The 56305-nt window shown below is 65.2% G+C and carries 53 protein-coding genes and 1 pseudogene (1 of these 54 cut by a window edge); 35 read left to right on the top strand and 19 right to left on the bottom strand.

What is annotated here, in order from left to right; genetic code table 11:
• Positions 1-88, top strand: the end of a protein-coding gene (locus H8A95_RS09935) for a serine hydrolase (protein ID WP_229183006.1). 1043 nt of this gene lie to the left of the window's left edge; only the last 88 of its 1131 coding nucleotides appear in the window; its start codon lies beyond the left edge, outside the window; the stop codon is at positions 86-88.
• 150 nt (positions 89-238) lie between these two features.
• The gene (locus H8A95_RS09930) at positions 239-571 is read left to right on the top strand and encodes a hypothetical protein (RefSeq protein ID WP_229183005.1); all 333 of its coding nucleotides are present in this window, start codon (positions 239-241) and stop codon (positions 569-571) included.
• 5 nt (positions 572-576) lie between these two features.
• On the opposite strand, the gene glgA is transcribed toward H8A95_RS09930, so the two are convergent.
• Together glgA and glgC are read right to left on the bottom strand one after the other, a co-directional pair.
• Positions 577-2031, bottom strand: coding sequence for a glycogen synthase GlgA (glgA, locus tag H8A95_RS09925; RefSeq protein ID WP_229183004.1), 1455 nt, complete (start codon positions 2029-2031; stop codon positions 577-579).
• Entirely contained in the window at positions 2028-3290 is a 1263-nt protein-coding gene (gene glgC, locus H8A95_RS09920; protein ID WP_229183003.1) for a glucose-1-phosphate adenylyltransferase, read from the bottom strand. The genes glgA and glgC overlap by 4 nt, the downstream gene beginning before the upstream one ends.
• Positions 3291-3536: 246 nt before the next feature.
• Between glgC and H8A95_RS09915 the strand changes: the two genes are divergently transcribed.
• The gene (locus tag H8A95_RS09915; protein ID WP_229183002.1) at positions 3537-4769 is read left to right on the top strand and encodes a rhodanese-like domain-containing protein; all 1233 of its coding nucleotides are present in this window, start codon (positions 3537-3539) and stop codon (positions 4767-4769) included.
• A gap of 147 nt (positions 4770-4916) precedes the next feature.
• On the opposite strand, the gene H8A95_RS09910 is transcribed toward H8A95_RS09915, so the two are convergent.
• The 4 genes from H8A95_RS09910 to H8A95_RS09895 form a co-directional block, all read right to left on the bottom strand.
• Positions 4917-5912 (bottom strand): NHL repeat-containing protein, encoded by a 996-nt coding sequence (locus H8A95_RS09910; RefSeq protein ID WP_229183001.1) that lies wholly within the window; start codon positions 5910-5912, stop codon positions 4917-4919.
• Positions 5913-6436: 524 nt separating this feature from the next.
• The gene (locus tag H8A95_RS09905; protein WP_229183000.1) at positions 6437-7735 is read right to left on the bottom strand and encodes a serine hydrolase domain-containing protein; all 1299 of its coding nucleotides are present in this window, start codon (positions 7733-7735) and stop codon (positions 6437-6439) included.
• A gap of 104 nt (positions 7736-7839) precedes the next feature.
• Positions 7840-8925, bottom strand: coding sequence for an aminotransferase-like domain-containing protein (locus H8A95_RS09900; RefSeq protein ID WP_229182999.1), 1086 nt, complete (start codon positions 8923-8925; stop codon positions 7840-7842).
• The gene (locus tag H8A95_RS09895; protein ID WP_229182998.1) at positions 8922-9215 is read right to left on the bottom strand and encodes a GntR family transcriptional regulator; all 294 of its coding nucleotides are present in this window, start codon (positions 9213-9215) and stop codon (positions 8922-8924) included. Before H8A95_RS09895 ends, H8A95_RS09900 begins: the two co-directional genes overlap by 4 nt.
• Positions 9216-9309: 94 nt before the next feature.
• Between H8A95_RS09895 and H8A95_RS09890 the strand changes: the two genes are divergently transcribed.
• Positions 9310-9738 carry a DUF983 domain-containing protein gene (locus H8A95_RS09890; protein ID WP_229182997.1) on the top strand — a complete coding sequence of 143 codons (429 nt, stop codon included), beginning with the start codon at positions 9310-9312 and terminating at the stop codon, positions 9736-9738.
• A 71-nt stretch (positions 9739-9809) separates the two neighbouring features.
• Here H8A95_RS09890 and H8A95_RS09885 read toward each other — a convergent pair whose 3' ends face one another.
• Positions 9810-11009, bottom strand: coding sequence for a multidrug effflux MFS transporter (locus tag H8A95_RS09885; protein WP_233286995.1), 1200 nt, complete (start codon positions 11007-11009; stop codon positions 9810-9812).
• Between the two features lie 315 nt (positions 11010-11324).
• Between H8A95_RS09885 and H8A95_RS09880 the strand changes: the two genes are divergently transcribed.
• A complete protein-coding gene (locus tag H8A95_RS09880; RefSeq protein WP_229182995.1) occupies positions 11325-12659 on the top strand; it encodes an MFS transporter in 1335 nt (444 codons plus the stop codon).
• A gap of 128 nt (positions 12660-12787) precedes the next feature.
• Here H8A95_RS09880 and H8A95_RS09875 read toward each other — a convergent pair whose 3' ends face one another.
• The 5 genes from H8A95_RS09875 to H8A95_RS09855 form a co-directional block, all read right to left on the bottom strand.
• The gene (locus tag H8A95_RS09875) at positions 12788-13738 is read right to left on the bottom strand and encodes a YiiG family protein (RefSeq protein WP_229182994.1); all 951 of its coding nucleotides are present in this window, start codon (positions 13736-13738) and stop codon (positions 12788-12790) included.
• A gap of 182 nt (positions 13739-13920) precedes the next feature.
• Positions 13921-14556, bottom strand: a complete 636-nt coding sequence (locus tag H8A95_RS09870; RefSeq protein ID WP_229182993.1) for an aspartate/glutamate racemase family protein — start codon at positions 14554-14556, stop codon at positions 13921-13923.
• A 178-nt stretch (positions 14557-14734) separates the two neighbouring features.
• Positions 14735-15745 (bottom strand): amino acid ABC transporter substrate-binding protein, encoded by a 1011-nt coding sequence (locus H8A95_RS09865; RefSeq protein ID WP_229182992.1) that lies wholly within the window; start codon positions 15743-15745, stop codon positions 14735-14737.
• 12 nt (positions 15746-15757) lie between these two features.
• Entirely contained in the window at positions 15758-17107 is a 1350-nt protein-coding gene (locus H8A95_RS09860; RefSeq protein WP_229182991.1) for an aspartate aminotransferase family protein, read from the bottom strand.
• A 5-nt stretch (positions 17108-17112) separates the two neighbouring features.
• Positions 17113-17988 carry a MurR/RpiR family transcriptional regulator gene (locus H8A95_RS09855; RefSeq protein WP_229182990.1) on the bottom strand — a complete coding sequence of 292 codons (876 nt, stop codon included), beginning with the start codon at positions 17986-17988 and terminating at the stop codon, positions 17113-17115.
• Between the two features lie 108 nt (positions 17989-18096).
• On the opposite strand from H8A95_RS09855, the gene H8A95_RS09850 reads away from it, so the two are divergent.
• The 14 genes from H8A95_RS09850 to hemC all read left to right on the top strand — a co-directional run bounded on the left by H8A95_RS09850 (position 18097) and on the right by hemC (position 34088).
• Positions 18097-19296: an amino acid ABC transporter permease gene (locus tag H8A95_RS09850; protein WP_229182989.1), complete on the top strand. Its 1200-nt coding sequence runs from the start codon at positions 18097-18099 to the stop codon at positions 19294-19296.
• A 1-nt stretch (position 19297) separates the two neighbouring features.
• Positions 19298-20419 carry an amino acid ABC transporter permease gene (locus tag H8A95_RS09845; protein ID WP_229182988.1) on the top strand — a complete coding sequence of 374 codons (1122 nt, stop codon included), beginning with the start codon at positions 19298-19300 and terminating at the stop codon, positions 20417-20419.
• A 126-nt stretch (positions 20420-20545) separates the two neighbouring features.
• On the top strand, positions 20546-21340 hold the full coding sequence (locus H8A95_RS09840) for a FadR/GntR family transcriptional regulator (RefSeq protein WP_229182987.1): 795 nt from the start codon (positions 20546-20548) through the stop codon (positions 21338-21340).
• A gap of 44 nt (positions 21341-21384) precedes the next feature.
• A complete protein-coding gene (locus H8A95_RS09835; protein ID WP_229182986.1) occupies positions 21385-22803 on the top strand; it encodes an amidase family protein in 1419 nt (472 codons plus the stop codon).
• Between the two features lie 38 nt (positions 22804-22841).
• Positions 22842-24272 carry an amidase family protein gene (locus H8A95_RS09830; protein WP_229182985.1) on the top strand — a complete coding sequence of 477 codons (1431 nt, stop codon included), beginning with the start codon at positions 22842-22844 and terminating at the stop codon, positions 24270-24272.
• A gap of 221 nt (positions 24273-24493) precedes the next feature.
• Positions 24494-25708, top strand: a complete 1215-nt coding sequence (locus tag H8A95_RS09825; protein ID WP_229182984.1) for an ABC transporter substrate-binding protein — start codon at positions 24494-24496, stop codon at positions 25706-25708.
• 917 nt (positions 25709-26625) lie between these two features.
• The gene (gene cnbZ / locus H8A95_RS09820) at positions 26626-27378 is read left to right on the top strand and encodes a 2-amino-5-chloromuconate deaminase CnbZ (protein WP_229182983.1); all 753 of its coding nucleotides are present in this window, start codon (positions 26626-26628) and stop codon (positions 27376-27378) included.
• Positions 27379-27502: 124 nt separating this feature from the next.
• On the top strand, positions 27503-29095 hold the full coding sequence (locus tag H8A95_RS09815; RefSeq protein ID WP_229182982.1) for an NAD(P)/FAD-dependent oxidoreductase: 1593 nt from the start codon (positions 27503-27505) through the stop codon (positions 29093-29095).
• Positions 29096-29097: 2 nt separating this feature from the next.
• Positions 29098-29517, top strand: a complete 420-nt coding sequence (locus H8A95_RS09810; protein ID WP_229182981.1) for a c-type cytochrome — start codon at positions 29098-29100, stop codon at positions 29515-29517.
• 24 nt (positions 29518-29541) lie between these two features.
• Complete coding sequence (locus tag H8A95_RS09805) at positions 29542-30030, top strand: RidA family protein (protein ID WP_229182980.1); 489 nt, start codon at positions 29542-29544, stop codon at positions 30028-30030.
• Positions 30031-30157: 127 nt separating this feature from the next.
• Positions 30158-31576, top strand: a complete 1419-nt coding sequence (locus H8A95_RS09800; RefSeq protein WP_229182979.1) for a M20/M25/M40 family metallo-hydrolase — start codon at positions 30158-30160, stop codon at positions 31574-31576.
• Positions 31576-32394 (top strand): aspartate dehydrogenase, encoded by an 819-nt coding sequence (locus H8A95_RS09795; RefSeq protein ID WP_229182978.1) that lies wholly within the window; start codon positions 31576-31578, stop codon positions 32392-32394. The genes H8A95_RS09800 and H8A95_RS09795 overlap by 1 nt, the downstream gene beginning before the upstream one ends.
• A complete protein-coding gene (gene pncA / locus H8A95_RS09790) occupies positions 32394-33014 on the top strand; it encodes a bifunctional nicotinamidase/pyrazinamidase (RefSeq protein WP_229183010.1) in 621 nt (206 codons plus the stop codon). Before H8A95_RS09795 ends, pncA begins: the two co-directional genes overlap by 1 nt.
• A 102-nt stretch (positions 33015-33116) precedes the next feature.
• Positions 33117-34088, top strand: a complete 972-nt coding sequence (gene hemC, locus H8A95_RS09785; protein ID WP_274617397.1) for a hydroxymethylbilane synthase — start codon at positions 33117-33119, stop codon at positions 34086-34088.
• A gap of 25 nt (positions 34089-34113) precedes the next feature.
• Here the strand turns inward: hemC and H8A95_RS09780 are convergent, their stop codons facing one another.
• Both H8A95_RS09780 and H8A95_RS09775 read right to left on the bottom strand, forming a co-directional pair.
• On the bottom strand, positions 34114-34902 hold the full coding sequence (locus H8A95_RS09780; protein ID WP_229182977.1) for a crotonase/enoyl-CoA hydratase family protein: 789 nt from the start codon (positions 34900-34902) through the stop codon (positions 34114-34116).
• A 32-nt stretch (positions 34903-34934) separates the two neighbouring features.
• Positions 34935-36065 carry an aromatic ring-hydroxylating oxygenase subunit alpha gene (locus H8A95_RS09775; protein ID WP_229182976.1) on the bottom strand — a complete coding sequence of 377 codons (1131 nt, stop codon included), beginning with the start codon at positions 36063-36065 and terminating at the stop codon, positions 34935-34937.
• 172 nt (positions 36066-36237) lie between these two features.
• On the opposite strand from H8A95_RS09775, the gene H8A95_RS09770 reads away from it, so the two are divergent.
• Positions 36238-37188 carry a LysR substrate-binding domain-containing protein gene (locus H8A95_RS09770; protein ID WP_229182975.1) on the top strand — a complete coding sequence of 317 codons (951 nt, stop codon included), beginning with the start codon at positions 36238-36240 and terminating at the stop codon, positions 37186-37188.
• On the opposite strand, the gene H8A95_RS09765 is transcribed toward H8A95_RS09770, so the two are convergent.
• From H8A95_RS09765 to H8A95_RS09755, 3 genes and pseudogenes are all read right to left on the bottom strand, one after another.
• Positions 37185-37877, bottom strand: coding sequence for a DUF1045 domain-containing protein (locus H8A95_RS09765; protein WP_229182974.1), 693 nt, complete (start codon positions 37875-37877; stop codon positions 37185-37187). The two genes, H8A95_RS09770 and H8A95_RS09765, sit on opposite strands and share 4 nt — an antisense overlap.
• A gap of 19 nt (positions 37878-37896) precedes the next feature.
• Positions 37897-39068, bottom strand: a pseudogene (locus H8A95_RS09760) (alpha-D-ribose 1-methylphosphonate 5-triphosphate diphosphatase).
• A complete protein-coding gene (locus tag H8A95_RS09755) occupies positions 39065-39730 on the bottom strand; it encodes a transferase hexapeptide repeat family protein (protein ID WP_229182973.1) in 666 nt (221 codons plus the stop codon). Before H8A95_RS09755 ends, H8A95_RS09760 begins: the two are co-directional and overlap by 4 nt.
• 199 nt (positions 39731-39929) lie before the next feature.
• On the opposite strand from H8A95_RS09755, the gene phnC reads away from it, so the two are divergent.
• The 4 genes from phnC to phnE (H8A95_RS09735) all read left to right on the top strand — a co-directional run bounded on the left by phnC (position 39930) and on the right by phnE (H8A95_RS09735) (position 43561).
• Positions 39930-40745, top strand: coding sequence for a phosphonate ABC transporter ATP-binding protein (gene phnC, locus H8A95_RS09750; RefSeq protein ID WP_229182972.1), 816 nt, complete (start codon positions 39930-39932; stop codon positions 40743-40745).
• 76 nt (positions 40746-40821) lie between these two features.
• Positions 40822-41751, top strand: coding sequence for a phosphonate ABC transporter substrate-binding protein (phnD, locus tag H8A95_RS09745; protein WP_229182971.1), 930 nt, complete (start codon positions 40822-40824; stop codon positions 41749-41751).
• 80 nt (positions 41752-41831) lie between these two features.
• Positions 41832-42716: a phosphonate ABC transporter, permease protein PhnE gene (gene phnE / locus H8A95_RS09740; RefSeq protein ID WP_229182970.1), complete on the top strand. Its 885-nt coding sequence runs from the start codon at positions 41832-41834 to the stop codon at positions 42714-42716.
• Complete coding sequence (gene phnE, locus H8A95_RS09735; protein WP_229182969.1) at positions 42713-43561, top strand: phosphonate ABC transporter, permease protein PhnE; 849 nt, start codon at positions 42713-42715, stop codon at positions 43559-43561. The genes phnE (H8A95_RS09740) and phnE (H8A95_RS09735) overlap by 4 nt, the downstream gene beginning before the upstream one ends.
• A gap of 28 nt (positions 43562-43589) precedes the next feature.
• Here phnE (H8A95_RS09735) and H8A95_RS09730 read toward each other — a convergent pair whose 3' ends face one another.
• Positions 43590-45296, bottom strand: a complete 1707-nt coding sequence (locus H8A95_RS09730; protein ID WP_229182968.1) for a Na/Pi cotransporter family protein — start codon at positions 45294-45296, stop codon at positions 43590-43592.
• A 424-nt stretch (positions 45297-45720) separates the two neighbouring features.
• Between H8A95_RS09730 and H8A95_RS09725 the strand changes: the two genes are divergently transcribed.
• The 3 genes from H8A95_RS09725 to H8A95_RS09715 all read left to right on the top strand — a co-directional run bounded on the left by H8A95_RS09725 (position 45721) and on the right by H8A95_RS09715 (position 49275).
• On the top strand, positions 45721-46221 hold the full coding sequence (locus tag H8A95_RS09725; RefSeq protein ID WP_229182967.1) for a DUF1269 domain-containing protein: 501 nt from the start codon (positions 45721-45723) through the stop codon (positions 46219-46221).
• Positions 46222-46772: 551 nt separating this feature from the next.
• Entirely contained in the window at positions 46773-47816 is a 1044-nt protein-coding gene (locus H8A95_RS09720; RefSeq protein ID WP_229182966.1) for a patatin-like phospholipase family protein, read from the top strand.
• Positions 47817-47820: 4 nt separating this feature from the next.
• On the top strand, positions 47821-49275 hold the full coding sequence (locus tag H8A95_RS09715) for a GntP family permease (protein WP_229182965.1): 1455 nt from the start codon (positions 47821-47823) through the stop codon (positions 49273-49275).
• 26 nt (positions 49276-49301) lie between these two features.
• On the opposite strand, the gene phnF is transcribed toward H8A95_RS09715, so the two are convergent.
• On the bottom strand, positions 49302-50027 hold the full coding sequence (gene phnF / locus H8A95_RS09710) for a phosphonate metabolism transcriptional regulator PhnF (RefSeq protein WP_229182964.1): 726 nt from the start codon (positions 50025-50027) through the stop codon (positions 49302-49304).
• A 115-nt stretch (positions 50028-50142) separates the two neighbouring features.
• On the opposite strand from phnF, the gene phnG reads away from it, so the two are divergent.
• The 8 genes from phnG to phnN form a co-directional block, all read left to right on the top strand.
• Positions 50143-50604: a phosphonate C-P lyase system protein PhnG gene (gene phnG / locus H8A95_RS09705; protein ID WP_229182963.1), complete on the top strand. Its 462-nt coding sequence runs from the start codon at positions 50143-50145 to the stop codon at positions 50602-50604.
• Positions 50605-50608: 4 nt separating this feature from the next.
• Positions 50609-51217 carry a phosphonate C-P lyase system protein PhnH gene (gene phnH, locus H8A95_RS09700; protein WP_229182962.1) on the top strand — a complete coding sequence of 203 codons (609 nt, stop codon included), beginning with the start codon at positions 50609-50611 and terminating at the stop codon, positions 51215-51217.
• A gap of 3 nt (positions 51218-51220) precedes the next feature.
• Positions 51221-52324, top strand: coding sequence for a carbon-phosphorus lyase complex subunit (locus H8A95_RS09695; RefSeq protein ID WP_229182961.1), 1104 nt, complete (start codon positions 51221-51223; stop codon positions 52322-52324).
• Positions 52321-53205 carry an alpha-D-ribose 1-methylphosphonate 5-phosphate C-P-lyase PhnJ gene (locus tag H8A95_RS09690; protein WP_163161267.1) on the top strand — a complete coding sequence of 295 codons (885 nt, stop codon included), beginning with the start codon at positions 52321-52323 and terminating at the stop codon, positions 53203-53205. The genes H8A95_RS09695 and H8A95_RS09690 overlap by 4 nt, the downstream gene beginning before the upstream one ends.
• Positions 53198-53995 (top strand): phosphonate C-P lyase system protein PhnK, encoded by a 798-nt coding sequence (phnK, locus tag H8A95_RS09685; RefSeq protein ID WP_229182960.1) that lies wholly within the window; start codon positions 53198-53200, stop codon positions 53993-53995. Before H8A95_RS09690 ends, phnK begins: the two co-directional genes overlap by 8 nt.
• Before the next feature lie 8 nt (positions 53996-54003).
• The gene (phnL, locus tag H8A95_RS09680; RefSeq protein WP_229182959.1) at positions 54004-54702 is read left to right on the top strand and encodes a phosphonate C-P lyase system protein PhnL; all 699 of its coding nucleotides are present in this window, start codon (positions 54004-54006) and stop codon (positions 54700-54702) included.
• A gap of 13 nt (positions 54703-54715) precedes the next feature.
• Complete coding sequence (locus tag H8A95_RS09675) at positions 54716-55870, top strand: alpha-D-ribose 1-methylphosphonate 5-triphosphate diphosphatase (protein ID WP_229182958.1); 1155 nt, start codon at positions 54716-54718, stop codon at positions 55868-55870.
• Positions 55867-56305, top strand: a 439-nt coding sequence (gene phnN, locus H8A95_RS09670) for a phosphonate metabolism protein/1,5-bisphosphokinase (PRPP-forming) PhnN (RefSeq protein ID WP_229182957.1), incomplete at its 3' end; no start/stop codon positions are given. The genes H8A95_RS09675 and phnN, both read left to right, overlap by 4 nt.

Genomic DNA, 56305 nt, shown 5'->3' with positions numbered 1-56305 from the left:
GTTCGGCATCGTGCTGCTCGCCAATCGCGGCGACTATCCGCACGAGATCGCGCGCTACAAGATCCTGCCGGCGCTCGCGCGGCTCTGATCAAACCAAAATACCCTAGCAACACGACGTGCCAATCCGATGACACGGCCCGCGCAGCCGGGCAGGGGATGCATGCAAAAATCGTCATGGCGCGGAACCATGATCGGCTGTATAAGCCGGTAGCTTCTTCTCCATTCTGAAGAGGCTGATATGACTGATTTGCAAAATCCAGATTTGCACAACACTGATCTTCACGCTTGGCTCGCGCAACAGCCGCACGGCTTGCGGACCTACCGAACCCTCCAGGAAAAACTCGAGACCTTGAGCAGGCATGAGCCCGAGCAACGGGCGATGTGCCGGCTGCTGAGCGGTCTCGTCGGCAATTACATCGAGGCCTTCGATGAGGAGCCGTTGCCTGTGGCGGTCGCCGATCGCGCCTATGGCCGGCTGCTCGATCTCGTCGCAAGCCTTGATTTCAAGGGAAATCCCGACCGCCGCCTCGCCGACATCAACCGCATCGCGGCCTGCGATTTGGTGAACTGATCGGCCTAGCGGCGCGCCGCGGCGAGCTCGCGATAGAGCGCGGCGTAGCGACCGGCGCGATTATGCCAGGAGACATCGGTGGTCATGCCGGCCTGCTGCAGCCGGCGCCAGGTCACCTTGTCGTTGAACAGCAGGTTCGCCTTGCGCAAGCCATGAGCAAGCGCATCCGCAGTGACCGGTGCGAACTTGACGCCGGTTGCAGCACTGCCTGTGACGGTGGCTTCGTCGAAGCCCAGCACGGTGTCGGCAAGGCCGCCGACATTGGCAACGATCGGGACCGCGCCATAGCGCAGCGCGCAGAGCTGGGTGAGACCGCACGGCTCGAAGCGCGACGGCACCGCAAGCGCATCCGCGCCTGCCTGGATCAGATGCGCCAGCGCCTCGTCATAGCCGATCACGACCGCGATCCGTCCGGAATTGTCGTGCGCCAGCGCTGTGTAGCGATCCTGCAGATCGCGGTCGCCGCTGCCAAGCAGCGCGAGCTGAATGCCCTCGCCAAGCAGCGTCGGAATGTTCTCAAGCAGCAGGTCGAGGCCCTTCTGCCAGGACAGCCGGCTGATGACGCCGAGCAGCATCGCGTCCGGTGCCGGATCAAGCGCAAAGCGCCGTTGAAGCGCGGCCTTGTTGAGCGTGCGCTCCGCCGGCTGCTCGGCGCTGAAGCGCGCGGCGATATCGGGATCGGTGGCCGGATTCCACACCGTGATGTCGATGCCGTTGAGGATGCCGCTCAGCACGTCGGAGCGCTCGCGGAGCAGTCCGCCGAGCCCCATGCCGCCTTCGTCGCTCTGGATCTCCTGCGCATAGGTCGGCGACACCGTGGTGATGCGGTCGGCGAATTGCAGGCCGGCCTTCAGCAAACTGATGGTGCCGTAATATTCGACGCCGTGAAGCGCGTAGGCTTCGCCCGGCAGGCCGAACGTCGCCAGCATCTCCGGCGGGAACTGCCCCTGATAGGCGAGGTTGTGCACCGTCATCACCGTGCCCGGCCGCGGTTGTGCGCCATAATGCAGATAGGCCGGCGCGAGCCCGGCCTGCCAATCATGCGCGTGCACGATGTCGGGGACGAAAGACGGGATCGCACCGCGGCCGATTTCTGCCGCCATCCGCGACAGGGCCGCAAAGCGGATGCCGTTGTCGGGCCAGTCGCGTCCATCCGGACCGACATAGGGATTGCCGGGCCGGGCGTAGAGATGCGGCGCGTCGAGCGCATAGAGGTCGAGGCCGGCATGCGTGCCGGCGAGCACGCGGATCGGACCGCCGTAGAACTCGGGCCAATGCAGCAGCGTCTCCGCCGAGTCGAGCGCGTTGAGCACAGCGGGATAGCCCGGCACCAGCGTCCGCGTTGCGACGCCGTGCTCTTTCAGCGCCGCCGGCAGCGCGCCGACCACGTCGGCGAGGCCGCCGGTCTTGACGATCGGGTAGACTTCCGAGGCGACCGCGAGGACGCGCAGTGATGTCATGTCCCGAGCCTGTCGATCATCGGCTGGGTGATCAGCGTGATGCCCTGCTCGGTGGTGCGGAAGCGCTTGCCGTCGAACTCGGGATCTTCGCCGACCACGAGCCCTTCAGGAATCCGGACGCCACGATCGATCACGACGTTTCTGAGCTGCGCGCCGCGGCCGACATTCACATACGGCATGATCACCGCGTTCTCGACATTGGCGTAGGAATTGACGTGGACGCCGGTGAACAGCAGCGAGCGGCGCAGCGCCGCGCCCGAGATGATGCAGGCGCCCGAAACCAGCGAGGTCACCGCCTGGCCGCGCCGACCGTCCTCGTCATGCACGAACTTGGCGGGCGGGGTGATCTCGGCATAGGTCCAGATCGGCCATGAGCGATCGTAGAGATCGAGCTCCGGCACCACGTCGGTGAGATCGATATTGGCAGCCCAATAGGCATCGACGGTGCCGGCATCCCGCCAATAGGCGCGGGGATCGTCGCCGGAGCGGACGCAGGAATCGTTGTATTGATGCGCGATCGCGCGGCCGTGCTTCACGATGTAGGGAATGATGTCCTTGCCGAAATCGTGGCTGGAGTTCGGGTCGGCGGCATCGCGGCGCAATTCGTCGAACAGGAATTCCGAATTGAAGACATAGATGCCCATGCTGGCGAGCGACTTGTCCGGTTTGCCGGGCATCGGCGGCGGATCAGCCGGCTTCTCCAGGAAGGACTCGATCAGGCCGTTCTCGTCGACATGCATGATGCCGAAGCCGGAGGATTCCGCTCGCGGCATTTCCAGGCAGCCGACGGTGACGTCGGCACCACTCTCGACATGCTGCTTCAGCATGATCTCGTAGTCCATCTTGTAGACGTGGTCGCCGGCGAGCACCAGGATGTACTTGGTGCCGTGCGCCTCGATGATGTCGATGTTCTGGTAGACCGCATCCGCTGTGCCGACATACCACATCGTCTCCGAGACGCGCTGGCTTGCGGGCAGGATGTCGAAACTCTCGTTTCGTTCCGGGCGGAAGAAGTTCCAGCCGCCCTGCAGATGCCGGATCAGGCTGTGCGCCTTGTACTGGGTCGCCACAGCGATGCGGCGGATGCCGGAATTCACCGCATTGGAGAGCGCGAAATCGATGATGCGCGACTTGCCGCCGAAATACACCGCCGGCTTGGCGCGCCTGTCGGTGAGCTCCTGAAGTCTGCTGCCGCGTCCGCCGGCCAGCACGAAGGCGAGGGCGTGACGCGACAATGGTTCATTTCCGACGGTTCTCATGGTCATCCTCCCAGAACTTCAGGCGTGGCCCCGCTACCTTCTCTTGTCCGGAAGGCCTGATCGGGCGCCAGCGGGGCCGATCGGAACGTAGCAAGTGCTTCCCGATTGGGCAAAGCGGGATGGCGGGTTTTCGTTCCTTGGATTGCGGGTCCCGGGCAGCGGGGTTGCGACTTGGTTAAACCTATTGACGAGCCGCGATTTCGGCCTAGAGCAAGCCTGCCCGTTTCCTGCCCAGGCCAACATTCCATGACAGTATTGTCCGTCACGCCCCAGACCGTCCGTGCAACGCTCTTGCTGCGGCGGGAGATTGCGCTGCTCGACGTCAGGCACGAGGCGGAATTCGCCACCGGCCATCCGCTGTTTGCCGCCAACATGGCCGCCGGCCGGATCGCGCTCGAAGCCGAGCTGCGGTTGCCGCGCAAGGACGTGCCGATCGTGCTCTACGATCATGGCGAGGGACTGGTCGCTGCCGCGGCCGAGCAGTTGCGGGCGCTGGGCTACAGCAACGTCGCTGCGCTCGCCGGCGGCTTGCAGGGCTGGAAGGCAGCCGGCTACGAGGTGTTCGAGGATGTCAATTCCTATGCCAAGGCGTTCGGCGAGCTGGTCGAGGCGCGCAGGCATACGCCCTCGCTCAGCGCCGACGAGGTCGCCGCGCTGATCTCAGCCAAGGCCAACATCGCGATCCTCGATGTGCGTCGGTTCGACGAATATGCCACCATGAACATCCCGGGCTCGGTCAGCGTGCCCGGTGCGGAGCTGGTGCTGCGTGCCGGCAGTGCCGCGCCCGATCCGGACACCACCATCATCGTCAACTGCGCCGGGCGCACCCGCTCGATCATCGGCACGCAGTCGCTGATCAATGCCGGGCTGCCCAACAAGGTGCGGGCGCTGCGCAACGGCACGATCGGCTGGACGCTGGCGAAGCACGATCTCGAGCACGGCGCCGGCAAGCGCGGCGAGGTCGGGCCGTTCGCGGGCGCCGGCGACAATGCGCGCGATGTCGCCTATCGCGCCGGCGTCCGTCACATCGGCATGGACGAACTCGCCGCGCTGGAAGGTGATGCGCAGCGCACGCTGTATCGCTTCGACGTGCGCGACACCGAGGAATATGCGGCCGGTCACCTTGCCGGCTTCCGCCATTATGCCGGCGGCCAGCTGGTGCAGGAAATCGACATGGCCGCGCCGGTGCGCGGCGCGCGTATCGTGCTGAGCGATGACAAAAGCATCCGTGCCGACATGACGGCGTCCTGGCTCGCACAGATGGCGTGGGAGGTCTATGTGCTCGAGGGCGGCTATGACGGCCGGCTCGAAGTCGGCCCGCCGCGCCTCGTGCCGAGGCCGGATCCCGCGCACCGCTACCGGCGCCCCTATGAAGGCACCGGCGTCGCGGAAGAGGCGATGCAGGCCTATCTTGATTGGGAGTACGGCCTCGTCGATCAGCTTCGCCGCGACGGAAGCCACGGGTTTTATGTGATCTGACGAATGATGCGGCCTCATTCGTGCGCCGCGGCCTATCCCCGTCATTGCGTGCGCAGCAAAGCAATCCATTGTCACCGCACATGCGGCAAGATGGATTGCTTCGTCGCTGTCGCTCCTCGCAATGACGCGGCTGGATGTACCAGGTCCCTACTTCGGCAGCGCGATCGGCGTCAGCTTGAACGGGCCGGGGTCCTTGCCCTTGTTGTCGCCGATCATGTAGGACAGCTTGCCTTCGGCGACCCAGCCGACATCGCCGACCTGCGTCACCGAGACCGGCTCGGCCAGCCCATCCTTGATGGTGTCGATCGTGGCGTTGCTGCCCTTCACCGTGACCTTGTCGAGCTTGCCATTGCCCTCGATCAGCAGGAAGCCGCTGCCATGGGCGCGCAGTGCGTCGGCGTGGTCGAGCGGCCGCGACGGCTTCAGCTCGGTCACCGCGCCGGCCTTGCCGTCCTTCATCTCGATCTTGAACAGCTTGGCCGGAATGAAGGTCGTGACATAGAGATTGCCGTCGGCGCCGATGGCGATGCCGTCGAGCCCGACGCCGTCCTTGGCCGGCGCGAGTTGCGGATCGGTCGCAAACGTCGCCAGCGCGGTGCCGCGGGGCTTCAGGCTGTAGACGAAGGGCGCAAAGGAATCGCTGACATAGGCGGTGCCGTCGGCGCCGACCACGATGTCGTTGCAGAACGATTTCGGATCGCTCAAGGCGAAGCTGCCCTTAGGCGCGCCGCTCTTGAGATCGAAGGTCTTCAGCCAGGCGCCCTTGACATCACTCGGCCCCGCGATGCCCATGGCGCTGATGTCGTTGGAGCAGACATACAGCGTTCCGCTCTTCTCGTCGGCGAGCACGCCGAGTGTCGAGCGGCTGTCGGCGGCCCCCGGCTTGACCAGTTGCTCGGCCTTACCGTCCGAAATCTTCGTCACGCCGCCATGGTTGAAGCTGCCGACGTAAAGCGTGCCGTCGGAGGTCGAGGTCACGCTCTCCGGAAAGCTCTTGTCGGGAACTCCGACCGGAGCCGTTTCGGCGCGCGCTGCGCCGAGTGCCAGCATAATGGCCGCAGCGCTCAGCAGAGATGCACGGCGGACCTTGAGCAGTTCTCCCGTTGCGCGCGGATATCCCGCGTCGCCATTCTTCTTTATCATGATCGCGTTTCCTCGATGAACCTGGTTGGACCAGGCAGGAATCTTTGCGGCGATCGTCTCCGGCCGATGGTTGTTGTCTGCAGGGTTCCCGACCGGATTGTTCACCCGCCTGCCTTGTCGTCGCGATATATACGATAATATATAGCGCAAGGAAAGCTGCAGAGAGGGAAGCAGCGGAGAAGGATGCTCCGACGGCGGGAGGAGCGTCATGGAGCGGGAACTGGCGTCACGCTAGCAACGCGTGTGCTGCGGCGGCGTCATCGATGGGCTGGCCGACGATGGTGCGATCGGATTCGAACCGCGGATCGGTCTGTTTACGGATGAGTGTGCGTTCGTCTGCAACGAATGCACGGCGAGCCTGATCGCGGCCGCAGCACGGCGCAGGCAGGAGACCGTTCGGCGGAAGTCGTAAGGCGGGAGGTTTCCGCTTCCGTCATTGCGAGGAGCGCAAGCGACGAAGCAATCCACCTATCCCTATGCGGAGAGATGGATTGCTTCGCTGCGCTCGCAATGACGGTGGAAGCTCAATCCGGGCTGAACGCGTCGTAGACCAGCTTCCTGAATGCCGGCGTGATGCGCTGGCGCTCGTTCTGGGTCTGCTCGAGCATGATGTAGATCATGTCGAGTTTCGGATCAACGCCGAAATAGGTGCCGCTGCCGCTGTCCCATTTCAACTCGCCGATCGAGCCGGGCGGCGGCGGCTTGGCAATGCCGGGATCGGTGCGCACGGCGATACCGTAGCCGTAACCGAAACCGTCGCCGGGGAAGTACCAATAGTCGCGGCCGACGCCGGAGCCCGGGCCGATATGGTCCGTCGTCATGGTCTTGAAGGCCGCCGGACTGAGATAGCGCTTGCCGTCGAACTCGCCGCCGTTGAGCAGCATCTGCGCGAAGCGCGCATAGTCGAGGATGGTGGACACCAGGCCGCCGCCGCCGGATTCCCACTCCGGATGCGCGCGCCGGTCGTTTTCTCCATCGATCAGGATCGTATCCGAGGGCAGCGGTTCGGCCAGCCGCGTTCGTTCGGTCTCCGCATCGAGCACGTATCTGGTGTCGTTCATCTTCAGGGGATCGAAGATGCGCTCCTTCTCGAACTGATAGAGCGTCTTGCCCGTGACGATCTCGATCACCCGGCCGAGCACGTCGGTGGAATGACCGTAGCGCCACAGCGTGCCGGGCTGCCGCGACAGCGGCAGCTTCGCCAGCCGCGCGGTGAATTCCCTGTTGTCGAATTTACCGTCGAACAAATGCCCTGCGCGGTAGATCGTCTGGATCCAGTCGGCGCCGATATACTCGTAGGTGATGCCCGAAGTGTGCCGCATCAGGTCCTCGATCGTGACCGGGCGGAGCGGCGGCACCAGCTCCACCTTGGCCGGATCGTTTCCGCCATCCGGCTCGATGGCGACCTTCACGTCGGCGAAGGCCGGAATGTATTTCGACAGCAGGTCCTGCGGCGACAGCTTGCCTTCGTCGACCAGCATCATCGCGGCGGTGTTGGTGATCGGCTTAGTCATCGAATGCAGCGCGAACATCGTGTCCGGCCGCATCGGCGATTTGGTCGTGACGTCGCGATCGCCGAAGGTCTTGAGATAGACCGGCTTGCCGTGCTGCTGAATCAGGATGACTGCGCCGGGAATGCGACCGCTGGAGACCTCGGCGTTGAAGAATTCGTTGATGCGTTCGAGCTTTTCCGGCGACGGGGCAGAGGCATCGGTGGCGCGCGCCGCGCCCGATGTGACAAGTGCAAGACAAGAGATCGCGGTCAACGCTCCGCGAAGCGTCCGCACGGCAAGGTGGATCGCCCGATCATATCCGCATGACATTGAAAGCCGCCCCTGCCAGATGCCTTGGAGGCGCGCTTCTAGCGCAAGCGCCCCCGCACCATAATCATTCTCAAGCGAGTTTATTCCCTAACGATGGTCGAATTCTAAACAATCTGCGTGGCGCCGACCGGCGTGCGCACCGCATTCGACAGCACCTGCAGCGCCTGGCTCAGTTCCGCGCGATTGCGCGCTGCGCCGAGCGAGACGCGCAGCCCGCGCGGCGCGGCATCGCCTGCCGCGAAGGCGTCTTCTCCGACCACGGCGAGCCCGTTGCGCATCAGATGCGACAGCAGGTCGGTGCCGTCGAAATGTTTTGGTAGCGGCATCCAGAGATGGTGGCTGGCCGGGCGTGCCGCATAGGTCACGCCCTTGAGGAAGCGGGCGGCAAGCTGCTGGCGCGCAGCCGCCTCGTTGCGGATAGCGCGGATGATGTCGGCGGCGACGCCGGAGCGCAGCCATTGCGTGACCAGCGCGACCATCAGCGACGGCGGCATCTGCATGGTCGCCTGCATGCCGGCGCGCATGCGCTGCTCGGCGCTCGCATCGGGCGCCAGCAGATAGGCGACGCGCAACGCCGGCGCGATGCATTTGGCGATGCTCGCGGCAAGGTAGGTCCGTTCGGGAATCAGGGTGGCGATCGGCGCTACCTGAGGTTCCAGCGGGCCGTAAACGTCATCCTCGATCAGGACGCAGCCGCGTTTCCGGATGATATCGGCGATTGCCTTGCGGCGCGCCGCGCCCATCGTCGCCGTGGTCGGGTTCTGCTGCGTTGGCACCAGGTAGATCGCCTTCGGTCTGTGCTTGCGGCAGGCCTCGTCGAGCGCGTCGGGCCGCGCGCCCTCCGCGTCCATCGCAACACCAACGAGGCGGACATCGAGCCGTGCCGCCGCGGCTTTGATGCCGGGAAACGTCAACGCTTCAGTCAGCACCACATCGCCGGGTGATGTCAGCGCCAGCAGCGCGTTGAAGATGATTGCCTGCGAACCCGGATAGATCACGATGCGGTCGGCCGATGCGTTCGACACGCGCGGCTTTAGCCACGCGGCGCCCACCTCGCGCTCGTCAGCGGTGCCGCCGGGACGCGTGTAGCCGAGATAGGCGGAAAATCCGGCCTCGGAGCGGATGGTGGCAAGTCCCTGCGCGATGCGCAGATCGAGATTGGCCTCGACCGGCTGCGGCGGCAAATTCATCGACAGGTCGATGTTGACGGGCGCTGATAGCTCGGATGCGCGCGCGCGGTGGTCTCCGAAACGAAGGTGCCCTGGCCGACTCGGGCGTCGAGCAGTCCGCGCCGCCGCGCCTCGCCATAGGCGCGCGTCACGGTGGTCAGATCGATGTCGAGCGCGGTCGCCAGCGCGCGGTGGGTCGGCAGCCGCTGGCCGCGCACGAGCCGGCCGCTCGCGATATCGGCGGCAAGCGCATCGACGATGCGCAGGAACATCGGGCCGTGCCATTCCGAAACCGTAGGGATCCAATCCATGCAATCCGGCGCTTTGTCTTTGATTGTAGGTGTTTGAATGCATATTGTATGGATCATCAAATCAGGTCAAGGACAACGACCAAGGACGACTGCGATGACCGAGACGGTTTCCCTGCCAAAGGCGATGTTGCGCGGCTTTACGATGAAGTGCCCGAACTGCGGGCGCGGCCATCTGTTCGGCCGCTTCCTCAAGGTGGCGGATCATTGCGAGGTCTGCGGCGAGGACTTCACCCCGCAGCGTGCGGATGATTTTCCGGCCTATCTCGTGATCGTCGTGGTCGGCCACGTCGTGGTGCCGGCGCTGCTCTGGATGGAAATGACCTACGCGCCGCCGGCCTGGCTGCAACTGGCGTTCTGGCTGCCGGTGACGCTGTTCAGTGCGCTCGCGCTGCTGCAACCGACCAAGGGCGCAATCGTCGGCTTGCAGTGGCAGCTCGGGATGGAGGGATTCGCGGCGACGCGCCGTGCGGTTGCGCCGGCGCGGAACAGCGTGGGCTCTGCAGGACGGATTAGCAAAGCGTAATCCGCCGCCCTGGTCGTGAGAAAGATGGTGGATTACGCCTTCGGCTAATCCACCCTACAAATCGACAAGATTCAAATCGGATGATGATGGGGCCGGAACATCCGGCCCTTTTCCGTCACCAGCACCACCGCAAGCGCGGCCAGCGTGCAGAGGAAGAAGCCGGTCGCGAACGGCAGCAGCGTGCCGTCGTAGTCCTGGCCGATCGTGGTGCCGACGCCGATCCCGAGCAGCGTGGTGATGGTGCCATAGAGCGAGGAGGCGGTGCCGGCGATCTTGCCCTGCGGCTCCATCGCGAGCGCCGTGAAGTTCGCCATCATCAGCCCGAATGCGAACATCATCAGGCCCGCCAGCACCATGAACAGTGGCAGCGACAGCGTGTCGGTCTTTACCGCGAGGAACAGCGCGCCGGCGACGACGGCAAAGCCGGTGAGTGCCGCGTGCGAGATCACCCGCATGCCGATGCGGCCGACGATGCGCGAATTCAGGAAGCCGGCGATCGCGACGCCGACGGCACAGGCTGCGAAGGCGACCGGGAAGTAATGTCCGAGCTTGAAGACCTCGGTGAAAATCTGCTGCGACGAGAACACGAAGGCGAACAGCGAGCCCTGCACGCCGCCGGCGGCGAGCGCATAGCCGAGGGTCTGGCGGTTGGTGACGGTCTGGCGGAACGCGGACAGCACCTCCGGGATCGCCAGCGACTTGCGCAGCTCCTTGGGCAGCGTCTCCGGCATCCGCATCGCGCTCCAGGCCAGCGCGATCACGCCGTAGATCATCAGCAGCACGAAGATGCCGCGCCAATGCGTCAGCAGCATCACGGCCTGGCCGAATGACGGCGCGATCACGGGGACGGCGATGAACACCATCATCGCGAGCGACATCACGCTCGCCATCCGCCGTCCGGCGTAGCAATCGCGCACGATCGAGGTCGCGATCACGCGCGTCGCCGCGGTGCCGAGCCCTTGCAGCGCGCGCGCCAAGAGCAGCGTCTCGAACGAGGGCGCCATGATCGCGAGCAGTCCGGCGATGGTGTAGACCGTCATGCCGCCGAGCAGCACCGGGCGGCGGCCGAAGCGGTCCGACAGCGGGCCCATCACGAACTGGCCGACGCCGAAGCCGACCAGGAAGATCGACAGCACCATCTGCGGGCGGTTGGCGTCGGCGATCTGGAACGCGGAGCGGATGTTCGGCAGCGCTGGCAGCATCATGTCCATCGCCAGCGGGTTCAGCGCCATGATGGAGGCGATGACGACGACGAATTCCGGAAAGCCCATCGGGCGGTGGCCTGAGGACACCCAGGCATCGGCATTGATGTCAGACACTTATGACCTCTTGGAGAGCATTGGATCATAATGCTCTTGCTGCAATGCACAATCGGCGTTTTGGGATGGGAGACCGTCGGCGGCGGGTGAGGTAGCCGGGTCATGGAACCGGCTGCGGGAGCCGGTAGCGCAGGAATATCGTTGCTATTGCAACTATTTACTCGTGCCGCGCGGAAACCTCTGATATCCCGCTACCAGCATCCGTGTGGGCAGGCGCATCGGCGCCGATCACGCCCGCACGGCCAAGAACGGTTTTGGGGAGGCCATATGTCCATCGAACTATCCGCGCGCTCGCGCGGCGCTGAACTGTCGGATGAGGAACGCAAGGTTCTCACGGCAACGCTCGTCGGCACCACGATCGAGTGGTACGACTTCTTCGTCTACGCGCAGGCCGCTGGCCTGGTGTTCGGCGCACTGTTCTTCGCACCGATGAACGCGAACAATCCGCTGCTGGCGCAGATCATCTCGTTCGCGACACTCGGCCTGTCCTTCCTGTTCCGTCCGCTCGGGGCCATCGTCTGCGGCCATCTCGGCGACCGCTTCGGGCGCAAGAACATGCTCGTCGTCACGCTGCTCTTGATGGGGGCAGCGACCGCGCTGGTCGGCCTGTTGCCGACCTATGCGCAGATCGGCGCCTGGGCGCCGGCACTCCTTATTTTGCTCCGCATCCTGCAGGGTTTCTCGGCCGGCGGCGAGTGGGGCGGCGCGGCGCTGATGGCGGTGGAATCCGCCCCGCTCAACAAGCGCAGCTTCTTCGGCTCGTTCCCGCAGATCGGCACGCCGCTCGGCATGATCCTGGCGACCGGCGTGTTGTGGGTGCTCACCACGACGCTCGGCAAGCAGGCGATGATCGAATGGGGCTGGCGCATTCCGTTCCTGCTGTCGATCCTGCTGATCGTCGTCGGCATCGTGATCCGCCGCACCGTGGAGGAATCGCCGGTGTTCAAGGCGATGCAGCGGCGGCACAAGGAATCTTCCGCGCCGCTGAAGGAACTGATGCGCAATCATGCGAAGGAAATCCTGCGCACCGCGCTGATCTTCATGGCCAACAATGCGGCCGGCTACATCCTGATCGCGTTCATCATCAGCTACGGCGCCAACACGCTGAAGATGCCGTCGGAGCAATTGCTGCTGATCGGCACGCTGGCGGCGGTGAGCTGGTTCATCTTCACGCTGCTGGGCGGCATCCTCGGCGACAGAATAGGCCGCGTGCGCTGCTTCCAGATTGGCTACACCCTGATGGTGCTGTGGGCGGTGCCGATGTGGTTCCTGATCGACAGCAAGAACCTGCTGTTGTTCTTCATCAGCGCCGTCGGCCTCACCATCGCGCTCGGCCTGTCCTATGGCCCGCAGGCGGCGCTCTATGCCGAGCTGTTTCCGGCCAAGGTGCGCTATTCCGGCGTCTCGATCGGCTACGCGCTCGGCGCCATCTTCGGCGGCGCCTTCGCGCCGATGATCGCGCAATGGATCATCGGCACCTACGGCCAATCCTGGCGCGTCGGCGTCTACATCGCGGTGATCTCGCTGATCTCGCTGATCACGGTGTCGACGATCAAGGATCCGCAAGGCGTCGATCTCAACGTGAATGACGCGGGCGGGTAGTCGATCTCCGCTCTGTAGGGCGGATTAGCCGAAGGCGTAATCCGCCACCGTTTCTGTGTCGCGGTGGATTACGCTTCGCTAATCCACCCTACGCAGCGGCGCATCGCTTTCCATTCCGGCGCCATCGCTCAGATGCGGGCGCCGCGGTTGTAGCCGTCGACCAGCTGATTGTAGTCGCGCATCAGCCGGGCCGGCGATCCTTCCACCATCCAGCCGGAGCCGGCGTTGCTCAGCATCATCTTCTCACCTGAGCTGTAAGGCACCTTGTCGCGAACGCGGCGCATCAGCTGCTTCGCCGTGGTGAGGAAGGATTTGGCGCTGCCGATGAACATCGAGCCGAGCTTGACGTCGCCGTCCTTGCCCGAGGCCTCCTCGGTTGCCTTCACCGTGGCCTCATATTCGTTGAGCGCCTGGGTTATCGCGTCGAGGTCGGGTTTGTCGGCCTGCTGCGCGCGAAGCACGCGTTTGGCCTGGATCATCAGGGCCTCGACATAGTAGTGCGACTTGCGGCCTTCGCTCGCCTCGATCGCGGCCAGCTGCTCGGCTGCGCGCTTGTCATTGATCGCCTCGACGCCGGCGCGCAGCGCCTTGTCGGCGCTGGCGAACGCATCCCATGCCGCGACCAGGCGCGGATGCAGCGCCTTGCCCTTGGCCATCTTGTCGTCCTTGTAATTCTCCTGGGTGTAGTAGTCGTCCGCCTCCTTCAACAGCGGCTCGAGCGTGGTGACGGCAGCAACATAGGCATTCGCGGCGCCCTCAAGCTCGGCATCGTGCGGGTCCGCCGCATTGGCGGCCGCGACGCTCGTCTTGCAGTCGGACGTGTCGTAGATCGTATAGGTGCCGTAGATGATCCGCTCCTTGCCGGTGGGACCGCTCTTGGCGGCCCAGGAAAAGTAGCGATCGCGGGATTCGTATGACCGCGCCGAGAGCCGGTTGATGCACCCCACATAGGCGTTCACCTTATGCGTCAGTTGCGCGGAGGCGGCGCTCGCCGACGACGCGGGCGGGGCCTGCTGGGCGGCGGCCGGCTCGAGAAAAGCAGCGATGGCTGCAATCACAAGGAAACAGGTATTTCGCATCGGGAGTTTGCCCTCATCTCAGCCGGAAGTCGGCCGCCTCAGCATAGAAAGATTGTGTGACGGCAACAGGTGACGTCACGGACCTCCGCCGAGGCCGTGCGGCACACTATCGACAGACGTGTTTGTCGGCTACAGGGCGAAACTGTTGGTCTACTACCGGAGCAAGCTGCTTTTCGGCGCGCTTATCTGCCCCCGAGAATTGCCTTCAGCTTCAGCACCGCGCTGTCGGGTGTCGTCAGCACCTCGCGGCCGGTGACCTCGGCGACGCGCTCGGCGGCGGGCGCCATGCTGTACTGCGCCAGCGCGATCAGGTCGCAGTCGCGCAAATCGCGGCTCGCCTCGACCACGATGCGGTCGTGCTCGGCGCGGTCGCCGCGATCGAGCGCCGCCAGCGCGCCCTCGGCGAGTTTCGGCACCAGCGTCACGGAGGACGGAAATTCCGGCGGCATCGACACCAGCGTCGGCGGGAAGGTCGAGAGCAGGCCGATGCGCTTTCCCTTGGCGACCGCCTGTTCGATCATCGCCTCGTTCGGCCTCAGCACCGGCATCGGCGCCTGCGCGCGCGCCACCGCCTCGATGCAGGGGCCGAACGCCGAGCAGGTGAAGAGAATGCCGTCGGCGCCGGTGCCGGCGGCATAGCGGCCCATGGTCAGGAAGCGCTCGGTCATGCGCCCGGTGAGCTTGCCGTCGCGCGCGAGATCGGCCGACAGGCTGTCGTCGAGCAGGTTCATCAGCCGCGCCTCCGGCCAATGCTTTGCGAATGACGCCTCGATCGGCACGATCGAATGCTTCAAGGCGTGAATGAGCGTGATGCGCATGAGGTTGTTATAGCCTCTTCCTTTTTCTCCCTCTCGCCGCCCTTTCGCGGGAGAGGGCAGCGGTGAGGGGCTCTATCGTCGTAACAGGTGAGAGGAGAGGATGCGGAGGCTCCCCTTCACCCGAATTGCTTCGCAATCTTACCTCTCCCCGCAGGCGGGGAGAGGTAACAAGAACCGGTTACTTGAACGGGATCGCGTACATCAACCCACCCTTGCTCCAGGTGCCGTTGAGGCCGCGCTCGAGCTTCAGCGGGCTCGCCTTGCCGACATTGCGCTCGAAGATTTCGCCGTAATTGCCGCCGGCCTTGATCGCCGCGACCAGCCATTTGTTGTCGAGGCCGAGCCGCGAGCCGAGATCGCCGGATGCGCCGAGCAGGCGCTGGATCGCCGGGACCTGCGACTTCGTCATCTCGTCGACATTCGCCTGCGTGACGCCGAGCTCTTCGGCTTCGACCAGGCCGTAATGCAGCCAGGTGATGATGTCGCTCCACACTTCGTCGCCGTTGCGGGTGAACGGGCCGAGCGGCTCCTTGCTGATGGTCTGCGGCAGCACGACATAGTCGTCGGCCTTCGGCGCTGCGGTTGCGACCGCGCCGGCGAGCGCCGAGGCGTCCTGAGTCATGGCATCGCAGCGGCCGCCAAAGAAGGTCTGGTACATGGTGTCGGGGCGATCGAACACCAATGGCTTCCAGTCGATGCCGTTGGCGCGGCCGTAATCGCCGAGCGTCACCTCATGCGTGGTGCCCTGCGCGACGCAGACGGTGGCGCCCTTGAGGTCCTTCAGCTCCTTCACACCGAGGTCCTTCTTCACCACAAAGCCCTGGCCGTCGTAGAAATTGACCGGGCCCTGGCGCAGCCCGAGCGTGGTGCCGCGCAGGTAGGTCTGCGTCGAGTTGCGGTAGAGCACGTCAATCTCGCCCGACTGCAGCGCGGTGAAGCGGTTCTGCGCGGTCAACGCGACGTAGCGCACCTTGGCGGGATCGCCGAGAATGCCGGCGGCGAGCGCGCGGCAATAGTCGACATCGAGGCCCTTGAAGTTGCCCTGCGAGTCCGGCGCCGAGAAGCCGGCAAAGCCGGTCGAGACGCCGCACACCAGCGTGCCGCGCTGCTTGATGGTGTCGAGCGTCGCCGCGCTTGCGCTCGCGACGCCGGCGACGAGCAGGCTCGCCGCGATAATCAAGTTCCTCATTCTGTCCTCCTCCTAGTGACCAACATCTTTCAACGCGCTGTCTACCGCAGCGCCGAGCCTTTCGACGATCATGTCGATGTCGCCGGAAGTTGCGATATAGGGCGGGGCGAGCAGCACGTGGTCGCCGCGCTGGCCGTCGGCAGTGCCGCCCGACGGATAGCAGCCGAGGCCGCCGGCGAACGCCGCGGACTTGATCCGCTGATGCAGCTTCAGCTTGGGATCGAACGACTGCCGCGTGCCGCGATCGGCGACCAGCTCGATTCCCCAGAACAGGCCGCGGCCCCTGATGTCGCCGACATGGCGATGGTTGCCGAAGCGTTCGATCAGCCGCTGCTCGAGCTGGCGGCCGCGCTCCTTGACCTGGTCGAGCAGCTTCTCCTCGGCGATCGTCTTCTGCACTTCGAGCGCGGCGGCGCAGGCGAGTGGATGCGCGAGATACGTATGCCCGTGCTGGAACGCGCCGGAGCCATTGCGCACGGTGTCGACGATGGTGCTGCTGGCAAGCATCGCGCCGATCGGCTGATAGCCGCCGCCGAGGCCCTTGGCGATCGTCTGGATGTCGGGCGAGATACCTTCCTGCTCCCACGCATGTAGCGTTCCGGTGCGGCCCATGCCGCACATCACTTCGTCGAGGATCAGCAACGCGCCGTGGCGGCTGCAGATCTCGCGCACCGCCTTGAAGTAACCTTCCGGCGCCGGCACGCAGCCGGCGGTGGCGCCGACCACGGGCTCGGCGATGAAGGCGGCGACATTCTCAGGGCCGAGCCGCTGAAACTCGGCTTCCAGTTCGGCGGCGAGCCGGGCCACGAACGCGGCCTCCGATTCATCGTCGCGCTTCTCGTGATAGGCGAAGGCGGGCGTGACGTGGCTGAACGAAGGCGACAGCAGCGGCGCGTAGGGTTCGCGGCGCCAGGCATTGCCGCCGGCCGACAGCGCGCCGAGCGTGTTGCCGTGATAGCTCTGGCGGCGCGCGATGAAGCGCGCGCGCTTCGGCTCGCCGCGCTCGATGAAATATTGCCGCGCCAGCTTGATCGAGGCCTCGATCGCCTCCGATCCGCCGCTGACGAAATAGACATAGCCGAGGCCGCCGGGCTCGTGGCCGACCAGCCGTTCCGCGAGCTCTTCCGCAGGCTCGGAGGAGAAGAAGCCGGTGTGGGCATAGGCAATCTTCGAGGCCTGCCTGGCGATCGCGGCAAGGATCCGCGGATGCTGATGGCCGAGGCACGACACCGCGGCGCCGCCGGAGGAATCGAGAATGCGGTGGCCATCCTCCGCCATCAACCAGACGCCGTCGCCGCCGATCGCTTTCGGCGGGGTCTCGCGCAGGCTTCGGTGCATCACGCGGCTCTTGTTGGCGGCCATGATACTCATCCTTTCTCGACAGTATATTGCGACATCCTGGCAAGCCGGCCCTCCGTCTCCTCCAGCCTGCGTTTCGCCCCGGCGCCGCCCAGCGTGAAGGCAACGGCGGCGAGCGACTGCGCCACCGCGATCGCGCCGGTGAGGCTCGGGAAGAAGCCGGGAGAGGAGGCGGCTTCGAACAGCAGCAGATGATCAGCGCCTTCGGCCATCGGCGCCGTGATCGTATCGGCGATCGCGATCAGCGTGGCGCGCGCCTGATGTGCCGCGCGCGCCGTCTCGACGCTGACCAGCGTGTAGGGCGCAAAACCGATCACGACCACGGCGTCGTCTGAGCGGAAGGCGCCGTGGTCGAGATCGAACGGGCCGGAACCGCCGACCAGTTGCACCGCGTCGGGGCGGAACAGGCGAAGCTGGTAGGTCAACAGGTCCGCAACGCCGCGGCAGCTGCGGAAGCCTGTGATCCAGATCCGGTTGGCTGCGTGCAGCGCACGCGCGGCGTCCGCAATCGCGCTCGCGGAAATGCGCGCAAGCCCCGCGGCTTCAGCCTCGAGCTTGTCGTGGACCAGTTTGACATCGGCATTCGGCCCGGCGCGGCGGCTCTTGGCGCGGCCGGAGAAGGGCGAGCCCTGCGCCGGACGCCGCGCCTCGGTGAGTGCGGCGCGCAATTCGTCCCAGCCTGAATAGCCGAGCGCTTTTGCCAGACGGGTAAAGGATGCAGGATCGGCGCCGGCGACGGAGGCAAGCTCGCGCATCGAGCGGGTGGTGGCATCGTAATCATTGGCGGCGACGAACCGGCCGACCTCCTGCAAGCGCATCGGCAGCGACGGCAGTGCGCTGCACAATTCGTTCAGGGGCGATGGTTTCGGCTGAGCCTGGGCCATGAAACATATGTTGCATGAATATTAATTTGGTGCAACATATGAAGTGCGCAGCTCCGAATACGCTCTTGCGCATGGCAGAAGATCGCTTCTCACTGGGATCCTTGTGCTGTGACGACATCGACGCCGAAACGCTCTCCCGCCCGGGCTCCAAGTCGGCCCTGGCGGCTTTCGCTCAGCGATCCCCGCGTCGCCGGCCTGTTCTGGCAGATCCTGGTGGTCGGAATCGCAGTCGCCATCGTCGTCTGGCTGTGGTCGAACGCGGTGCATAATCTCTCGGTGCGTCGCATCTCGACCGGCTTTGCCTTCCTCGGCCGTGAAGCCGGCATGCCGATCGCGGATTCCTGGATCGACTACACCCCGAAGAACACCTATCTGCGCGCCTTCATCGTCGGCATCGTCAACACGCTGCGCGTGGCCGTCATCGGCATCGTGCTGGCGACCGTGATTGGTACGCTGGTCGGCATCGCGCGGCTGTCGTCGAACTGGCTGCTGGCGCGGCTCGCCGCCGTCTATGTCGAGGTGCTGCGCGACCTGCCGCTGCTGCTGCAGCTGCTGTTCTGGTACGTGCTGATGCAAGGACTGCCGGCAGCGCGCCAGGCGTTCAAGCCGATCGAGGGCATCTATCTCTCCAATCGCGGCCTGATCCTGCCGTCGGTCCCGCTGCACGAGGCCAATTGGTGGACGATCCTTGCGCTGGTTGCCGGCCTCGTCGTGCTCCATCTCGTCAGGCGCCGCCAGATCGCGCAGCAGATGCTCGACGGCCGGGCGCGGTCGGCCTGGCCTTACGCGCTCGGCCTCGTCGTCGTGCTGCCCGCGCTGGTGTCGTGGCTTATGGGCGCGAGCTGGAACATCATGCTGCCCGAGCTGCGCGGCTTCAACTTCGTCGGCGGCTTGACCTTGGCGCCGGAATATTTTGCGCTGCTGATCGCGCTCGTCACCTATACCTCGGCGTTCATCGCCGAGATCGTGCGCAGCGGCATCCAGGCGGTGCCGCGCGGCCAGTCGGAGGCCGCCAAGGCGCTCGGGCTGAAGCGCGGCTTCGTGCTTCAGCACATCGTGCTGCCGCAGGCGCTGCGCGTCATCATCCCGCCGATGACCAGCCAGTATCTCAACCTGACCAAGAATTCCTCGCTCGCGGTCGCGGTCGGCTATCAGGACATCGTCTCGATCGCCAACACCACGCTGAACCAGACCGGGCAGGCGATCGAGTCGATTGCGCTGATCATGATGGTGTTCCTCACCATCAGCCTCGGCATCAGCCTGTTCATGAACTGGTACAATGCGCGGATCGCGCTGGTGGAGCGCTGACATGAGTTCGGTCGCCCACCTGCCGCAGGATCCGCTGCCGATCGGCCCGCGCCCCGCACCGCGCGCGCTCGGCGGCCATCTCACCGTGTGGCTGCGCGCCAATCTGTTCGCCTCGATCCCGTCCAGTATCATGACGCTGCTGTTGCTGTTCGTGCTCGGCAAGGCCTGCATCGGCCTCTGGCAATGGGGCATTGCGAATGCGGTCTGGATCGTCTCCGGCAACGACACCAGCGCCTGCCGCGCGCTGCGCGGCGTCGGTGCCTGCTGGGCCGTTGTCCCGGAGAAGTATCGTTTCATCCTGTTCGGCACCTATCCGTTCGACGAGCAGTGGCGGCCGGCGCTCGCGGTGCTGATCTTCATCGCGCTGTTCGCTGTGTCGAGCCGCCGCAGCTTCTGGCGCAAGGAGCTGTTCCTGCTGTGGGCCGCCGCCCTGGCCGTGATCGGCTGCCTGATGTGGGGCGGCTTCCTTGGTCTGTCCTTTGTCACCCAGGACCGCTGGGGCGGGCTGCCGGTGACGTTGATCCTCGCGACCTTCGGATTGGCGTTCGGCTTCCCGCTCGGAATTTTGGTGGCGCTCGGCCGCCGCTCGAAATTGCCGGCGATCCGCTCGCTCTGCGTGCTCTATGTCGAACTGATCCGCGGCGTGCCGCTGATCAGCCTGTTGTTCATGGCGAGCGTGATGTTCCCGCTGTTCATGCCCGACGGCGTCAACATCGACAAACTGCTGCGCGCGCAGATCGCCTTCATCCTCTATGCCGGCGCCTATCTCGCCGAAGTCGTGCGCGGCGGCCTGCAGGCGGTGCCGCGCGGTCAATATGAGGCGGCCGATGCGCTCGGACTGTCCTACTGGGAGAAGCACGCGCTGATCGTGCTGCCGCAGGCGATCCGCCACGTCATCCCGCCGCTGGTCAACACCTTCATCGCCTTCTTCAAGGACACCAGCCTGGTCCTGATCATCGGCATCTTCGATCTGTTGACGACGGCGAAGACCGCGATCGTCGATCCGGCCTGGCAGTCCTTCAGCGTCGAGGTCTACGTCTTCGTCGGCGTGATCTACTTCGTCTTCTGCTTCGCGATGTCGCGCTACAGCCGCAGCCTCGAGGCGCAGCGCGGAACGAACTGAGCGATCGTCGCTCGCCAATTCCTGAACGTTCAGTCTGCCGTCATGCCCAGGATCAGCCCCGGGCACGACGGCCCCTTGAGACGATCCCCCTTGCCAAGCCGTCTCGATCCTATTTATGATCATAAAATGGATAAATCGGCTCTACCCACCCTTGACCCCTCGCGGCGCGCCTCGATCAAGCGCAAGCGCTCGGACGCGGTCGCCGATCTGATCCGCAGCCACATCTTCCAGGCCGGATTGCAGCCCAACGACCGGCTGCCGCAGGAAGGCGAGCTGATCGAGATGTTCGGTTGTAGCCGCTCGACCATCCGCGAGGCGCTGAAGTCATTGGAAGTGCAGGGGCTGGTGCAGAACACCACCGGTCCCGGCGGCGGCGCGCGGGTGGCGCCGGTGTCGATCAACCGGATCGTCGGCCTGCTCAGCAACTATTTCTATTTCCAGTCGGTCTCTACCGCGCAGATCTACCAGATCCGCCGGCTGATCGAGCCGGAGCTCGCCTTCAGCGTGGTCGGCCACCTGACGCCTGCGCATTTCGCCGCGCTCGACAAGGCGATCGCGGTCCAGGAGCATCATCCCGGCGGTGACGCGGACTGGGAGCACCACCGCCACGCCGAGATCGATTTCCACGACATCCTGATCGAGGCCTGTCCCAATCCGCTGCTTGGCCTGATGTGCCGCTTCATCAACGAGGCGATCCGCCATCTGATCGGCAAGCTCGGCGTGCAGGAATTCGCATCCAGCTTCACCTGCGACAACATCGAGTTTCACAAGCGCCTGATGGCCGCGTTCCGCTCCGGCAACGCGGCGCGTGCCCGGCGCGTGATGCTCGACCACGTGCTGAGCGCCGAGGCCGTGGTGGTTCCCCCGGAGGACCGGCGCATGGATCTGCCCGTCTTTCACCAGCCATTGCGGCTCGACTGACCCGCATCGGCTGACTGTTGCATCACGCGTTGGAGGAAACAACAATGGTCACGCGGCGCGAGAATGAATTGTGGAGCTGGTCGGCCGTCGATCTGGCGCGCGCGATCGCGACGCGTGTGATCTCGAGCCGCGAGGCCGTGCAGTCCAGCCTCTACCGGATCGCGCAGGTCAATCCGGCGTTGAACGCCATCGTTGAGGTGCTCGCCGATGAAGCGCTCGCCGCGGCAGATGCTGCGGATGAAGCGGTGAAATCCGGCGCCGAGCTCGGCGTGCTGCATGGCGTGCCGGTCACGATCAAGGTCAATGTCGATCAGCGCGGCCACGCCACCACCAACGGCGTCGTCGCCTTCCGCGACGTCATCGCCACCGAGGACAGCCCGGTGGTCGCGAATTTCCGCAAGGCCGGCGCCGTCATTGTCGGCCGCACCAACACGCCGGCCTTCTCGCACCGCTGGTTCACCAACAACGATCTGCATGGCGCGACCTATAATCCCTGGAGCCGGCGGCTGACGCCGGGCGGCTCCAGCGGAGGTGCCGCGTCGGCGGTCGCTTCCGGAATGGGCACGATCGCGCACGGCAACGATTTCGGCGGATCGATCCGCTATCCCGCTTACGCCTGCGGCGTCGCCGGCCTGCGTCCGACGCCGGGACGGATCCCCGCGTTCAATCCATCGGCGACCAGCGATCGTCCGATCACGGCGCAGATGATGTCGGTACAGGGGCCGCTCGCGCGCTCGGTCGCCGATCTCGGGCTCGGCCTTACCGCGATGGCGCAGGCGGATCCGCGCGACGGCACCTGGATGCCGGTGCCCCTGCAAGGTGCGCCGCTCAAGCGTCCGGTCGGTGTTGCGATCGCGGCGGCGCCGTTCGGCGACGAGGCGCCGGAGGTGAGCGCAGCGGTGCGCGCCGCCGGACGCTGGCTCGCGGAGGCCGGCTTTGCCGTGGAGGAGACCTCGCCGCCGCGGCTCGCGGAGGCCGCCGATCTCTGGCATCGGCTTGTCATCAATGAGGAGCGGCGCGTGCTGGCGCCGATGATCCGCAAGTTCGGCGACGATCGGAGCCGCTACAATCTCGACGGCCATATTGCCTATGCGCCTGAGCTCGACGGCGATCAGGTGCTGGCCTGCTTCGAGCAGCGGCTGGCCATCGTGCGGGCCTGGCAGCTGTTCCAGGAGCGTTGCCCGGTCATCATCCTGCCGGTCTCGGCGCAACTGCCGTTCCGCTTCGATCAGGATCAGGAGGATGCAACGGTCGTGCATGCGTTGCTCGATGCGCAGCGGCCGCTGCTTGCCGTCCCCGCGCTCGGCTTTCCGTCGGTCGTGGTGCCGACGGGGACCGCCGGCGGCGTGCCGGTCGGCGTGCAGGTGATCGCCGGCCGCTTCCGCGAGGACGTCTGCCTCGCCGTGGCCGAGGTGATCGAGGCGCGCGCCTCGACGCTGACGCCGATCGATCCGCGTGACTAAACCAACAACAAAGCACTGAACATAACGGGAGAACAACAGTGACGAATGCACCGATCTGGCAATGGTCCGCCGTGGAGACGGCTGCGGCGATCAGGAATGGCGAGGCGACCTCGGAGCAGGTCGTGCGCGCCCATCTCGATCGCAAGCAGGAGGCAAACCCGGCGCTGAATGCCGTCGTCGTCGATCTCGGTGACGCCGCGATGAGGGCAGCTAAGGCTGCGGACGAGGCGCTGGCTGCGAGCAAGCGCGGAGGCGGCGCCGTCGGGCCGCTGCACGGCGTACCGGTCACGATCAAGATCAATATCGACGTCGAGGGCCAGGCCAATTCGAACGGCGTGGTGGCGTTCAAGGACAACATCGCGCCGGGCGACTCGCCGGTGACGGCCAATCTCAAGAAAGCCGGTGCCATCATCATCGGCCTGACCAACACGCCGGAATTCTCGCTGCGCGGCTTCACCGATAACCCGCTGCACGGCCTGACGCGCAATCCCTGGAATGCCGAGGTGACCTGCGGCGGATCTTCCGGCGGCGCCGGCGCGTCGATCGCCGCAGGTATCGGCACCATCGCGCATGGCAACGACATCGGCGGCTCCTTGCGCTGGCCGGCCCATTGCAACGGCATCGCCACCATCAAGCCGACCCAGGGCCGCATTCCGGCGTTCAATCCCTCAGCCACGGCAGAACGGCCGCTGATGGCGCAGTTCATGTCGTCGCAGGGACCCCTGGCGCGCCACGTCGCCGACGTCCGTCTCGGCCTCGAGGTGATGGCGCAACGCGACCCGCGCGATCCCTGGTATGTGCCGGCGCCGTTGCAGGGGCCGAAGCCTGCCGCACCAGTCAAGGTCGCGCTCGCAAAGATCCCTGAAGACATGGTGACCGATCGCGGCGTGATCGCGCTCCAGCGCAAGGCGGCCGATCACCTGGCCGATGCCGGCTATGCGGTCAGTGAGGTCGAGGTGCCCGATCTCAACAAGGTCTGGCAGCTCTGGTGCGACTTGATCATGACCGAGACCCGCGTGTTGCAGCAGGACCAGATGCTGGCGGTCTCCAGCGCCGACTTCCAGAAGACGTTCCACGGATTCATGGCGCTGGCAAATCAATTGGACCAGGCCGGCTACATGAAGGCGATCGCCGAGCGGTCGCGCCACATCAGGAACTGGATGACGTTCCTTGAGCAGTATCCTCTGGTGCTGATGCCGACCTCGGTGCGCAAGACGCCGGAGGTCAATGCCGATCTCGGCGGCGATCAGCGCGTGAAGGACGTGTTCTGGAACGACCTGCGCTTCATCTCGTCGATGAACGTGCTGGGGCTGCCGGCAGCCGTGGTGCCGGTCGGCCTGCACGAGGGGGTGCCGGTCGGTGTCCAGATCGTCGGCTCGCGCTATCGCGAAGACATGTGCCTGGATGCGGCCGAGGCGATCGAGCGCAAGGTTGGCATCCTGGCAAGGCAATTGTGGGCGCGGCGCTGAGGTGATCTCGCATCCATTCGTATGATCCAAGGAACGCCGCGCCGAAATCTCGCCGCGGCGTTCGCATGATCGGCGACGCGCGTGTGTCGGCACCTGGGGCCTTGTTCCTCCTCCCGGAATTTCGGCGCGGAATCGCAGAGCGCCATGCCGGCCAACGGGGTTGCCGGTGATCCCTGATTGCTTCAGGAGATCGTCCGAACCATCCGAACCCTGGGAACGAAATGTCCATCACGAAACGCTCGCATGTCCTGGCCGCAATTGCCGCCGTGTGTCTCTCCTTTGCTGCCGGTACGGCCCGCGCGGAGGATGGTGTGTTGCGGGTCGGCATCATCACCGACATGAGCGGGCAATATTCCGACGGCAACGGTCCGGGATCGGTGATCGCGGCCCAAATGGCCGCGGAGGAAATCGGCGGCACGGTCGCCGGCCGCAAGATCGAGATCATTTCGGCCGATCACCAGAACAAGCCAGATGTCGCGACCGGCATCGTGCGCAACTGGATCGACAACAAGGGTGTCGACGTGATCGCCGAAGGCGTCAATTCCGCGGTGGCGCTCGCGATCCAGACGGTGACCCGCGAACGCAAGAAGCTGTTCCTGATCTCGGGCTCCGGTTCATCCGACCTCACCGGCAAGCAATGCTCGCCGACCAGCGTGCAGTGGACCTATGACACCTACGCCTCCTCGAACGCGACGGCGAAGGCGGTGGTTGCGCGCGGCGGTACGCCTTGGTTCTTCCTCACGGCGGATTACGCGTTCGGCCAGGCGCTGGAGCGCGACGCGAGCAGGGCCGTCACCGCTGCCGGCGGCAAGGTGCTGGGCGCGGTCCGCCATCCCTTCGACACCGCCGATTTCTCGTCATTCCTGCTGCAGGCGCAGTCGTCCAACGCCAAGATCCTGGCGCTCGCCAATGCCGGCTCCGACTTTCGCAACGCGGTGTCGCAGGCCGACGAGTTCAACATCCGCGCCAGCATGCAGATCGTCGCGTTGCAGGTGACGCTCACCGACGTGCCCGCGCTCGGCCTCGCGCATGCGCACGATCTCTTGTTCACCGATTCCTTCTATTGGGATCGCACGCCCGAGACGCGCGTGTTCGCCCAGGAGTTCTTCAAGCGGCACGGCGCGATGCCGACGGCCTACCAGGCCGGCGTCAACTCGGCGCTGCGGCACTACTTCAAGGCCGTCGCCGCAACCAACTCGGTTGAATCCGAGACCGTGATCGCGCAGATGCGCAAGACCCCGGTCAACGATTTCTTTGCCCAGAACGGCGTGGTGCGCGAGGACGGCCGGATGGTGCACGACATGTATCTGATGCGCATCAAGAAGCCGGAAGAGTCCAAGAGCAAGTGGGATCTCTACGAGTATCTCGCGACGGTGCCGGGCGACCAGGCCTTCCGTCCGCTCGCAGAAGGTGGTTGCCCCTACCTCGCCAAGTGATGCGTCTACCTCTCCGCCTCGTCATTCCCCGGTGCGCAATTGCGCACCTGAGGGCGCGCCTCTTGGCGCGAGCCCGGAATCCATTAGGCCGCATTATCCGTGGACGAATGGATTCCGGGTTCTCGCGGAGCCTGTCATCGGGCGCGCGTTCGCGCGACCCGTTGGCGAGCCCCGGAATGACGGAGACAGGTGCGACAAAACGACCCGACGGGCAACTCAGCAAAAACCTGTCAATCATTTCAAGTAAAAATATTTCGCTTTATCAGAATACTCAACTCGGTGTATGAACCCGTCGTCTCACCCGACACGAGGGGCGCTTCGCGGTCGTCACGAACGCGGGTCGAGATGCGGTGGACGCGCAGTGTGCGACTGACGGAGGCACGCGAAGCGGACGGCGAAGTCGTGCAGGCCTGACGCCCTAGTGGTAGGTGTCTCCTCGCAAGACGCGAAAGCGTTCTTGCGAAGACGGTGACAACAAAGCCCAGTCTCGCCGGGGAGAGCACGTATAAGCCGTAAGCCATCGCGCAGGGAAAGCCGGATTGCTCCGGTTACACCTGTGGTCCTACCCCCGAGCTTTCTACTTTTTGCTCGGGGCCCATGGGTGCGATCGGCACCCGGCTTTCCCTGCGCCCTCTGATCGAAGAGAGGGCGGAACGAACAGCAAAGCTCGGGCAACCATGTCGCGAGAATGCGGTCGTATGACTGAGTGACCGCGCAGCACATTCGGTGTCGTCCCTGCGAAGGCAGGGACCCATAACCACGAATGGCTATTATTGAGCGCCTTTGGAACGACGAGTCCCTCTAACAACATCTGCCGCGGAGTATGGGTCCCTGCTTTCGCAGGGACGACAGCTGTGATGAAATTGAATGCGACGTCATCGTGACGGCCGCATACCGTGTTCACACCAAGAGGCACCATGACCAACACCATCGAAGCTCCCGACGGCGGCTACCGCTTCATGCCCGGCGTCAGTCAGTATTCCTGCGGCATCGGTGCTCTGCCCGGTTATGCCATCGAGCGGGTCAGGTTCTCTGACCCGGTACCCTTGAGCGCGGGTTTTGAACGGATTGCCGATATCATCCGCGACGCCGGCCGCCCGCTGACGGCATTCGGAGCCTGCGAACTGCGTTCGCCGGCGCCGTTCACCGAAGATGGGTTCAAGGCCTTCAACGAGATCTACATCAAGACGCTGGTTGCCTGGGGCGTGATGCGCGACGGCGTCAATCCGGTGGCGCGCAGCAACGTCTGTCCGAAACTTGATCCGCCAGGCGAGCCGAGTTTCCACGCCTTCTGCTACACGGTGCCCGCGGCGAAGGACGCTCCGACGAGCTTTGTCGTGGCCGGCAGCGGCGAATCGGTCGAAGGCAAGGCCAATTATCGCGATCATACCGTCGCGCTCGGTGACACCAGTCCGGCCGGCATCCTGGCGAAGGCGAAATTCGTCCTTGGCGAGATGGAACGCCGGATGAGCGCGTTCAGCGGTTCCTGGCGGGACACCACCGCGGTGCAGCTCTACACCGTGCACGATGCCTATCCGGTGCTCGAAAGCGAATTCGGTCGCCGTGGCGTGCTTCGCAGCGGCCTGACCTGGCATTTCGACCGGCCGCCGGTGGTCGGGCTCGATTTTGAAATGGATTGCCGGCGCGTGCATCTCGAGCGTGTGGTGTGATGCATCGGTCGCGCCACGCATCAAAAGCGCGTGTGGGTGCACGTGGAAGCGTGTGCCCTTTCTTGACACGGATCGCGTCAACCGTTTCCCTTCGTCATCGACGTCAGTGGCTGGGTGAACGCGGGTGCAGAACGAATCTGTGATCAGGCGGCGGGATTTGCTGGCGCTGATCGGGACCATCGCCGGCAGTTCGGCGATGTATCAGGCGATGACGAGCCTCGGCTTCGCCTCGGAGTCCGCCTACAAGGGGCCGCTCAAGCTCGCGGGCGACGTGAAGGGCGCTTCGGTGCTGATTCTCGGCGCCGGGCTCGCAGGCATGACGGCGGCGCTGGAGCTGCGCAAGGCCGGCTACAAGGTCCAGATCCTCGAATTCAACAACCGCGCCGGCGGCCGCAACTGGTCGATCCGCGGCGGTGACAGCTTTACCGAGCTCGGCGGCTTCAAGCAGACCTGCCAGTTCGAGCAGGGGCTCTACCTCAATCCCGGCCCGTGGCGGATTCCCTATCATCACCGCGCGCTGCTCGATTATTGCCGCCGGCTCAATGTGACGCTGGAACCCTTCATTCAGCTCAACCACAACGCCTATCTGCACGCGACGCGTGCATTCGGTGGCAAGCCGCAGCGCTTCCGCAGCATCAAGGCGGATTTCCAGGGCCAGGTGTCGGAGCTGCTCGGGAAAATCAGCCAACAGGGCAAGCTCGACGAGCTCGTCACCAAGGAAGATCAGGAGATCCTGCTGCAAGCGCTGCGCGACTGGGGCGCGCTGGATCGCGACTACAAGTACAATGCCAATCTCGGGTCCGCCGAGTTCCGTGGTTATGCCCGCGATCCCGGCGGCGGCTTGATGGGCGATCCGCTGCCCAGCGATCCGATCTCGCTCCAGGAGCTGTTGCGGTCGCGGATGTGGCGCTATTTGCAGTCCTATGCGCGCTACGATTTCCAGATGACCATGTTCCAGCCGGTCGGCGGCATGGATATGATCGGCAAGGCGTTCGCGCGCGAGGTCGGCGATCTCATCCGCTATAATGCCAAGGTCACGCAGATCCAGCAGAACGGCTCCGGCGTCACCGTGAGCTATGTCGATACGACCAGCCCATCCGCGGTGCAGCAGGCGACCGCCGACTGGTGCATCTGCACCATCCCGCTGCCGATCCTGAGCCAGCTCCAGGTCGATGTCAGCGCGCCGATGAAAAATGCGATCGAGTCCTTGCCCTATGCCGCCTCGGTGAAAGTCGGGCTGCAGTTCAAGCGGCGGTTCTGGGAGGAGGATGAGGCGATCTATGGCGGCATCAGCTACACCGACCTGCCGATCCGGAATATCGGCTACCCGAACTATGGCTTCAACCGCGGTGGCCGCGGCGTCCTGCTCGGTGCTTATTTGTATGAGGGCGCCAATTCCTTCGAGTTCACCGCGATGACGCCGGCCGAGCGGGTCGCCAGCGCGGTCGAGTTCGGCGCCGCGATCCACCCGCAGTACAAAAGCGAATTCGAGAACGGTGTTGCGGTGGCGTGGCATCGCGTGCCGTTCACGCTCGGCTGCGCCGGCGAATGGACCGAGGCCGGCCGGGCGCAGCACTACCGCAACCTCTGCCAGATCGACGGCCGTATCGCGCTCGCGGGCGAGCACGCGTCGCAGTTGCCGGCCTGGCAGGAGGGCGCCATCCTGTCCGCGCTCGACGCCATTACCCGATTGCATGAACGCGTGGTGAAGACGTGATGATGCGGACCAGCATATCGGCGATCGTCACGGTGACGCTTGTCACGTCGTCGCTGCTGTCAGCCGGCGCGGCCGTCGGGCAGGACAGCGGGGCGGGTAAACGCACCTTCTCTTCGGGCTACCGCTTCGTGGAGATGACCGGCGAGGAGCTGTTCGCCAATGTCTGCCAGGGCTGCCACATGCCGGACGCGACAGGCGCCAGCGGTGCCGGCACTTACCCGTCGCTCGCCGGCAACAAGAATCTCGAATCCGGCAGCTATCCGATCTTCCTCGTCGTCAACGGCCGCCGCGGCATGCCGGCGTTCGGCGACATGATGACCGATGGTCAGGTCGCCGCCGTTGTGAATTATCTGCGGACACACTTCGGCAACACCTATCAGGATGCGGTGACGACCAAGGATGTCCAGGACGCCCGCCGCTGATAAATACACTCGGGGAGAGTTTGAATGAAATTCATTGGTATCGCGCTGGGCACCGCGCTGTCGGCGATGGCGACCGTGGCCTCCGCGGATGTGGTCAGGCATCCGATTCCGAACTCGACATTCCCGATCGCGCAGGCCGTGACCGTGACCGGCAGTGCCACGACGGTCTATGTCAGCGGCCAGGTGCCGCCGGTCGTCAACAAGGATGCCGATCCGTCGAGCCCGCAGGCCTATGGTGACACCAAGACCCAGACCGTCGGCGTGCTCAACCGCATCAAGGGCATCCTGGAAGGCCAGGGGCTCGGCATGGGTGATGTGGTCAAGATGCAGGTGTTCCTGGTGCACAACGCGTCTGCGCCGATGGACTTCAAGGCCTTCATGGAGGGCTACACCCAGTTCTTCGGCGGCAGCCAGCCGAACCTGCCGGCGCGGTCGGTGCTCGGTGTCGCGGCACTGGCCAATCCCGGCTTCCTGGTCGAGATCGAGGTGATCGCGGTCAAGGATACGAAATAAGGACTCCAAATAGCGTGCGCGAAACTGCGGAGCATGCGCGCGGAAATTGAAGGGCTCGCCGTCTTGCCAAAGCGCGTGTCGCCTGTCTGAATTCGCTCCCGAGACGGTGGAATTCTGGGAGAGCACGATGTCGCACAAGGCTAGAGACATGGTCCGATCGCTGCAGTTCGCGGCGGCGCTCGGTTCAATGCTGGTGGCAACCGGCGCTGCGGCGCAGGGGCTGACCGAGCAGCAGCAATTTGCCCGCGGCATCTACCAGGAGCTGGTCGAGATCAACACGACCACCGCGACCGGCGATACCCAGAAGGCGGCGGAAGCGATGGGCGCGCGGCTCCGCGCTGCAGGCTTCCCCGAGGCCGACGTGCACGTGTTTTCGCCGGCGCCGCACAAGGGCAATCTGGTGGCGCGGCTGCATGGCTCCGGCGCGCGCAAGCCGATCCTGCTGGTCGCCCATATCGACGTCGTCCCCGCCCTCCGCGAGGACTGGACGGTCGATCCGTTCAAGCTCACCGAGCAGGACGGCTATTTCTATGGCCGCGGCTCGAGCGACGACAAATACATGGCCGCCTCCTTCGTCACCAACCTGATCCGCTACAAGAAGGAGGGCTACACGCCCGACCGCGACATCATCGTGGCGCTTGAGACCGACGAGGAAATCCTCGATTCCAACGGTCTTGGCATGCAGTGGCTGATCAAGAACCACCGCGACCTGATCGATGCCGAGTTCGCGCTCAACGAAGGCGGCGGCGTCGGCCTGAAGAACGGCAAGGCGATCCGCAACAGCGTGCAAACCAGCGAGAAGGTCTCGGTCGGCTATCAGCTCACGGTGAGGGATAGCGGCGGCCACTCATCGCTGCCGCGCAAGGACAATGCGATCTATCGGCTCGCCGAAGGCCTCGTGCGGCTCTCCAACTATAGCTTCCCGATGAATCTCAACGAGACCACGCGGATCTATTTCACGAAGACCGCCGAGGTCGACAAGTCGCATGCCGACGACATCAGGGCAATTCTGGCGCCGAAGCCTGACCCGGCGGCGCTGGCGCGATTGTCGGAGAGCCCCGGCTACAACGCTCAGCTCCGCACCACTTGCGTCGCGACCATGCTGGAGGGCGGCCACGCCATCAACGCGTTGCCGCAGCTGGCGACCGCCAAGGTGAACTGCCGGATCCTGCCCGGCGAGCCGGTCGATGGCGTGCAGGCAACGATCGAGCGCGTGCTCGCCGACAAGCAGATCGAGGTGACCCCGACCGGCAAGGCGGTGCTGAGCCCGCCGTCACCCCTGAACGAGGAGATCATGGGTTCGATCGAGAAGCTGTCGAAGGAGTTCTGGCCGGATGCGGCGATCGTTCCTGTGATGAGCACCGGCGCGACCGACGGCAGCTATCTGCGCAATGCCGGAATCCCGACCTACGGTCATTCCGGGCTCGGTGCTGATGTCGACGACAACCGGAACCATGGCAAGGACGAACGCGTGCTCGTCAAATCGTTCTACGAAGGTCAGGACTACCTCTATCGCCTGGTCAAGATGCTCGCCGGCGGGAAGTGATGGCTGACAGCAAGACAAAGACACGGGTCGCGGTCGCCGGCCTCGGCGCAATCGGCACCGACGTCGTCAAGGCGCTCGATCAGGGCATCGAGGGCCTGACGCTGGTTGCGGTGTCCGCGAACAGCCCGGACAAGCACCGCGGCTGGGTCGAAGGGCTCAAGTCTGCGCCGAAGCTGGTGCCGATAGATGAGCTTGCCGAGGTCGCCGACATCGTGGTCGAGTGCGCGCCGAGCAAGCTGGTGCGTTCGATCGTGGCGCCGGTGGTCGAGCGCGGCAAGACCGCGGTCGTGCTCAGCGTCGGCGCGCTGTTGCAGAACGAGGACCTGGTCGACATCGCGCGAGCCCATGGCGGCCAGATCATCGTGCCGACCGGCGCGCTGATCGGGCTCGACGCGGTGACCGCGGCGGCGATCGGGACCATTCATTCGGCGAAGCTCGTCACGCGCAAGCCGGTCGCGGGTCTCCTCGGCGCGCCGCATCTGGTCGAGAACAACATCCGGATCGATGACATCACCGAACCGCTGCGCATCTTCGAGGGTAGCGCGCGCGACGCCGCCAAGGGCTTTCCCGCTAATCTCAACGTCGCAGTGGCGCTGTCGCTCGCCGGCATCGGCCCCGATCGCACCAGGGTCGAGATCTGGGCGGACCCGACGGTAACGCGCAACACCCACCGGATCGAGGTCGATTCCGATTCCGCGCGGTTCTCGATGATGATCGAGAACATCCCCTCGGAAAATCCCAAGACCGGCCGCATCACCGCGCTGTCGGTGATCGCCTGCCTGCGCAAGCTGCGTGCGTCATTGCGGATCGGGACGTGATGAAGATTGCGCCCGACGATCTCTTGCTGATCATCGACGTGCAGAATGATTTCTGCCCCGGCGGCGCGCTGGCGGTGGCCGACGGCGATGCCGTCGTGCCGGTCGTCAACCGGCTCGCCGCGCGCTTCGACCATGTCGTGCTGACCCAGGATTGGCACCCGGCGGGGCACAGCTCGTTTGCGACCTCGCATCCAGGTGCGGTGCCGTTTTCCTCGATCACCATGCCCTATGGGCCGCAGACGCTGTGGCCGGATCATTGCATCCAGGGCACGGCCGGCGCCGCATTTCATCCCGACCTCGCAACCGATCGGGCCGAGCTCGCGATCCGCAAGGGGTTCCGTGGCGCGATCGATTCCTATTCGGCGTTCTTCGAGAACGACCGGACAACGCCGACCGGGCTCGCCGGTTATCTGCGCGAGCGCGGCCTCAAGCGCGTCGTGATGGCGGGGCTCGCGACGGATTTCTGTGTGCAATATTCGGCGCTCGATGCGAGGCGGCTCGGCTTCGAGACTACGGTCGTGCTGTCGGGCTGCCGCGCCATCGACCTCGGCGGTTCGCTCGCCGCGGCGACCGCTGCAATGCGCGAGGCCGGCGTGGCGCTTATTGAGGATGTCGCCTGAGCGTCGCCAAGTCGGGGCAAAAACCATTGTTTTGACTGATCTTTTGTTCTAATCCCCTGCCGTTGATGACCACGCAGCGGAGCTTTCGTGTCGGGACAGGTTTTGCGGATAGGGACGCGCAAGAGCGCGATGGCGCTCGCGCAGACGGACGAGGTCGCGCGGCTGCTGCGCGCCTCGGCGGGCGACCTTGCCGTCGAAATCGTCAAGTTCGAGACCCGCGGCGACCAGGACCAGACCAGCAAGCTGTTGCGCCATGGCGGCAAGGGCGGTGCCTTCGTCGCCGAGATCCGCGAGGCCATGCGCGCGGGCACGTTGCAGGCCGCGATGCATTCGCTGAAGGACGTGCCGGGCAATGAGGAGACGCCGGGTCTTGTCCTTGCCGCAATGCTGGCGCGCGATGCCGCCAATGACAGCCTCGTGCTGCGGCCGGGCTTGTCGTTGGACACGCTGCGCGCCGCTCGCGGCAAGGGCTTCATGATCGGCACCAATGCCGTGCGCCGTGCCGCCTATCTGCGCCGGCTGTTTCCGGAAGCGACCGTGATCCATTATCGCGGCGCCGCCGACACGCGAGTTGCAAAACTCGATCGCGGCGACAAGCAGCGGCTGCCCGGTGGCGGCGAGGTGGGGCCGGCGGATGCGCTGGTGATGGCACGCTCCGGCCTGGAGCGCATCGGCATGACCGCGCGCATCGCGCATGATTTCTCCGTCGGCGAGATGCTGCCGGCGGTCGGCCAGGGCATCGTCGCGGTCGAATGCGTCGAGACCGACTGGGCGACGCGCGCGCGGCTTGCTGCGATCGACAACGCGCCGTCGCGCCTTGCCTCCGAGGCCGAGCGCGAGGTGCTGTGGGTGCTCAACGGCCATTGCAATTCGCCGATCGCCGGCCACGCCACGCTGACCGGAAACGAGATGGCGCTGCGCGCCTCCGTGCTGGATGAGGCCGGCTCAGGCTTCATCGAGGTGACGCGGCGCGGACCGGCGGACCGGCCGCGCGAACTCGGCCGCGCCGTCGGCATTGAGTTGCTGGAGAAGGGCGCCGCCGAGATCATCGCGCGCACCCGGGTGGACGAATAGCGCCTGCCGCCGGCGCGTGCGGTTCTCAGGCGATATCGGTGAAATCGCCGTGCCGGCCCTTGCCGCCTGCGAAACGGCGTGCACCGGCCTCGGTCTCGCCGCTCGCGACCGTCGCAAGTCCGAGCCGAAATTCGTTGAGCGTGGCCTGCTCCCAGCCGAGCTCCCATTGCTCGATGGCGGAGAGGCGGTCGCTGCGCAATGCCGCCTGCGGCAGGCGGCAGAGATCATGGGCGAGGCTGCGCGCCTCGGTGAGCGCGGTACCAGGTGCGACCACGCGGTTGGCGAGCCCGATCTGCCCGGCCTCTTCGCCGGAGATGCCGCGTCCGGTGAGGATCATGTCCATCGCGCGGCTGTGCCCGATCAGCCGCGGCAGGCGCACGGTGCCGAGATCCATCAGCGGCACGCCGAAGCGTCGGCAATAGACGCCGAAAGTGGCGTCGGTTGCTGCGACCCGGAGATCGCACCAGATCGCAAGTTCGAGCCCGCCCGCCACGGCGGGTCCTTCGACAGCGGCGATCACCGGCTTCGACAGCTTCATCCGCGTCGAGCCCATCGGGCCGTCGCCGTTCTCGACGCGGTGGCCGCGATGGCCGGCCGCGGTGCGCTTCAGGTCGAAGCCGGCGCAGAACGCGCCGCCCGCGCCGGTCAAGATCGCGACCGACAGCGATGGATCGCGATCGAAGGTGCGAAAGGCTTGCGCCAGCCCCTGCGCGGTCTCGGGATTGACCGCGTTACGCGCCTCGTCATAGCGATCGATCGTCACGATCGCGATGGCCTGCTCGGTTCGGTATTTGACGGTCGGGTGGTCCAGCATATCAGGTCCTCGGTACGCAGTTTTGGGGCGGATCAGCGTGCGCTTGCGCGGCTCTCGATGATCGAAGCCAGGTTCTGGTGAAAATGCCTGATCGCGCCCTCGAACAGGCCGAAGGTGAAGTGATCGTTCGCCTGTGTTGCGAGCCCGCGCTGCGCGGCGCAGGCCATCTCGCGATCCTCAGCCGCGCCCGCGGTGACGAAGTCGCGTCCCTGAGCGACCGCGGCGCGACCGTCCTCCGCAGCGATCTGGTTCGACAGCGTGTAGGTGACGAGCCGGGTGCGGTCCACCGCCAGCGGCTCGAGCACCGTCATCAACCGATTGGTCGGAAAGGTCGACAGCATCACGTTCGGAAACAGGTGATAGACATGCGTCAGCATGCCGGCCGTCCTGCGCTCGCTTGGCGGCACATGGCGCAGCTTCTCGATGCGTCGATAGGGAAAGCTGATCCGGCTGTTGTGGCCGAAGGATTCGATCACGTTGAGATTGTCGTACTGCAGCGGATAGAACGTATCCTGGTGCGTCGATCGGATGTGATAGCCTTCGAGGAAACCCTCGGCGACGATCTTCCAGTTGGCCTCGACCTCCTGCGTGGCGGTCGAATAGAGCCTCCAGTCGTCGCCGAACAATGTCGGCATGTCGATCGCGTCTGAGGTTGCGGCGGGATCGTCCTGCGAGACGAACACCAGGCCGCCGCGCTCGATGCAGGTGACCGGCACAAGGCCGTGGCTGGTCTTGTCGAGGCCGGGAAAGCCGTGATCATCGGGGACACCGCGCAGCCGGCCGTCGAGGCCGTAGGTCCAGCCGTGATAGCGACAGGTCAGCGCCTTCTTACAACCGGCGCCGTCGACCAGCTGTACGCCGCGGTGCCGGCATGCATTACGGAAGGCGCGCGCGATGCCGTCTGCACCGCGGATCGCGACCACGGGTGTCAGCGCCGCGTCGCGCGCGACATAGGCGCCGACTTCGGCAAGCGCGGCGGACGGACAGAACGGCGTCAGCGTGCGGCGGAACGCACGTTCGATCTCGGCCGTGAAGCGATCCTGCGACAGATAATGCGCGACGGGCTCATGCCAGACGCCGTCGCTGAGATCGGTCGATTTCGCGTCGATATGCTTGAGGATGCGATCGACGATGGAGGCCTCGTCTGCGAGCTGTGTCGTCATCGCCGTTCTCCCGCTCTGTTGGCCGGGCTTGCCGCCCGGTCCCGCCTTCGGGGCAGATTCTCCCATTGCCCCGCACGCGACAAGCGAAAGGAGACCGGTTCGCATGAATGACATTCATCCGAAGTGGATTTTCCGCGCGACATCGACGAGGGCTCGCCGTTAGGATCGGCCCATGAGCAGGAACAACCCCAGGCCGGCGCGCCGGTCACCGTCGCACGGGAGCGACGACCTCGCTGCCGCGAGCCTGCGGCCGGCGCATCTGTTGGCATTGCAGGCGTTCGACGTCGCAGTCCGGCTCGGCAGCTTCAAGGCGGCTGCGGGCGCGCTGAATGTCAGCGCGTCGGCGGTCAGCCATCGCATTCGCAATCTGGAAGTCCATCTCGGCGTTGCGCTGTTTCATCGCGCCCATCGCGTCGTTCGGCCGACCCATGCCGGCGAGAAGCTGGCCGCTGCGACCGGTCGCGCGTTTGCGCTGCTGGCGCAGGCGGAATCGGCCGCCGGGACAGCCGGCCAACGCCGGCTGCGGCTCAAGGTGTTGCCGCAGTTCGCATCGGCCTGGCTGATCCCGCGGCTGTCCTCGTTCCTCACCCGGCATTCCGAGATCGATCTCGCGATTGAGACGTCGAATCGCAATGTCGATTTCGACACCGAGACATTCGACGCCGGCATCAGCTTCGGGCCCGACAAGCCCGAGGGCGTCGCCGCGCATCGCTTGATGGAGGTGAGGACCGTTCCGGTCGGTGCGCCGGCGCTGGCCCGGCGGCTGAAGCTGCGCATCGCCGCCGACCTCGGTCGCGCCGTCCTGATCCATGTGACGACATTCCCCGTGGCTTGGCCGCTCTGGTTCAAGCATGCCGGCGAGCTCGTGCCGCCGGCGACGCGCGCGATCTCGGTCGATAGCTTTGTGGCGGCGCTGCAGGCCGCCGAACGCGGCGCCGGTGTCGCGCTCGCGCTGGAACCCTTCATCGGGGAAAGTGAACGGCGCGGCACCATCCGCCGGCTCCTGCCGGTCGGCCACGTGACCGGCAGTTATTGGCTGGTTCATCCGCCGGGCGCGCAACGCAATCGCGCGCTGCAGACATTCAAGAAGTGGCTGCTCGCCGAGCTTGCGAAGCCGGGTTAGGTCGTGCGCAAGCGCCAGCTTTCGACGATGCGGAAACGTGACGCACCATCGGCTTGCTTGAACAGCGCGATGCGGTCGATCGCCAGCGTCGCAAGCTCGATCGCCGCGAACCGCTCGCGCAGCCGCGCCACGATCGAGCCGCGGCGCTCGTCGCTCAGCCGTCCGGTCAGTGTCATGTGGAAGCGGAATTCCTCCATGACGTAGGGATAGCCCCAGCGGTCGAGATAGTTGCGCTGCGGCTCGGTGAGCCGCTCCGGCTTGCGCCGCGTGCGATCTTCCGGCGTGAGTGGCGCGCGGAACGCGTCGAACTCGGTCACGCAGTCGGCGGCAAGCTGCTGCAGATCATCCGAGCGGCCGGCTGGAATCACGGCGATGAAGCCGCTGATGGCGTCGACGACAGGTTCAATCACCGGAATCCGCCGCGCGCGACCGGCGAAGGCGGCGCAGGCGTCGAGAAGCTCGGCCTCAGTCCTCCCGGCGGCGAGTGCGGTCGGCGCCTTCAGCGTGGCGTGGAAGCCGTATTTGCGAGGATCTTCCGTCACCTCGCGCCAGTCGGGCGCAACGCCATCGGGAAACGGCAGGTCGATGCCATCAACGGCATCGTAGCCGAGCAGCGTCGAACCGAAACGGTGCAGGGCGCTGTTGGGTGACGGCGCATAATAGATCGCGTAGCGCGGGGGGCTGGACATGGGGGGCAGAATAGCCGGGTTACGCTGCCGCAACCGTCTTGCGCGGTGCGAGTGAATGAACGAGGCAGCTCGCATCGGCCAGATGCACCAGCCGTCCAGCCGCGATCACGGCGACGATGCGCGGGCGCAGCGGCATCTTGTCGTCGACGACGATGATATCGGCGCGGCGGCCGGCGACGAGTGCGCCGCGATCGGAGAGTCCCGCTGCGCGCGCCGGCGCCGATGAGATCAGGTCCCAGGCTTTGGCAAGCGGCAGGATGCCGTCGGCGGCGAGGCGGAACGCCGCAAGCAACTGCGCCGGATAATAGTAATCCGACGCTAGCACCGAGCAGAGGCCCTGCGCGATCATGTCGGATGCCTTGGTCCAGCCGGTGTGGCTGCCGCCACGCACCACGTTGGGCGCGCCGAACACGATGAAGTCGCCGGCGGTTGCGGCATCGCGCGCGGTCTCCTCATTGACGGGGAATTCCGCGATCGTCGCGCCCAGCGCCCGAAACTCCTGACGCATCGCCGGACTGTTGTCGTCGTGCGAGAGCATGCGGATATCAGCCGCGCGTGCGGCGGCAGCCAGTCGCGCGATCGAGGCGGGCACCTCGGGACGCGCGCCACGATCCGATCGAGCATGTCGTTGACGGCCTCGATCGAGAGCCCGGTGCGTTCAGCCAGCTGGTTACGCTTCTTCGGCTTGACGTTGCTGTGGTCGTTGAAAGCGAACAGGTCGATGCGGCCCTCGGTCAACCATTGAATGATCTCGGCCTCGGTCTCGAGATTGTGGGTCTCGTGACGCAGGTGGAAGCGTGTATCGGCGGCGAGCTGCGGCCGCAGCGCCTCGATCGCATCGAGCAGCTTGCGCGCATTGTCCGCGCTGCGCAGGCCGGGCTCCCACGACCAGGTCGTGCCATGGAACACGGTGGTGATGCCGTTGGCGGTCGCCTGCCGGTCGCTATCAACAAGCGCGACGTCGGTCGGGAAGTCGACGCCCGGGCGCGGCATCATTTGCCGCTCGAAGGCGTCGCCGTGCAGATCGATGATGCCGGGCAGCACCAGCAGGCCGCCGGCGTTGATGTGGAGCGCGGCGCGACCCGGCTCGGCGTCGAGCGCGCCGATGTCGCGGCCCGCGGTCCGCAGCGAGGTCTCGACCAATGCGCCGTCAACCAGCGTACGTCCGCCCTCGATGAAAATGTCCGTCACGATGCGGCGCTCCGTTGCTTGTCCTCTGATTGGGATACGACCTTGGTCTCATACTTGTCGAGGAATTCCTCGACTGCGAGCTTGCGAAAGTCGGGCAGGACACGGCGAAGTGTTTTGTGATCCCAGTCCCACCACGCGAGCGCGGCAAGGCGATCCGCTATTGTCTCGGAGAAGCGCCGCTTCACCGGACGTGCCGGATTACCGGCAACGATGGTGTACGCGGCGACATCCTTGGTCACGATCGCACCGGCGGCGACGACGGCGCCGGTTCCGATATTCCGTCCCGGCAGCAGGATCGCGCCATGACCGATCCAGACGTCATGGCCGATATGCACGTGATGCGCACGTCGCCAGTTGAAGAAGTCGGCGTCGTCGCTCTCTCCGGGAAAATATGCGCTGGCGCGATAGGTGAAATGCGCCTGCGTCGCGCGATGCATCGGGTGGTTGCCGGGATTGATCCGGGTCATCGCCGCGATCGAGCAGAACTTGCCGATCGAGGTGTAAGTGATCTGGCTGTCGTTCACGACGTAGGAATAGTCATCCATGCTCACTTCAAGCAGGATCGTGCGCGCGCCGACCTCGGTATATCTGCCGAGCTTGCTCTCGCGAACCGACGCAGTCGGGTCGACAGTCGGCACAACCGAGAGTGTTTTTCCGGCCATCATGGCCTCCGCAAATCTTGTAGATCTGTGGCTTCCGGGGAGATGCGCGCTCGTCTTCGGGGTGCTTGATGACAGCATCATGACGTTGTGATGACGGCAGTGAGGGGTGTGGACGATCGACGCACCGCAGCGCTGCCGTCACATAACTGTAAAACGCGGGGGATAGCGATGGCTCAACGAGGCGCGGTTGGAGCATTACATGCTGGTGGTGGAAGGTTTGACGTGCCGTTTCGGCACGAAAGCCGCAGTCGACAACGCGTCTTTTTCGCTCGCGCCGGGCAGCTTCGTCGGCGTGATCGGGCGTTCCGGCGCCGGCAAGTCGACGCTGCTGCGGATGATCAACCGTCTCGCCGATCCGACCTCCGGCCGTATCCTGTATGAAGGCACTGACGTGACCGCGCTGCGCGGCAAGGCGCTGCGGCAGTGGCGGGCGCGCTCGGCGATGATCTTCCAGCAGTTCAATCTGGTCGGCCGTCTCGACGTGCTGACCAACGTCCTGATGGGCCGGCTCGCCCAGATCCCGTCCTGGCGCTCGCTGGCGCAGGTCTGGCCGGAGCAGGACAGGGCGCTGGCGCTGTCGGCGCTCGAGCAGTTCGACATCGCCCAGCTCGCGGCGCAGCGCGCCGACCAGCTCTCCGGCGGCCAGCAGCAGCGGGTCGCCATTGCTCGCGCGCTGGTGCAGGAGCCCGACATCATTCTCGCCGACGAGCCGATCGCCTCGCTCGATCCGCGCAACACCAAGATCGTGATGGATGCGCTGCTGCGCATCAACAAGCATTTCGGCATCACCGTGCTCTGCAACCTGCACTCGCTCGACCTCGCGCGCACCTATTGCGACCGCCTGATCGGGATGGCGGCGGGCCACGTGGTGTTCGACGGCGCGCCCGCGGCGCTGACCGACCATATCGCCCGCGAGCTCTATGACCTCGAGGCCAATGACGTCATCGGCGCGGCGCCGTTGCCCGCGCCCGACGGCGCAACAGCTCCGGCACTCGGCACCGCAGCCGCGGCCTGAGCGTCGCATTACCGAAAATCAGGGCAACCGGGCATTTCGCCCGGCCAACAGGCCGTAACTACCAAAGAGGGGTAACATGATCACTCGTCGCATCATTCTGGCCGCCGCCGCCGCGCTGGCATTCGCCGGCTCGGCTTCGGCCGAGGACTGGAAAGCCAAGTATCCGGAGATCACCTTCGCCGTGATCCCCGCCGAAAACGGCTCCGGCGTCACCGAGCGCTACGGTCCGCTCACCGAGTATCTGACCAAGGAGCTCGGCATCAAGGTGAACCTGCGCGTCGCCAACGACTACGCGGCCGTGATCGAGGGCCAGCGCGCAGGCAACATCCACATCGGCTATTACGGCCCGGCGTCGTTCGCCCGCGCCCGTCTCACCGGCGTCAAGACCGATGCGTTCGTGATCGACGTCAACGCCGACGGTTCGAAGGGCTACTATTCGGTGTTCTACGTGCTTGCCAAGAGCCCGTACCAGAAGGTCGAAGACCTCAAGGGCAAGAACCTCGGCCTGGTCGATCCGAACTCGACCTCCGGCAACAACATGCCGCGCTTCAAGCTCAACGCGATGGGCATCGATCCGGAGACCTATTTCTCCAAGGTCGTGTTCACCGGCAGCCACGAGAACGCCGTGCTGGCGCTCGCCCAGGGCACCGTCGACGTCGCCGCCAACTGGTGGAACGCCGACGACGATTCCAACCTGACCCGCATGCTCGCCAAGAACATGGTGAAGTCGAGCGACGGCACGCCGTTGAAGAAGGAAGACTTCCGCATCATCGTGAAGTCCGACCTCATCATCAACTCGCCCTACGCCTATCTCGAGAGCCTCCCCGACGACATGAAGGCGAAGATCAAGCAGGCCTTCCTCGACATGCCGAAGAAGGATCCGGAAGCCTTCAAGAAGCTGTCCGACGGCAAGAACCTGCCGTGGCAGCCGGTCACCAACGCCGACTACGACAAGACCATCGAGCTGATCAAGTTCGTCGACGCGCTGCGCAAGAAGGCGTCCTGATCGCACATCGCCGCTGAACTGGGCCGGGTTTCGAGACCCGGCCCTTTTCGTTCATCCCTCGAGCAGACTGGCCCGCATCGATGGCGACCGCCATTTCCATCCTTCCAGCGCAGCAACTGGCGACGCTGAACGATGCCTATCGAAAAGCGGTTGCGCGCAAGCGGCTGAAGGCGACGGTGGCCACGGCCGTGTTCTGCGCGGCGCTGTTCATCGCTGCGCTCGGCGCCGAGGTGAACCTGCACACGTTCTTCACCTATTTCGGCAACTTCCTCAGCTATTTCGACCGCATCCTGACGCTGGATTCCGGCGCGCGGGTCTGGACCGATCCGGTGGAGTGGTTCTGGGGCCTGAAGAAATGGCTCCGCCTGCTCGGCGAGACCCTGCTGATCAGTTATGTCGGCACGCTGACCGGCGCCGTGTTCGCGTTCGCGCTGAATTTCTTCGCCGCCCAGAACACCTCGCCGGGGCCGTGGGTGCGCTTTATCGTCCGCCGCCTGCTGGAATTCGCGCGCACGGTGCCCGGCATCGTGTTCGCGCTGATCTTCGTGATCGCGTTCGGCCTGGGCCCGATGGCCGGCGTGCTGGCAATCGCGATCCACACCACCGGCGCGCTTGGCAAGCTGTTTGCCGAGATCGTCGAGAATGCCGACATGAAGCCGGTCGAGGGCATCCGCTCTACGGGCGCAAGCTGGCTGTCCTGCATGCGCTTTGCGATCCTGCCGCAGGTCTCGGCGGGCTACGCCAGCTATGCGCTGCTGCGCTTCGAGATCAACGTCCGTGAGGCGTCGGTCATGGGCTTCGTCGGTGCCGGCGGCATCGGGCAGGAGCTCGTGGTCGCGATCCGGAAGTTCTACTATTCCGACGTCAGCGCCATTCTCGTCACCATCATCGTCACCGTTTTCATCATGGACATCTCGACCGGCTGGCTGCGCGGCCGGCTGTTCGGCAAGGAGACCAGCCGATGAGCCAGATGCCGAGGCCGGATACCGCGGAACTGCGCGGGAAATACCCCGGCGTGTTCGAACGTCCCGCATCGGCGCGGCTGGCGATGCCGGCCATGGTCGCGGCAGCGCTCGCGATCTTCGTTTACGGCCTGGTCGATCTCGACTTCTCGCCGACCAAGCTGATCACCGGGATGAGCCAGCTCGGCTGGATCACCATGATGATGATCCCGCCGAATCCGGGCTCGTCGTTCCCGCTCTACATGCAGGCGCTCGGCGAGACGCTGTCGATCGCGCTGCTCGGCACCACGCTTGCGGCGCTGTTCGCGCTCCCGGTCAGCCTGCTGGCGGCGCGCAACATCATCCCCTCGAACCTGATCCGCTTTCCGGTGCGCCGTTTCCTGGATTCGATCCGGGGCGTCGATACGCTGATCTGGGCGCTGGTCTGGATCAACGTCGTCGGCCTCGGCCCGTTCGCCGGCGTGCTCGCGATCATGGTTTCCGACTTCGGCGCGTTCGGAAAACTGTTCTCCGAGGCGATCGAGGCGGCGGACCGCAAGCAGGTCGAAGGTATCCGCGCCTCCGGCGGCAATGCGCTGCATGAAATCCGCTTCGGCCTGTTGCCGCAGGTGCTGCCTGTGATCGCCGGGCAGGTGCTCTACTTCATCGAATCGAACACCCGTTCGGCCACCATCATCGGCATCGTCGGCGCAGGTGGCATCGGCCTGCAGCTCGCCGAGCAGATCCGCGTACTGGAATGGCAGAAGGTGTCGTTCCTGATCCTGATGATCCTGATCGCGGTCGCCGCGATCGACTTCATCTCGAGCAAGCTGCGCTTTGCCATCATCGGCCAGAGGGCGGTGGTGTAGCCTGCGCGACTTGCGGAGCGTTCCCGCACTATGCGCTGCGACCGACAAGGTGCACGGCAGAGCGCCAGGCGTGATGCGCGAGCGCTTCAAGGCGCCGTACCGCATCGACGCGAGCGATTGCTTCGTCCGCGCTCACCGCTCCACTCGCCACTGAGCCGAGCGTTGCCTTGCGGTGGTGTTTCCCGACTTCGCCGAGTGCTTTCGCGCAGTGTTCCAGATGCGCGAGGGCCTGCTCGGTCGATGTTCCGGCTGTAGGGAGCTCCTTGTCTGGGATGAGTGACCGCGTCGGTGCGGTTCCAAGCTTGATTTCGGAAACGTCTTTGGAAGAGTCGGGCGCGACGGCGACTTCTGCAGCGAGCGAGGTCGCGCTACGCATGGCTTCCGCGCAGATTTCCACCGCGCGCATGTCCTGGGGGCCGCCGGGCGGGGTCCCGAGTTCGGTTTCCTCTCCGAAGGTTTCGGCCAGGCGATACGCGTGGTCGAGTGCATGCAGTGTGCTGGTGAGCTTCTGTTCCTCATCCTCCGCCTCAGGCGGTCCACTCACCTTTGACATGAACTCCTGCGCCTGGCGCAGGGCAGAGGCGGCTTCCGCCGCCGGCACCGTGGTCCGTCCCGCTGCGACGGAGGCGTCTTGATTTGCTGCCGACAGTGCTGTCGCCAATGATCCGCACATCGTTTCAAGCGCGCGCGCGACTGTGCGTCGCACTGCTTCCACGGTTGCGATCGGAGTCACAAGCACTGCTGGGTCCAGGCACCTCGTCAGCGGTGAGCCGCGTTCGGGCAGGATGCGCTCGACGAGCCGTGTAAAGCCGTTGATCACGGGCAGTAGCACCAGGACGCCGACGACGTTGTAAGCGGTGTGATAGGCTGCAAGCAGCGTTACGCCACCAATGCTGTCGGAGGCGCGGACCAGAAGGGGAATGGTCACAGGGAAGAGCACCAGCGCAATGGCTGCCGCAATCAGCTTGAACAAGATGTACGCCAAGGCCAGGCGCTTGGCGGTGCTGCTCGCGCCGATTGCCGCCATGGCCGAACTGGTCGCCGTTCCGATGTTCTGCCCAATGATCAGTGCGCATGCCTGGTCCAGGCCGACGGCTCTCGCATAGTATGCCGAGAGTGTCACCGCGATAGCCGCGGTCGATGATTGCATCACGGCCGTCATCACCAGTCCGACGATGGCCAGGGCCAGCATCCCGTACAAGCCAGCCCACCAGGTGGTGCCGAGAACGGCCGGCAAATCCGCGGGGTGCAACTGTTCGGCCAGTCCTCCCATGCCCTGCTGCAGGGTCGTCAGTGCGAACAGCACCAGCGCAAATCCCGCGAGGGCTGCTCCGGCTGCGGATACACGGCCACGGCCCAACAATTTGATCAATGCGCCGACGAAAATCATCGGGAGTGCCGCGGCCGTGAGAGAGACACGAACGCCGATCAGCGCGACGAGCCAGCCGGTTCCCGTGGTTCCGACATTCGCGCCGAACACGAGCGCCAGCCCTTGCGGAAAGGTCAGCACGCCCGCGCTGACCAGGCCGATGGTGGTCATGGTCGTTGCGCTGGACGATTGCACGATCAGGGTCACGATGGCGCCCCAGAGCGCACCAGATAGCGGGGTCGCCGCTGCCTTGCTCAGGACCGTCCGCAACTTCGATCCGGCGAGTCCCTTGAGGCCGGCGGTCATGACGCTCATGCCAAGCAGGAACAGACCAACTCCACCGAGGACCGAAATCGCGGTCGACATGCGTGCTCTCTTCGCAGTGCACCGACAATTGGACCAATCAACCTAGAGCAGCGGCGACTTGAAGTCAGCAAGAGATGAGAATTCGTCATCCGGCGGATCAAGCCGCGGCCGTCGGTTGCGACCACTCTGTCTGAGTTCTGGTGACGCTGACCGTTGCGCATTGAGCTGGTAGCCGTTGGGCTTGTTGCGTATGGCAGCAGCGGTCGAACTCGGGAGGTCGCTGCAGACGAGGTCTCTGCGAGTCCTTGTTCGGGACACATACGACAATGCCGCTTACTCAATTGCATCGAGCGCTCGTAGCATCTCGGGATTGTGAACCTGTATGTTTGATTAGCCGACAAGAGACTTTCGGGTCTGTGCTAAATTTCGGCCGTGCATCAGGCGCGCAATAGGGGCAGCACTTCCAGTCATCAAGGAGTGTTCAATGTCAGATATCGTTGCGATCGTGTACCCATCCGAAGTCAAAGCAGAGGAAGTTCGGCAGAAAATACTCAAGCTTCAGAGCGAGTATCTGATCACGATCAGCGATGCCGTGATCGCAGTCAAAACCGGGGACGCTGTAAAGCTCAATCAGCTTGTGAACACCACCATGACCGGCGCGGCCAGTGGCAGCTTTTGGGGACTGCTCTTGGGGATGGTATTCCTGAATCCCCTTCTCGGCGTGGCTCTCGGAGCCGGCGCAGGCGCTTTGAGCGGTGCACTGACCGATTTCGGCATCAGAGACCAGTTCATGAAGGATCTCGCGTCGAAGGTGAAATCGGGAGATGCCGTTCTGTTCCTGCTGATCAAATCTATGACCTCAGACAAGGTTCTCAATGCGATCAAGGATGCGGGAGGGATCGTCCTGACGACCTCGCTCGATGAAAAGAAGGAGCAGCACCTGCGCGACACACTCGCAGCCGCAACTCAGGCCAAGGCTGCCTAGCGGGCCAAGGCGGCCTAGCTGGGCGGGATCGCCCGCGAAGGAGGCCGGCTGTAGCCGTGCGGCTCCGCGGCCATTCAGCCGGTTTCCTTCCGCGCGGTCCAAGCCGGGAGAAAATCATGCGCAAATTGCTTCTATGGGGGCTCGCACTTGGGATTGCTTCAGCGGCGATTACGGCGAACAGCGGTCGTTCGCAGGCCGGCCTTATTGCGCCGCTGGGCTTGCGTCAGGCCGCCGACGAGCTTCGTCTCGCGGAAACCATCCAGTTCACCTGGAGGGGCCATCGCTATTGTTGGTACAATAGGGGATGGCGCGGTGGCGGCTGGTATCGGTGTGGTTTTGCTTCGAGGCGCGGCATGGGCTGGGGTGGTCCGGCGGGATGGCACGGGTGGCGACGGCCGGGTCACCGCCCGGTTGCTCGGCCTCCGAGACCTGGTCGGCCAGGAATCCAGCGGCCGCAACCACTCCCGCAACCGCTCCCTGGCAGGAGCTGAGGGCTTCTTTGTCGTTCGGTCGCCGGCCGCGACGTGCTCGCACGCCGGGCGGAGCCCGCCATGTTGAAGGAGCCGCAAACACGCCAGGCGCGCGATCCTGTGCTTGTCGATCTCGCGCTGCAGGGCGGTGGATCGCATGGCGCTTTTACCTGGGGGGTGCTCGATCGGCTCATGGATGAGTCGTGGTTGCGCATCGAGGCGATATCGGGCACGTCGGCCGGCGCGATGAACGCCGTCGTGCTCGCGAGCGGCTTCATGACCGACGGCCCGGCGGGTGCCAAGTCTGCATTGAGCGCGTTCTGGCGGCGGGTCGCTGACTCCGCGCGGTTCAGCCCCATGCGGCGAAGCCCGCTGGACGTCATGCTCGGCCGCTGGACGCTTGATACGTCGCCCTTCTATCTCGCCTTCGATCTGGCGAGCCGCGTGTTCTCGCCGTACGATCTGAATCTCGCCGGCACAAACCCATTGCAAAAGGTCCTCGCCGAGTCGGTCGATTTTCGACTGGTCGCGAGCTCCCCAATCCGTTTGTTCGTGACGGCGACCAACGTTCATACCGGCCGCGGGCGTGTGTTTCGCAACGCCGAGCTCACACCCGACGTTCTGCTCGCTTCCGCCTGCTTGCCGACCCTCTTCCGCGCGATAGAGATCGATGGCGAGCCCTATTGGGATGGCGGTTACTCCGGGAACCCGACGATCACGCCACTCGTACGCGAGTGCAATTCGCGCGACACGCTTCTCGTCGCGGTCAACCCGGTCGAACGGCCGGGGACACCGCGCTCGGCGCGCGAGATCCTCGATCGGTTGAATGAGGTTGCGTTCAACGCCACGCTGCTCAAGGAGTTGCGCATGATCGCGCTGCTGCGGCAGGTCGCGGACGCCGGGAGCTCAGAGGGACGCAAATGGGCCGAGATGCGCATTCATCTCATCGCCAGCAAGGTTCTGGCCGAACTCGGCGCGTCGTCGAAGCTCAACGCCGAGTGGGATTTTCTCTGCATGCTGCGCGACGAAGGCCGCGCTGCTGCCGAGGCATTCCTCGCCGCGAACGACCAGAACATCGGCAGGCGCTCTTCGATCGATTTGGATATCCTTTTGCAGCAGGTTTGACGCCATGGGCCTCGTCGGAATCCTGGTTGCCCTTGGCCTGCTGATCTGGCTCTCGTTCCGCGGATGGAGCGTGCTCCTCCTGGCGCCGGCTGTCGCGATCGTCGCTGCGGCTTTCGCCGGCGAGCCCTTGCTCGCCCATTGGACACAGACTTTCATGAGTGGCGCTGCGCAGTTCATCGCGCAGTTCTTTCCGATATTTCTGCTCGGTGCGCTGTTCGGGAAGCTCATGGACGACAGCGGGTCAGTCCACGCCATCGCCCATTTCATGAGCATCAAGCTCGGACAGCATCGCGCGATCCTTGCTGTCGTGCTTGCAGGCGCGCTCGTCACCTATGGCGGGGTAAGCCTTTTCGTCGCCTTTTTCGTTTTGGCGCCGATGGCGCGGGAAATGTTTCGCGTCGCCAACATCCCGCATCGGCTGATGCCGGCCACCATCGCTCTGGGCACCTCCACATTCACGATGTCGGCAATGCCCGGAACGCCCGCGATTCAAAATTCGATCCCGATGCCGTTCTTCGGAACCACTCCGTTTGCAGCGCCCGGACTGGGAATCGTCGCTTCGGCGATCATGCTCGCATTCGGGCTCTGGTGGCTCAGCCGCGCCGAGCGAGCGGCGCGCAAGTTCGGTGAAGGCTTCGGCGGTGACGCAGAGCTCGGGACGAGAGCGGTCGCCGACGATCAATTCATTCGCGAGCGCGCCACATCGTCCCACGAGTTCGACCCGGCCGAAATAGCCCATGGCAAGCGCGGCGATGTGCCGCCGCCGATCGGCACGGCGATCATCCCGCTCCTCGTGGTCGTGGGTATGAACCTGCTGATGTCGCTTCTGATCCTGCCGCGCGTCGATTTCTCGTTCCTCGCGCAGGAGCGCTGGGGCGGGACGTCCCTTGCCGGCGTTGCCGGGGTGTGGTCGGTCGCGGTCGCTCTCGCCGCCGCCACGGCGACGCTCATCGCGCTCAATCGAGCCCGTCTGACGGATCTAAGGGCGAGCATGGATGCCGGCGCAAACGCCTCGGTGCTTCCCATCTTCAGCGTCGCCAGCCTGGTCGGCTTTGGAGCCGTCGTCGCTGCGCTGCCGGCCTTTGCGTCAGTGCGCGATTGGGTGCTGTCGATCTCCGGCGGTCCGCTCGTTTCTCTCGCCATCGCGACTAATCTGCTTGCCGCTTTGACCGGCTCGGCCTCTGGTGGATTGACCATTGCGCTCGATGCCCTTGGCGACACGTACCTGCAGATTGCGCAGACGGCCCACGTCGATCCGGCGCTCATGCACCGCATTGCCGTGATCGGCTCCGGTACCCTCGACAGTCTGCCGCACAACGGCGCCGTCGTGACACTGCTCGCAGTGTGCGGCTCGACCCATCGCAAGAGCTACTTCGACATGGTGATAGCCAATATCGTTGGGCCGATCATCGCTTTGGTTGTCGTGATCGCTTTGGGCTCGGTGCTCGGATCCTTCTAGTTGGCGCGTGCCGGGGCGCCGCCTCGTCAGCCGTTCTCGACCAGAAACTCCACGCGCTCGGCGGCGAAGCGCGAGCGCTTGGTCACCAGCGGCTGGTCCAGCATGTCGACGTCGGTTGCGTCGACCACCAGCACCGGCCGTCCCAGCGACAGGTCGAGCCGCGCGGCGTCGGTGGCGTCGGCGATCGCTGCCGTGATCCGGGTCGAGGCGCGGTGGTAATCCTTCACGCCGTAATGGCCGAGCAGCTTCGTCATCGAATGGACGTTGGCGAACACGTTGCCGGCATCGGGAAATCGCTCGGCCGATAGCCATGTGGTCGAGACGCAGATCGGCGTCCGGTCGGCAAGGCGCACCGCTTCGATCCGGATCAGCGGCGCACCGATCTTCAGGCACAACTCACGTGCGATCTCGCGGTTGGCAATATCCTCGCCGGCCTCGATCAATTGGCCGCGTGGCTCGTGGCCGCCGGCGCCGACAATCTCCGAGAATCGCGTGCGCGAGCGCAAGGGATAGGCGAGGCGCTGGGCTTCGACATAGGTGCCGCTGCCGCGCTCGGCGCGCACCAGGCCGCGCTCGGCCAATGCTGCGAGCGCCCGCCGCACGGTGTGGCGATTGACCCGGTAAGTCTCGGCGATCTCCATCTCGCCGGGCAGCTTTTCGCCCGCAGCAAAGCGGCCGTCAGCGATGCCGCGCTCGATGCCGTCAGCGACCTGCCGCCACAAGGCGACGCCGGAACTTTCCTGCATGCTCATCGCGCGGTGATACCAGAAATCTTTGGTTTGTCACGAAACAGTCATGGCGCTCCGCTATCAAGTTGTCTAGTATCATAGACAACTTGATACAAGCAAGGTTGCCCGAAGGTTGCCGATGAATTCGACCGGACCAAACAGCAAACAGGCCCAGCGCAAGGCCGCGATGACGGTGCTGGTGCACTCCGCCACTGCCGACATCGCAGGCCGGCTCGCGGCGATCACCCTGCCCAGCCATGAGAACCTGCGCGAGCCGGAGAACGGCCTCGTGATGATGCGCGGGCGGATCGGCGGCGACGGCGCGCCGTTCAATCTCGGCGAGGCGACGGTATCGCGCGCGGCGGTGCGGCTTGCGACCGGCGAGGTCGGCTTCGGCTACACGCTCGGCCGCGATGCGGAGAAGGCGCAGATGATCGCGCTATGCGACGCGATGGTGCAGTCGGCGGAATTGTCCGGCGAGGTGGAAGCCAAGGTGATCGCACCGCTGCGTGTCGCCATGAATGCCGAGCGCGCCCGCAAGGCCGCGGAGACCGCGGCGACGCGGGTTGATTTCTACACGATGGTGCGCGGTGAGGGATGATGCAATGACGACGATTGCCGAAATGCCCGCGGGCTTTGCCGATAAGGTGCTGTCGGCGCAATCCACCTTCCGGTCAGTGATGGATGCGATGGCGCGCCCGGGCAGCGTGCAGCGCGTCGCCGCTGATGTCGGAACACCCGCCGGCATGATGCGCGGCGCGGCCGCGATCGCGCTGACCCTGTTCGATCACGACACGCCGATCTGGCTCGACGGTGCGATGTCGACGACGCCGGACGTCGCCCGCTGGCTGAAGTTTCACGCCAGCGCGCCGGTGGTTGCGGATCCCTCGATCGCAAGCTTCGCGCTGATCGGCGATGCGGCGAACCTGCCCGCGCTGGAACGCTTCGCGTTCGGCAGCGGCGAATATCCTGATAGGTCGACCACGCTGATCCTGCAGGTCGACAGCCTGACGCAGGGCCCGGCCTTCGAGCTGAAGGGGCCCGGCATCGACGGCCGCGCGGTGTTGCAGGCGATGATCAAGCCGCGCGATCTGTTCCAGCGGCTGTCGATCAACGAGGGGTTGTTTCCGCGCGGCATCGATGTCGTGCTGGTCCATGACGACAGCATTGTCGCGATCCCGCGCACCACGCGGCTGATCGCAAGCGGAGTGTGAGCGATGTATGTAGCCGTCAAGGGAGGCGAGCGCGCCATCGAGAACGCCCATCGTCTGCTCGCGCATGAGCGGCGCGGCGATCGCGATGTGCCCGAGGTGACGCTGGCGCAGATCTCCGGGCAGCTCGCGCTCGGCGTCGATCGCGTGATGACCGAAGGCTCGCTCTACGACCGCGAGCTTGCGGCGCTCGCGATCAAGCAGGCGCGCGGCGACATGATCGAGGCGATCTTCCTGGTTCGCGCCTTCCGCGCCACGCTGCCGCGGTTGGGCGCCACCGAGCCGGTCAACACCGGCGAGATGCAGGTGCGGCGGCGGATCTCCTCGACCTTCAAGGACGTTCCGGGCGGCCAGATCCTGGGGCCGACCTTCGACTACACCCATCGCCTGCTCGATCCGCAGCTCGCGGAAGGCTTCGTGCCGGAGCAGCCGGAGACCGCGGAAGCCTCGCAGGCGGCAACGCCGCGGGTCACCGACATTCTCGGTCGCGATGGCCTGATCGAATCATCGCCGCAGGCAGATAGCGACGCGCCGGTCGGCGACCTCACGCGCGAGCCGCTGAGCTTCCCGGCCGATCGCGATCTGCGGCTGCAAAATCTTGCGCGCGGCGATGAGGGCTTCCTGCTCGCACTCGGCTATTCGACGCAGCGCGGCTATGGCCGCAACCATCCCTTCGCCGGCGAGATCCGCTTCGGCGAGGTCGAGGTCGAGTTGTTCGCCGAGGACGTCGGCTTCGCCGTGCCGCTCGGCTCGATCGAACTGACCGAGTGCCAGATGGTCAACCAGTTCAAGGGCTCGACCACCGAAGCGCCATGTTTCACCCGCGGCTATGGCCTGGCCTTCGGCCAGAGCGAGCGCAAGACCATGTCGATGGCGCTGGTCGACCGCGCGCTGCGTGCGGGCGAGCTTGGCGAGGAGGTGGGAGCGCCGGCGCAGGACGAGGAGTTCGTGATGTCGCACTCCGACAATGTGCAGTCGACCGGCTTCGTCGAGCATCTCAAGCTGCCGCATTACGTCGACTTCCAGTCCGAGCTCGGCCTGCTCCGCAAGCTGCGGCAGGAATTCGCGGAAGCCAATCAGGCGGTCGAACTGCAGGAGGCCGCGGAATGAACGCGCCGACGTACAACTTTGCTTATCTCGACGAGCAGACCAAGCGCATGATCCGGCGCGCGATCCTGAAGGCGATCGCAATTCCCGGCTATCAGGTGCCGTTCGCGAGCCGCGAGATGCCGATGCCCTATGGCTGGGGCACCGGCGGCGTGCAGGTGACGGCGGCGATCCTCGGTCCCGACGACGTGCTGAAGGTGATCGACCAGGGTTCGGACGACACCACCAACGCGATCTCGATCCGCAAATTCTTCGGCAAGACCGCGGGTGTCGCGACCACGACCTCGACCACGGACGCGACCGTGATCCAGACCCGTCACCGCATTCCCGAGGCGTCGCTGCATGCCGGGCAGGTGCTGGTCTATCAGGTGCCGATCCCCGAGCCGCTGCGCTTCCTGGAGCCGCGCGAGACCGAGACCCGGCGCATGCACGCGCTAGCCGAATACGGCCTGATGCATGTCAAGCTCTATGAGGACATCGCGCGCTTCGGCCACATCGCGACCGCCTACGCCTATCCGGTGAAGGTGAACGCGCGCTACGTGATGGATCCGTCGCCGACACCGAAATTCGACAATCCGAAGATGGACAATTGCGCGGCGTTGCAGCTGTTCGGCGCCGGCCGTGAGAAGCGCATCTACGCGATCCCGCCCTACACCACGGTGGTCTCACTGGATTTCGAGGATCACCCGTTCACGCGCTACCGCTTCAACGCGCCTTGCGCGTTGTGCGGCGCCGATGATTCCTATCTCGACGAGATCGTCACTGACGACAAAGGCGGGCGGATGTTCGTCTGCTCCGATACCGACTTCTGCGAGCAGCGCCAGGCGGCCGGCCATCACGGCACCGAGAGCGCAGCGCCGCACAAGGAGAAGGCGCATGTCTGAGCTCTCCAGCCTCGACAACGCTCAGCCGCTGCTGGTGGCCGAAGGGCTTGCCAAGAACTACGGCCGCCTCGCAGCCTGCCGCGACGTCTCGTTCGCGCTCTATCCCGGCGAGGTGCTGGCGATCGTCGGAGAATCCGGTTCGGGCAAGTCGACCTTGCTGCAACTGCTCTCGGCGCAGCTCGCGCCGAGCGCGGGGCATGTGGCCTACCGAATGCGCGACGGCGTGCTGCGCGATCTCGCCGAGCTCGGCGAAGCCGAGCGGCGCTTCCTGTTTCGCACCGACTGGGGCTTTGTGCATCAGGACCCGGCGCAAGGCCTGCGCATGGGCGTCTCGGCCGGCGCCAATGTCGGCGAGCGGTTGATGGCTGTCGGCTGGAACCACTACGGCCGTATCCGCGACATCGCATCGACCTGGCTCGAGCGGGTCGAGATCGATGTCGGCCGCATCGACGACGCACCGAAGACCTATTCCGGCGGCATGCGGCAGCGGCTGCAGATCGCGCGCAACCTCGTCACCGAGCCGCGGCTGGTGTTCATGGATGAGCCGACCGGCGGCCTCGACGTCTCGGTGCAGGCGCGCCTGCTCGACCTGATGCGCAATCTCGTCAGCGAGCTCGGCCTTGCCGCCATCGTCGTGACCCACGACCTTGCCGTCGCGCGCCTGCTCTCGCATCGCGTGATGGTGATGAAGGGCGGCCGCGTCATCGAGACCGGCCTCACCGACCAGGTGCTCGACGATCCCCGCGAGCCCTACACCCAGCTGCTCGTTTCCTCGATTCTGCCGCCATGAGCTTGCCAATGACCGCGATGATCGAACTTGCCAATGCCGAGAAGACCTTCACGATGCATCTGCAGGGTGGCGTCGAGCTGCCCGTGGTGCGCGGCGTCTCGTTCCACGCCGACCCGGGTGAGTGTGTGGTGCTGTCGGGCCCATCGGGCGCCGGCAAATCCTCGATCCTGAAGATGATCTTCGGCAATTACCGTTGCGACAGCGGCCGGATCGGCATCCGCCATCAGGGCAAGGTGATCGACCTCGCAACTGCCGAGCCGCGCCAGGTACTGAGCATCCGCCGCTCGACCATCGGCTATGTCAGCCAGTTCCTGCGCGCGGTGCCGCGGGTGGCGACCATCGACGTCGTCGCCGAGCCCTTGATCGTCAACGGCGTGACGCGCGAGGAGGCCCGCGAACGCGCCGGCCGCCTGCTGCGCCGGCTCAACATCCCGGAGCGGCTGTGGACCCTGCCGCCCTCGACCTTCTCCGGCGGCGAGCAGCAGCGGGTCAACATCGCGCGCGGCTTCATCTCGGACCTGCCGATCCTGCTGCTGGACGAGCCGACCGCTTCGCTCGATGCGGCGAATCGCGCAGTGGTGGTCGAATTGATTGCGGAGAAAAAGACCAAGGGCGTCGCGATGGTCGCCATTGTCCATGACGACGAAATCCGTCATTTGATTGCCGACCGGATCGTTGACGTGACCTCGTTCGCCGCTGCTGCCTGAAGGACCGTTTGAAATGACTGCCAAGCAAGACACCATCATCGGCAACGCCCGGCTGGTCCTCGCCGATCGCGTGATCGAGCAGGGCTGGGTCGCGATATCCGACGGCAAGATCGCCGAGTTCGGCGAGGGCAGGGCGCCCGGGGCCGCCGAGGACGCCGGCGGCGATCTGCTGATGCCCGGGCTGATCGAGCTGCACACCGACCATCTCGAGATGCACTACGTGCCGCGGCCGAAGGTATTCTGGAATCCGGTCGCGGCCGTGATCTCCTATGACGGGCAGCTCGCCACTTCAGGCATCACCACCGTGCTGGACTCGCTGCGGGTCTGGCGCGAGGACGGCGCCGAGGATGTCGACGGCCGTGCGGGCGTATTGGCGGCGGCGATCTCGGCGGCGCGCGAGGAGAACCTGCTGCGCGCCGATCACTTCCTGCATCTGCGCTGCGAGGTGCCGATGCCTGATGTCGTCGCCGAAGCCAAGGAGCTGATCGACCGGCCGGACGTGCGGCTGATGTCGCTGATGGACCATACGCCGGGTCAGCGTCAGTTCCGCGACGAGGTCAAGCTGCGCGACTATTACCGCGGCAAGGGCGGCGGCATGAACGACGCCCAGCTCGACGTGCTGTTCGCCCGGCGCTTCGCCTATCAGAAGGAATATGCCGTACCCAACATGCGTGCGATCGTCGCGCTGGCACATGAGTACAAGATACCGCTGGCGAGCCACGACGACACCACCGAGGAAAACGTGGTCGACGCCATCAACGACAAGGTCGCGGTCGCGGAATTCCCGACCACGATGGAAGCCGCGCGCGGGTTGCACGCGGCCGGCATCGAGATCCTGATGGGGGCGCCGAACGTGGTGCGCGGCGGCTCGCACTCCGGCAATATCGCGGCCGTCGATCTCGCCAATGAGGGCATGCTGGACATCTTGTCGTCGGACTACATCCCGTCGAGCCTGTTGATGGCGGCGCTGCAATTGCCGCGGCATGTGCCGGCGATCGATCTTGCTTCCGCCGTCCGCACCGTGACCAAGACGCCGGCCGAAGCGGTCGGTCTGTCGGATCGCGGCGAGATCGCGGTCGGCCGGCGCGCCGATCTGATCCGCGTGCACGTCGCGCGCGACCTGCCTGTCGTGCGCAGCGTCTGGCGCGAAGGGGGGAGGGTCGCGTGACCGAGGCGCCCGTCATCGCCGGGCAGCGCGCTGCGATCGGTCCCGGCCGGTTGATCCTGGTGGTCGGCCCGAGCGGCGCCGGCAAGGATACGCTGCTGGGGCTGGCGAAAGCGGCCTGTGCCGATGACCGCGACGTCGTGTTTCCCCGCCGCCTGATTACCCGCCAGGCCTCGACGTCGGAGGACAATGAAGAGGTCAGCGCGGAGACCTTCCAGCACGCGGCGGCCGGCGGCGACTATGCCATGCACTGGGAAGCGCATGGTCATCGCTACGCGCTGTCGCGGGCGATCAACGACGAGATCCGCGCCGGCCGCACCGTGATCGCGAATGTCTCGCGCACCGTGATCGCGGCAGCGCGACGCAATTATGCCAACGCCATCGTGGTGTCGGTCACGGCGCCGCCGGATGTGCTGGCGGCGCGGCTGGCCGCGCGGG

This window comes from Bradyrhizobium oropedii (assembly GCF_020889685.1).
In the GTDB taxonomy this organism is placed as follows: Bacteria; Pseudomonadota; Alphaproteobacteria; order Rhizobiales; family Xanthobacteraceae; genus Bradyrhizobium; species Bradyrhizobium oropedii.
Note: the sequence above shows the minus strand (reverse complement) of the source record. Positions and strands in the feature narration are given on the sequence as shown.

What these genes read in the sequence shown, in the direction of transcription:
- H8A95_RS09930 (WP_229183005.1), top strand. Translation starts at nt 239, where the DNA reads ATGACTGATTTGCAAAATCCAGATTTGCACAACACTGATCTTCACGCT.
- glgA (WP_229183004.1), bottom strand. Translation starts at nt 2,031, where the DNA reads ATGACATCACTGCGCGTCCTCGCGGTCGCCTCGGAAGTCTACCCGATC.
- glgC (WP_229183003.1), bottom strand. Translation starts at nt 3,290, where the DNA reads ATGAGAACCGTCGGAAATGAACCATTGTCGCGTCACGCCCTCGCCTTC.
- H8A95_RS09915 (WP_229183002.1), top strand. Translation starts at nt 3,537, where the DNA reads ATGACAGTATTGTCCGTCACGCCCCAGACCGTCCGTGCAACGCTCTTG.
- H8A95_RS09910 (WP_229183001.1), bottom strand. Translation starts at nt 5,912, where the DNA reads ATGATAAAGAAGAATGGCGACGCGGGATATCCGCGCGCAACGGGAGAA.
- H8A95_RS09905 (WP_229183000.1), bottom strand. Translation starts at nt 7,735, where the DNA reads ATGTCATGCGGATATGATCGGGCGATCCACCTTGCCGTGCGGACGCTT.
- H8A95_RS09900 (WP_229182999.1), bottom strand. Translation starts at nt 8,925, where the DNA reads ATGAATTTGCCGCCGCAGCCGGTCGAGGCCAATCTCGATCTGCGCATC.
- H8A95_RS09895 (WP_229182998.1), bottom strand. Translation starts at nt 9,215, where the DNA reads ATGGATTGGATCCCTACGGTTTCGGAATGGCACGGCCCGATGTTCCTG.
- H8A95_RS09890 (WP_229182997.1), top strand. Translation starts at nt 9,310, where the DNA reads ATGACCGAGACGGTTTCCCTGCCAAAGGCGATGTTGCGCGGCTTTACG.
- H8A95_RS09885 (WP_233286995.1), bottom strand. Translation starts at nt 11,009, where the DNA reads ATGGGCTTTCCGGAATTCGTCGTCGTCATCGCCTCCATCATGGCGCTG.
- H8A95_RS09880 (WP_229182995.1), top strand. Translation starts at nt 11,325, where the DNA reads ATGTCCATCGAACTATCCGCGCGCTCGCGCGGCGCTGAACTGTCGGAT.
- H8A95_RS09875 (WP_229182994.1), bottom strand. Translation starts at nt 13,738, where the DNA reads ATGCGAAATACCTGTTTCCTTGTGATTGCAGCCATCGCTGCTTTTCTC.
- H8A95_RS09870 (WP_229182993.1), bottom strand. Translation starts at nt 14,556, where the DNA reads ATGCGCATCACGCTCATTCACGCCTTGAAGCATTCGATCGTGCCGATC.
- H8A95_RS09865 (WP_229182992.1), bottom strand. Translation starts at nt 15,745, where the DNA reads ATGAGGAACTTGATTATCGCGGCGAGCCTGCTCGTCGCCGGCGTCGCG.
- H8A95_RS09860 (WP_229182991.1), bottom strand. Translation starts at nt 17,107, where the DNA reads ATGGCCGCCAACAAGAGCCGCGTGATGCACCGAAGCCTGCGCGAGACC.
- H8A95_RS09855 (WP_229182990.1), bottom strand. Translation starts at nt 17,988, where the DNA reads ATGGCCCAGGCTCAGCCGAAACCATCGCCCCTGAACGAATTGTGCAGC.
- H8A95_RS09845 (WP_229182988.1), top strand. Translation starts at nt 19,298, where the DNA reads ATGAGTTCGGTCGCCCACCTGCCGCAGGATCCGCTGCCGATCGGCCCG.
- H8A95_RS09840 (WP_229182987.1), top strand. Translation starts at nt 20,546, where the DNA reads ATGGATAAATCGGCTCTACCCACCCTTGACCCCTCGCGGCGCGCCTCG.
- H8A95_RS09835 (WP_229182986.1), top strand. Translation starts at nt 21,385, where the DNA reads ATGGTCACGCGGCGCGAGAATGAATTGTGGAGCTGGTCGGCCGTCGAT.
- H8A95_RS09825 (WP_229182984.1), top strand. Translation starts at nt 24,494, where the DNA reads ATGTCCATCACGAAACGCTCGCATGTCCTGGCCGCAATTGCCGCCGTG.
- cnbZ (WP_229182983.1), top strand. Translation starts at nt 26,626, where the DNA reads ATGACCAACACCATCGAAGCTCCCGACGGCGGCTACCGCTTCATGCCC.
- H8A95_RS09810 (WP_229182981.1), top strand. Translation starts at nt 29,098, where the DNA reads ATGCGGACCAGCATATCGGCGATCGTCACGGTGACGCTTGTCACGTCG.
- H8A95_RS09805 (WP_229182980.1), top strand. Translation starts at nt 29,542, where the DNA reads ATGAAATTCATTGGTATCGCGCTGGGCACCGCGCTGTCGGCGATGGCG.
- H8A95_RS09800 (WP_229182979.1), top strand. Translation starts at nt 30,158, where the DNA reads ATGTCGCACAAGGCTAGAGACATGGTCCGATCGCTGCAGTTCGCGGCG.
- H8A95_RS09795 (WP_229182978.1), top strand. Translation starts at nt 31,576, where the DNA reads ATGGCTGACAGCAAGACAAAGACACGGGTCGCGGTCGCCGGCCTCGGC.
- pncA (WP_229183010.1), top strand. Translation starts at nt 32,394, where the DNA reads ATGAAGATTGCGCCCGACGATCTCTTGCTGATCATCGACGTGCAGAAT.
- H8A95_RS09780 (WP_229182977.1), bottom strand. Translation starts at nt 34,902, where the DNA reads ATGCTGGACCACCCGACCGTCAAATACCGAACCGAGCAGGCCATCGCG.
- H8A95_RS09775 (WP_229182976.1), bottom strand. Translation starts at nt 36,065, where the DNA reads ATGACGACACAGCTCGCAGACGAGGCCTCCATCGTCGATCGCATCCTC.
- H8A95_RS09770 (WP_229182975.1), top strand. Translation starts at nt 36,238, where the DNA reads ATGAGCAGGAACAACCCCAGGCCGGCGCGCCGGTCACCGTCGCACGGG.
- H8A95_RS09765 (WP_229182974.1), bottom strand. Translation starts at nt 37,877, where the DNA reads ATGTCCAGCCCCCCGCGCTACGCGATCTATTATGCGCCGTCACCCAAC.
- H8A95_RS09755 (WP_229182973.1), bottom strand. Translation starts at nt 39,730, where the DNA reads ATGGCCGGAAAAACACTCTCGGTTGTGCCGACTGTCGACCCGACTGCG.
- phnC (WP_229182972.1), top strand. Translation starts at nt 39,930, where the DNA reads ATGCTGGTGGTGGAAGGTTTGACGTGCCGTTTCGGCACGAAAGCCGCA.
- phnD (WP_229182971.1), top strand. Translation starts at nt 40,822, where the DNA reads ATGATCACTCGTCGCATCATTCTGGCCGCCGCCGCCGCGCTGGCATTC.
- phnE (WP_229182970.1), top strand. Translation starts at nt 41,832, where the DNA reads ATGGCGACCGCCATTTCCATCCTTCCAGCGCAGCAACTGGCGACGCTG.
- phnE (WP_229182969.1), top strand. Translation starts at nt 42,713, where the DNA reads ATGAGCCAGATGCCGAGGCCGGATACCGCGGAACTGCGCGGGAAATAC.
- H8A95_RS09730 (WP_229182968.1), bottom strand. Translation starts at nt 45,296, where the DNA reads ATGTCGACCGCGATTTCGGTCCTCGGTGGAGTTGGTCTGTTCCTGCTT.
- H8A95_RS09725 (WP_229182967.1), top strand. Translation starts at nt 45,721, where the DNA reads ATGTCAGATATCGTTGCGATCGTGTACCCATCCGAAGTCAAAGCAGAG.
- H8A95_RS09720 (WP_229182966.1), top strand. Translation starts at nt 46,773, where the DNA reads ATGTTGAAGGAGCCGCAAACACGCCAGGCGCGCGATCCTGTGCTTGTC.
- H8A95_RS09715 (WP_229182965.1), top strand. Translation starts at nt 47,821, where the DNA reads ATGGGCCTCGTCGGAATCCTGGTTGCCCTTGGCCTGCTGATCTGGCTC.
- phnF (WP_229182964.1), bottom strand. Translation starts at nt 50,027, where the DNA reads ATGAGCATGCAGGAAAGTTCCGGCGTCGCCTTGTGGCGGCAGGTCGCT.
- phnG (WP_229182963.1), top strand. Translation starts at nt 50,143, where the DNA reads ATGAATTCGACCGGACCAAACAGCAAACAGGCCCAGCGCAAGGCCGCG.
- phnH (WP_229182962.1), top strand. Translation starts at nt 50,609, where the DNA reads ATGACGACGATTGCCGAAATGCCCGCGGGCTTTGCCGATAAGGTGCTG.
- H8A95_RS09695 (WP_229182961.1), top strand. Translation starts at nt 51,221, where the DNA reads ATGTATGTAGCCGTCAAGGGAGGCGAGCGCGCCATCGAGAACGCCCAT.
- H8A95_RS09690 (WP_163161267.1), top strand. Translation starts at nt 52,321, where the DNA reads ATGAACGCGCCGACGTACAACTTTGCTTATCTCGACGAGCAGACCAAG.
- phnK (WP_229182960.1), top strand. Translation starts at nt 53,198, where the DNA reads ATGTCTGAGCTCTCCAGCCTCGACAACGCTCAGCCGCTGCTGGTGGCC.
- phnL (WP_229182959.1), top strand. Translation starts at nt 54,004, where the DNA reads ATGACCGCGATGATCGAACTTGCCAATGCCGAGAAGACCTTCACGATG.
- H8A95_RS09675 (WP_229182958.1), top strand. Translation starts at nt 54,716, where the DNA reads ATGACTGCCAAGCAAGACACCATCATCGGCAACGCCCGGCTGGTCCTC.